54 protein-coding genes are annotated in these 56,480 nt (G+C 69.8%); 30 read left to right on the forward strand and 24 right to left on the reverse strand.

Features of this window, described 5'->3' with window-relative positions:
• The 4 genes from A5702_RS13325 to A5702_RS13340 form a co-directional block, all read left to right on the forward strand.
• Positions 1–1,190: SDR family NAD(P)-dependent oxidoreductase (locus A5702_RS13325; RefSeq protein WP_156669613.1), on the forward strand; the 1,190-nt coding region annotated here is incomplete at its 5' end.
• Between the two features lie 187 nt (positions 1,191–1,377).
• Positions 1,378–2,064: an adenylyl-sulfate kinase gene (cysC, locus tag A5702_RS13330; RefSeq protein ID WP_068221287.1), complete on the forward strand. Its 687-nt coding sequence runs from the start codon at positions 1,378–1,380 to the stop codon at positions 2,062–2,064.
• A gap of 50 nt (positions 2,065–2,114) precedes the next feature.
• Positions 2,115–3,380: a sulfate adenylyltransferase gene (gene sat, locus A5702_RS13335; protein WP_068221288.1), complete on the forward strand. Its 1,266-nt coding sequence runs from the start codon at positions 2,115–2,117 to the stop codon at positions 3,378–3,380.
• Complete coding sequence (locus tag A5702_RS13340; protein ID WP_055398812.1) at positions 3,377–3,691, forward strand: hypothetical protein; 315 nt, start codon at positions 3,377–3,379, stop codon at positions 3,689–3,691. The genes sat and A5702_RS13340 overlap by 4 nt, the downstream gene beginning before the upstream one ends.
• Before the next feature lie 8 nt (positions 3,692–3,699).
• Here A5702_RS13340 and fadD21 read toward each other — a convergent pair whose 3' ends face one another.
• Complete coding sequence (gene fadD21, locus A5702_RS13345; protein WP_068221289.1) at positions 3,700–5,424, reverse strand: fatty-acid--AMP ligase FAAL21/FadD21; 1,725 nt, start codon at positions 5,422–5,424, stop codon at positions 3,700–3,702.
• A 5-nt stretch (positions 5,425–5,429) separates the two neighbouring features.
• Positions 5,430–7,034, reverse strand: a complete 1,605-nt coding sequence (locus A5702_RS13350; RefSeq protein WP_055398808.1) for a CdaR family transcriptional regulator — start codon at positions 7,032–7,034, stop codon at positions 5,430–5,432.
• Between the two features lie 81 nt (positions 7,035–7,115).
• Between A5702_RS13350 and pruA the strand changes: the two genes are divergently transcribed.
• From pruA to A5702_RS13365, 3 genes are all read left to right on the forward strand, one after another.
• On the forward strand, positions 7,116–8,747 hold the full coding sequence (pruA, locus tag A5702_RS13355; RefSeq protein ID WP_068221291.1) for an L-glutamate gamma-semialdehyde dehydrogenase: 1,632 nt from the start codon (positions 7,116–7,118) through the stop codon (positions 8,745–8,747).
• Positions 8,747–9,697 carry a proline dehydrogenase family protein gene (locus A5702_RS13360; RefSeq protein ID WP_068221293.1) on the forward strand — a complete coding sequence of 317 codons (951 nt, stop codon included), beginning with the start codon at positions 8,747–8,749 and terminating at the stop codon, positions 9,695–9,697. Before pruA ends, A5702_RS13360 begins: the two co-directional genes overlap by 1 nt.
• Before the next feature lie 104 nt (positions 9,698–9,801).
• Entirely contained in the window at positions 9,802–10,548 is a 747-nt protein-coding gene (locus A5702_RS13365) for an MBL fold metallo-hydrolase (RefSeq protein WP_068221295.1), read from the forward strand.
• A gap of 4 nt (positions 10,549–10,552) precedes the next feature.
• Here A5702_RS13365 and A5702_RS13370 read toward each other — a convergent pair whose 3' ends face one another.
• From A5702_RS13370 to A5702_RS13410, 9 genes are read right to left on the reverse strand one after another with little or no spacing between them, the layout of a single operon-like run.
• Entirely contained in the window at positions 10,553–11,161 is a 609-nt protein-coding gene (locus A5702_RS13370; protein WP_068221297.1) for a TetR/AcrR family transcriptional regulator, read from the reverse strand.
• Complete coding sequence (locus tag A5702_RS13375; protein ID WP_068221299.1) at positions 11,158–12,228, reverse strand: zinc-binding dehydrogenase; 1,071 nt, start codon at positions 12,226–12,228, stop codon at positions 11,158–11,160. The genes A5702_RS13370 and A5702_RS13375 overlap by 4 nt, the downstream gene beginning before the upstream one ends.
• A 12-nt stretch (positions 12,229–12,240) precedes the next feature.
• Positions 12,241–13,410, reverse strand: coding sequence for a lipid-transfer protein (locus A5702_RS13380; RefSeq protein ID WP_068221301.1), 1,170 nt, complete (start codon positions 13,408–13,410; stop codon positions 12,241–12,243).
• A complete protein-coding gene (locus A5702_RS13385) occupies positions 13,407–13,865 on the reverse strand; it encodes a MaoC family dehydratase (protein ID WP_068221303.1) in 459 nt (152 codons plus the stop codon). Before A5702_RS13385 ends, A5702_RS13380 begins: the two co-directional genes overlap by 4 nt.
• Positions 13,862–14,986, reverse strand: a complete 1,125-nt coding sequence (locus tag A5702_RS13390; RefSeq protein WP_068221305.1) for an acyl-CoA dehydrogenase family protein — start codon at positions 14,984–14,986, stop codon at positions 13,862–13,864. The genes A5702_RS13385 and A5702_RS13390 overlap by 4 nt, the downstream gene beginning before the upstream one ends.
• Before the next feature lie 10 nt (positions 14,987–14,996).
• A complete protein-coding gene (locus A5702_RS13395; protein ID WP_055398792.1) occupies positions 14,997–15,395 on the reverse strand; it encodes a Zn-ribbon domain-containing OB-fold protein in 399 nt (132 codons plus the stop codon).
• Positions 15,395–15,940 carry a MaoC family dehydratase N-terminal domain-containing protein gene (locus tag A5702_RS13400; protein ID WP_068221307.1) on the reverse strand — a complete coding sequence of 182 codons (546 nt, stop codon included), beginning with the start codon at positions 15,938–15,940 and terminating at the stop codon, positions 15,395–15,397. The genes A5702_RS13395 and A5702_RS13400 overlap by 1 nt, the downstream gene beginning before the upstream one ends.
• 14 nt (positions 15,941–15,954) lie before the next feature.
• Positions 15,955–17,142, reverse strand: a complete 1,188-nt coding sequence (locus tag A5702_RS13405; protein ID WP_068221309.1) for an acyl-CoA dehydrogenase family protein — start codon at positions 17,140–17,142, stop codon at positions 15,955–15,957.
• Entirely contained in the window at positions 17,142–18,317 is a 1,176-nt protein-coding gene (locus A5702_RS13410; protein WP_055398938.1) for a cytochrome P450, read from the reverse strand. Before A5702_RS13410 ends, A5702_RS13405 begins: the two co-directional genes overlap by 1 nt.
• Before the next feature lie 199 nt (positions 18,318–18,516).
• On the opposite strand from A5702_RS13410, the gene A5702_RS13415 reads away from it, so the two are divergent.
• The 5 genes from A5702_RS13415 (at position 18,517) to A5702_RS13435 (ending at position 26,025) form a co-directional block, all read left to right on the forward strand.
• Positions 18,517–19,986: an aldehyde dehydrogenase family protein gene (locus A5702_RS13415; RefSeq protein WP_068221338.1), complete on the forward strand. Its 1,470-nt coding sequence runs from the start codon at positions 18,517–18,519 to the stop codon at positions 19,984–19,986.
• On the forward strand, positions 19,983–22,238 hold the full coding sequence (locus tag A5702_RS13420) for a CaiB/BaiF CoA-transferase family protein (protein ID WP_068221311.1): 2,256 nt from the start codon (positions 19,983–19,985) through the stop codon (positions 22,236–22,238). The genes A5702_RS13415 and A5702_RS13420 overlap by 4 nt, the downstream gene beginning before the upstream one ends.
• Before the next feature lie 48 nt (positions 22,239–22,286).
• The gene (locus A5702_RS13425) at positions 22,287–23,195 is read left to right on the forward strand and encodes an alpha/beta fold hydrolase (protein ID WP_055398785.1); all 909 of its coding nucleotides are present in this window, start codon (positions 22,287–22,289) and stop codon (positions 23,193–23,195) included.
• Between the two features lie 29 nt (positions 23,196–23,224).
• Complete coding sequence (locus A5702_RS13430) at positions 23,225–24,640, forward strand: acyl-CoA synthetase (RefSeq protein WP_068221313.1); 1,416 nt, start codon at positions 23,225–23,227, stop codon at positions 24,638–24,640.
• 89 nt (positions 24,641–24,729) lie between these two features.
• Positions 24,730–26,025 carry an MFS transporter gene (locus A5702_RS13435; protein ID WP_067821305.1) on the forward strand — a complete coding sequence of 432 codons (1,296 nt, stop codon included), beginning with the start codon at positions 24,730–24,732 and terminating at the stop codon, positions 26,023–26,025.
• Between the two features lie 6 nt (positions 26,026–26,031).
• Here the strand turns inward: A5702_RS13435 and dapD are convergent, their stop codons facing one another.
• On the reverse strand, positions 26,032–26,985 hold the full coding sequence (gene dapD / locus A5702_RS13440; protein WP_156349382.1) for a 2,3,4,5-tetrahydropyridine-2,6-dicarboxylate N-succinyltransferase: 954 nt from the start codon (positions 26,983–26,985) through the stop codon (positions 26,032–26,034).
• A 36-nt stretch (positions 26,986–27,021) separates the two neighbouring features.
• On the opposite strand from dapD, the gene dapE reads away from it, so the two are divergent.
• A complete protein-coding gene (gene dapE, locus A5702_RS13445) occupies positions 27,022–28,086 on the forward strand; it encodes a succinyl-diaminopimelate desuccinylase (RefSeq protein WP_068221315.1) in 1,065 nt (354 codons plus the stop codon).
• Here the strand turns inward: dapE and A5702_RS13450 are convergent, their stop codons facing one another.
• Entirely contained in the window at positions 28,087–30,201 is a 2,115-nt protein-coding gene (locus A5702_RS13450; protein WP_068221317.1) for an AAA family ATPase, read from the reverse strand.
• Between the two features lie 60 nt (positions 30,202–30,261).
• Here A5702_RS13450 and A5702_RS13455 point away from each other — a divergent pair, with 60 nt between their 5' ends.
• The 7 genes from A5702_RS13455 (at position 30,262) to A5702_RS13485 (ending at position 35,933) form a co-directional block, all read left to right on the forward strand.
• Positions 30,262–30,804, forward strand: a complete 543-nt coding sequence (locus tag A5702_RS13455; protein ID WP_055398773.1) for a TIGR00730 family Rossman fold protein — start codon at positions 30,262–30,264, stop codon at positions 30,802–30,804.
• A 57-nt stretch (positions 30,805–30,861) separates the two neighbouring features.
• Positions 30,862–32,646 (forward strand): long-chain-acyl-CoA synthetase FadD6, encoded by a 1,785-nt coding sequence (gene fadD6, locus A5702_RS13460; protein ID WP_055398771.1) that lies wholly within the window; start codon positions 30,862–30,864, stop codon positions 32,644–32,646.
• A 97-nt stretch (positions 32,647–32,743) separates the two neighbouring features.
• Positions 32,744–33,619: a dihydropteroate synthase gene (folP, locus tag A5702_RS13465; protein ID WP_068221340.1), complete on the forward strand. Its 876-nt coding sequence runs from the start codon at positions 32,744–32,746 to the stop codon at positions 33,617–33,619.
• Entirely contained in the window at positions 33,616–34,593 is a 978-nt protein-coding gene (locus A5702_RS13470) for a glucosyl-3-phosphoglycerate synthase (protein ID WP_067821321.1), read from the forward strand. The genes folP and A5702_RS13470 overlap by 4 nt, the downstream gene beginning before the upstream one ends.
• A 50-nt stretch (positions 34,594–34,643) precedes the next feature.
• A complete protein-coding gene (locus A5702_RS13475) occupies positions 34,644–34,985 on the forward strand; it encodes a DivIVA domain-containing protein (RefSeq protein ID WP_055398767.1) in 342 nt (113 codons plus the stop codon).
• A gap of 2 nt (positions 34,986–34,987) precedes the next feature.
• Positions 34,988–35,566: a DNA-3-methyladenine glycosylase I gene (locus tag A5702_RS13480; RefSeq protein ID WP_067821324.1), complete on the forward strand. Its 579-nt coding sequence runs from the start codon at positions 34,988–34,990 to the stop codon at positions 35,564–35,566.
• 193 nt (positions 35,567–35,759) lie between these two features.
• Complete coding sequence (locus A5702_RS13485; protein WP_003878471.1) at positions 35,760–35,933, forward strand: DUF3117 domain-containing protein; 174 nt, start codon at positions 35,760–35,762, stop codon at positions 35,931–35,933.
• Positions 35,934–35,962: 29 nt separating this feature from the next.
• On the opposite strand, the gene glgA is transcribed toward A5702_RS13485, so the two are convergent.
• Entirely contained in the window at positions 35,963–37,126 is a 1,164-nt protein-coding gene (glgA, locus tag A5702_RS13490) for a glycogen synthase (protein ID WP_068221319.1), read from the reverse strand.
• A 269-nt stretch (positions 37,127–37,395) separates the two neighbouring features.
• Here glgA and glgC point away from each other — a divergent pair, with 269 nt between their 5' ends.
• On the forward strand, positions 37,396–38,610 hold the full coding sequence (gene glgC, locus A5702_RS13495; protein ID WP_055398759.1) for a glucose-1-phosphate adenylyltransferase: 1,215 nt from the start codon (positions 37,396–37,398) through the stop codon (positions 38,608–38,610).
• Positions 38,611–38,623: 13 nt separating this feature from the next.
• Here glgC and A5702_RS13500 read toward each other — a convergent pair whose 3' ends face one another.
• The 5 genes from A5702_RS13500 to A5702_RS13520 form a co-directional block, all read right to left on the reverse strand.
• Positions 38,624–39,298 carry an isoprenylcysteine carboxylmethyltransferase family protein gene (locus A5702_RS13500; protein WP_055398756.1) on the reverse strand — a complete coding sequence of 225 codons (675 nt, stop codon included), beginning with the start codon at positions 39,296–39,298 and terminating at the stop codon, positions 38,624–38,626.
• 7 nt (positions 39,299–39,305) lie between these two features.
• The gene (locus A5702_RS13505) at positions 39,306–40,949 is read right to left on the reverse strand and encodes an ABC transporter permease (RefSeq protein WP_156669614.1); all 1,644 of its coding nucleotides are present in this window, start codon (positions 40,947–40,949) and stop codon (positions 39,306–39,308) included.
• Entirely contained in the window at positions 40,946–41,860 is a 915-nt protein-coding gene (locus A5702_RS13510) for an ABC transporter ATP-binding protein (protein ID WP_055398754.1), read from the reverse strand. Before A5702_RS13510 ends, A5702_RS13505 begins: the two co-directional genes overlap by 4 nt.
• Positions 41,850–42,488 (reverse strand): TetR/AcrR family transcriptional regulator, encoded by a 639-nt coding sequence (locus A5702_RS13515; RefSeq protein ID WP_055398753.1) that lies wholly within the window; start codon positions 42,486–42,488, stop codon positions 41,850–41,852. Before A5702_RS13515 ends, A5702_RS13510 begins: the two co-directional genes overlap by 11 nt.
• Positions 42,489–42,593: 105 nt before the next feature.
• Entirely contained in the window at positions 42,594–43,262 is a 669-nt protein-coding gene (locus A5702_RS13520) for an O-methyltransferase (RefSeq protein ID WP_068221342.1), read from the reverse strand.
• 203 nt (positions 43,263–43,465) lie between these two features.
• Here A5702_RS13520 and sigE point away from each other — a divergent pair, with 203 nt between their 5' ends.
• The 4 genes from sigE to tatB all read left to right on the forward strand — a co-directional run bounded on the left by sigE (position 43,466) and on the right by tatB (position 46,853).
• Positions 43,466–44,224, forward strand: coding sequence for an RNA polymerase sigma factor SigE (sigE, locus tag A5702_RS13525; RefSeq protein ID WP_068221323.1), 759 nt, complete (start codon positions 43,466–43,468; stop codon positions 44,222–44,224).
• A gap of 130 nt (positions 44,225–44,354) precedes the next feature.
• Positions 44,355–44,750 (forward strand): anti-sigma E factor RseA, encoded by a 396-nt coding sequence (gene rseA, locus A5702_RS13530; RefSeq protein ID WP_055398747.1) that lies wholly within the window; start codon positions 44,355–44,357, stop codon positions 44,748–44,750.
• A 186-nt stretch (positions 44,751–44,936) separates the two neighbouring features.
• Positions 44,937–46,463 carry a S1C family serine protease gene (locus tag A5702_RS13535; protein WP_067821336.1) on the forward strand — a complete coding sequence of 509 codons (1,527 nt, stop codon included), beginning with the start codon at positions 44,937–44,939 and terminating at the stop codon, positions 46,461–46,463.
• Complete coding sequence (tatB, locus tag A5702_RS13540; RefSeq protein WP_068221327.1) at positions 46,464–46,853, forward strand: Sec-independent protein translocase protein TatB; 390 nt, start codon at positions 46,464–46,466, stop codon at positions 46,851–46,853. It begins immediately after the preceding gene.
• A gap of 19 nt (positions 46,854–46,872) precedes the next feature.
• Here the strand turns inward: tatB and A5702_RS13545 are convergent, their stop codons facing one another.
• The 5 genes from A5702_RS13545 to A5702_RS13565 form a co-directional block, all read right to left on the reverse strand.
• Positions 46,873–48,018 carry an Mrp/NBP35 family ATP-binding protein gene (locus tag A5702_RS13545; RefSeq protein ID WP_156349380.1) on the reverse strand — a complete coding sequence of 382 codons (1,146 nt, stop codon included), beginning with the start codon at positions 48,016–48,018 and terminating at the stop codon, positions 46,873–46,875.
• 44 nt (positions 48,019–48,062) lie between these two features.
• Positions 48,063–49,382: a lytic transglycosylase domain-containing protein gene (locus A5702_RS13550; protein WP_068221331.1), complete on the reverse strand. Its 1,320-nt coding sequence runs from the start codon at positions 49,380–49,382 to the stop codon at positions 48,063–48,065.
• A 105-nt stretch (positions 49,383–49,487) separates the two neighbouring features.
• Positions 49,488–50,033: a DUF1003 domain-containing protein gene (locus tag A5702_RS13555; protein ID WP_055398737.1), complete on the reverse strand. Its 546-nt coding sequence runs from the start codon at positions 50,031–50,033 to the stop codon at positions 49,488–49,490.
• Positions 50,030–51,337, reverse strand: coding sequence for a magnesium transporter MgtE N-terminal domain-containing protein (locus A5702_RS13560; protein ID WP_055398735.1), 1,308 nt, complete (start codon positions 51,335–51,337; stop codon positions 50,030–50,032). The genes A5702_RS13555 and A5702_RS13560 overlap by 4 nt, the downstream gene beginning before the upstream one ends.
• Positions 51,338–51,386: 49 nt before the next feature.
• The gene (locus tag A5702_RS13565; protein WP_068221332.1) at positions 51,387–51,998 is read right to left on the reverse strand and encodes a DUF4190 domain-containing protein; all 612 of its coding nucleotides are present in this window, start codon (positions 51,996–51,998) and stop codon (positions 51,387–51,389) included.
• Positions 51,999–52,159: 161 nt separating this feature from the next.
• Here A5702_RS13565 and A5702_RS13570 point away from each other — a divergent pair, with 161 nt between their 5' ends.
• The 5 genes from A5702_RS13570 to A5702_RS13590 form a co-directional block, all read left to right on the forward strand.
• Positions 52,160–52,681 carry a general stress protein gene (locus A5702_RS13570; protein ID WP_055398731.1) on the forward strand — a complete coding sequence of 174 codons (522 nt, stop codon included), beginning with the start codon at positions 52,160–52,162 and terminating at the stop codon, positions 52,679–52,681.
• Between the two features lie 49 nt (positions 52,682–52,730).
• Entirely contained in the window at positions 52,731–54,113 is a 1,383-nt protein-coding gene (locus tag A5702_RS13575; RefSeq protein WP_156669616.1) for an extracellular solute-binding protein, read from the forward strand.
• Between the two features lie 11 nt (positions 54,114–54,124).
• Entirely contained in the window at positions 54,125–55,042 is a 918-nt protein-coding gene (locus A5702_RS13580; RefSeq protein ID WP_055398929.1) for a carbohydrate ABC transporter permease, read from the forward strand.
• The gene (locus A5702_RS13585) at positions 55,032–55,871 is read left to right on the forward strand and encodes a carbohydrate ABC transporter permease (protein WP_068221335.1); all 840 of its coding nucleotides are present in this window, start codon (positions 55,032–55,034) and stop codon (positions 55,869–55,871) included. The genes A5702_RS13580 and A5702_RS13585 overlap by 11 nt, the downstream gene beginning before the upstream one ends.
• A 5-nt stretch (positions 55,872–55,876) precedes the next feature.
• Positions 55,877–56,480, forward strand: a 604-nt coding sequence (locus A5702_RS13590) for an ABC transporter ATP-binding protein (RefSeq protein WP_156669615.1), incomplete at its 3' end; no start/stop codon positions are given.

Here is a 56,480-nt window from a genome sequence, read left to right on the forward strand (position 1 = left end):
TGCCGCGGACCACCCACTTCCCGATCCACGACGCGGCCGCCGCGGTCCGGCTGGTCGGCGCCGCCGGCCACACCGGCAAGGTGGTGCTCGACGTGCCGCGGGCCGGGCGCAGCGTGGCCACGGTTCCCCCGGAACAGGTGCGGCCGTTCCGCGGCGACGGCGCCTACATCGTCACCGGCGGTATCGGCGGGCTGGGACTGTTCCTGGCCGGTGAGATGGCCTCCCGGGGAGCCGGGCGGCTCGTGCTCAACTCCCGTTCGGCGCCCGACGCGCGGGCGCGGCAAGCCATTGAGCGCCTGACCGCCGGCGGGGCCGACATCGTGGTGGAGTGTGGCGACATCGCCGAGCCGGGCACGGCCGCACGCCTGGTGGCGTGCGCGACCGCGACGGGACTGCCGGTGCGCGGCGTGTTGCACGGGGCGGCGGTGGTCGAGGACGCCACGTTGACCAACGTCACGGACGAACTGGTCGAACGGTGTTGGGCGCCAAAGGTTTACGGCGCCTGGAACCTGCATCACGCCACGGCGGGGCAGCCGCTGGACTGGTTCTGCGCGTTCTCGTCGGCGGCCGCGCTCGTCGGCTCCCCGGGGCAGGGCGCCTACGCGGCGGCCAACAGCTGGCTGGACGCGTTCGCGCACTGGCGCCGCGCGCAGGGGCTGCCGGGCAGCGCGATCGCCTGGGGCGCGTGGTCCGAGGTGGGGCGGGCCACCGCCCTGGCGGAGGGCGCCGGCATCGCCATCAAGCCCGCCGAGGGCTTCCACGCCTTCGAGTCGCTGCTGCGCTACGACCGCGCTTACTGCGGCTACGCGCCGATCACGGGAACGCCGTGGTTGACCTCGTTCGCGCAGCGCAGCCGGTTCGCCGAGGCGTTCCGGTCGTCGGGTCAGGGCGACCCGGACACGGGCAGATTCCTCGCCGAGCTCAAGGGGTTGCCCCGCGAGGAATGGCCCACCGCCATCCGTCGGCTGGTGTCCGGCCAGATCAGCCTGTTGCTCAGGCGCACAATCGATCCCGATCGTCCCCTGTCCGACTACGGGCTGGATTCGCTCGGCAATTTGGAACTGCGCACCCGCATCGAAACCGAAACGGGCGTGCGCATCAGCCCCACCAAGATCACTACCGTGCGGGATCTGGCGGAGCATCTGTGCGACGAGCTCGCCGCCACCGAACTCGCACCGTCGGCATCCTGACGCAATTCGACTCATCGCGGTCGTAACCGTTGCCGTCACGGTCGGGCAAGGGCACCCCGCGGCCAGGCGAGCCGGCGGCCGCCGCGCGGTGGCGGGGCCCGTCAAATCTCCTGTAAATTGGCCATCTTAAGTAGCCGAATGGCTACACCCCGGTTTGACTGGCGAGCGACGTGGTGAGGGGCTGAGCATGTCGGACAACATCACCTGGCACGAACACCACATCAGCCGCAGCAGCCGGGAACAACTCAACGGGCACCGGGGCTGCGTCCTCTGGTTCACCGGGCTCAGCGGCAGCGGCAAGAGCACGGTGGCCAACACCGTCGAGCAGAAGCTCTACGAGCGGGGCGTCCGCAGCTATCTGCTGGATGGGGACAACGTCCGCTACGGGCTCAACGCGGGCCCGGGAACCCTCGAACCGCGCCACGGGGCCGAGTTCGCCAAGAGGTTCGGTCTGGGCTTCTCCGCCCAGGATCGCGAGGAGAACATCCGGCGGATCGGGGCGGTGTCCAAGCTGTTCTGCGAGGCCGGCATCATCGCGTTGACCGCCTTCATCAGCCCCTACCGGCGCGATCGCGACGCGGTCCGCGAAACGCTGGTCGAAGGCGACTTCCAGGAAATCTTTATCGACACCCCGATAGAGATCTGCGAGAAGCGGGATCCCAAGGGGCTTTACAAGAAGGCGCGGGCCGGGGAGATCAAGGGATTCACCGGCATCGACGACCCGTACGAGGCTCCGGTGCAGCCCGAGTTGCGACTCGAGGGCGGCCAGAAGGACGCGGACACGCTGGCCGAGGAAGTGATCGCCCACCTGGAGAAGGTGGGTGTGATCCCGGCCCTGGCCCGCAGCCAGGAGGGGTTTAGCAAACGGGGATAACGGGCATCAAGGCGGACTGCTCGAACACGCACTCGAAGCGAGGTCATCAGATGAGCTATACGGGCCACAACGGGAAACCGATCGTGGAAAGGGTGGCCACGGCCGGCGCCGCCGACCTGATCAAAGGCCTGCCCCGGGTGCCCATTTCGAAGGCGACCGCGCACGAGGTGATCAGCCTGTCGTACGGCTTCTTCACGCCGCTGACGGGGTTCATGGGCCGCCAAGAGGTCGACACGACGCTGGACAAGATGGCGCTGCCGGACGGCACGCTGTGGAGCATCCCGATCGTGTTCGACCTGTCCGCCGACGAAATCGAGGAGCTGGGGATCGAAGAAGGCCGCAGCGTCGTCCTCGAGTACCTGGGGGCCCCGATGGCCACCTTCGAGGTCGCCGAGATCTACTCCTACGACCTGCAGCACTTCGCCGAGAAGACCTACGGCACAACCGATCCCCGGCACCCGGGGGTGAAGAAGACGCTCGCGTACGCGAACCGGTTCATCGCCGGGGACATCACGCTGATCAACGAGCCGGTCTTCAACGAGCCGTTCAAGAGTTTCTGGCTCACCCCCAAGCAGCATCAGGACGCCTTGGCGGAGAAGGACTGGAAACACGTCGTCGCCCACCAGACCCGCAACGTCCCGCACACCGGTCACGAGGCGCTGATGAAGCAGGCGTGGCTGGCCGCGAACGAGGACATGCCCGTCGACAACCTGAACACCGGCGTGCTGGTGAACGCGATCATCGGCCAGAAGCGGGTGGGGGACTACATCGACGAGGCGATCCTGCTGACGCAGGACGAGTTGCGCAAGAGCGGCTACTTCCGCGAGGACGTGCACAAGGTGACCTTCACGCTGTGGGACATGCGCTATGCGGGCCCGCGCGAGGCGATCTTCCACGCGATCCTGCGGACCAACCTCGGCTGCACCCACCACATGTTCGGTCGCGACCACGCCGGCGTCGGCGACTTCTACCACCCCTACGACTCGCAGAACCTGCTGCAGGATCACCGCTCGGACCTCGGCATCAAACCGGTGTTCCTGCGGGAGAACTGGTACTGCCCCGAATGCCGCGAGGTGACCAACTCGGCGCTGTGCGGTCACGACACACACGCGCAGAGCTTCAGCGGCAGCCTGATCCGCAGCATCCTCACCGACGAGGTGAAGCCGACCCAGCAGGTCATGCGGCACGAGGTGTTCGAGGTCGTGCTGGAGTCCGCCGCGAAATACGGTCAGGGATCACCGTTCGTCACCGAGGAATACCTGGCGAACCGGCTGCCGGTGTTCACGCTCAACCAGCTGGAGGGGGCCGAATCATGAGCGCCGCCAAGAAGATCAAGGTCAACGTCTGGATCAACGAGGAACGGCTGGAGGCGCTGGCGAAAGCGGGAATGGCCGATTCGGCGAAGGACGCCTTCGCCGGCATGAAGCTCCTGGAGATCTACACCACCGAGGAGCAGAAGGACCTTGTGTTGCAACGCTTTCCGGGGGCCAAGTACGACTCCGCCACCACCAAGTCCATCGAGCTGCTCCCGAAGAAGGCCAAGGACCGGCTGCTCGAGCTGTCGATCAACATGCACTCGACCGGCCCGGACGTGATGGGTCGCTTCCTGGACGAATCGCAAACCTAGCGCGCCGCTCAGGCGTCCAGCCGGGTGAACTCCTGGCGGCGATACTGTTCGACGCAGGCGGCCCGCCGGATCTTGCCGCTCGTCGTGGTCGGAATCGACCCCGGTGAGACCAGCACGAGATCGGCGACATTCAGACCGTGCGAGTTGGAAATCGCCGCGGTGACATCGTTTTTGACGACGGCGAGCCGGCGCAGCGCCTCCTCGTCGGAATCGCCGCGCTTCTTCATTTCGATGATGGTCACCAGCTTCTCGGTCTCGTCCAGCGCGACGGAGATGGCCGCGACCCGCCCCCCGGTGATCTCCTGGACCGTCGACTCGATGTCCTCGGGATAGTGGTTGCGGCCGTAGACGATCAACAGGTCCTTCGTCCGGCCGACGATGAACAGCTCGCCCTCGGAAACGAAGCCGAGGTCGCCGGTGCGCAGCCACGGTCCCTCGGGCGTGCCCGGCGACTGGTCGGCCAGCATGCCGCCGAACGTGCGCGCGGTCTCCTCGGGCTTCTGCCAGTAGCCGGCGGCCACGTTCTCGCCGTGCACCCAGATCTCGCCGACCGAACCCGGCGGGCATTCCTGGTGGGTATCGGGGTCCACGATCCGCACCGCCGGCGACTCGGGCATGCCGTAGCTGAACAGCGGTGAGCCGGTCTCGGCCGAACACCGCTGGGCGGTGCCGTCGGACAACTTCTCGGCATCGAAGTGCGCGATCTCGGGCGGGCCGCTCACGATGCGGCTCGAGACGTACACGGTGGCCTCGGCCAGACCGTAGGAGGGGTGCATCATGTGGTCACGAAAGCCGTACGGGGCGAACCGTTTACAGAACCGCTCCAGCGTCGCGGGGTGGATGCGTTCGGCGCCGCTGACGATGCCCAAGACCTTGCCGAGGTCGACGCCGTCGAGGTCGGCGTCCGTCGTCTTTCGGACGGCCAGCTCGAAGGCGAAGTTGGGCGCCGCGGAGATGATCGGGACGCCGATCGACATGGCCTGAATCCACCGCGCCGGGCGCTGGAGGAAGGCCACAGGGCTGGTCAGGTTGGCGCGGTAGCCGGCCAGGATCGGCGCGATGACGCCGAGCACCAGCCCCATGTCGTGGTAGAAGGGCAGCCAGGACACCGCCGCGCTGCCGCGCGGGGGAACGCCGTTGAATTCGGCGAAATAGGCGGTCATCAGCTGCCGGAAGTTCACTTGCAGGTTGCGGTGCGAGATCATCACCCCGGCGGGCACGCGGGTGGAACCGGACGTGTACTGCAGGTACGCCGTGTCGGGGGCCCCGCTGATGCGGATGCTCGGCGCGCCCGGGTCGTCCAGGTTCAGCGCGTCGACCTCGACGGCAACCGGGCCCGGCCCCAGGTACTCGGAAACCGCCCCGGCCACCGGGGACGTGGTGAGGACGACGGTTGGCGTGGTGTCGGCCAGGACGGCGCTCACCCGTTCGTCGTGCGAGCCCGCCGCCGGAACGGACAACGGCACCGCGATCAGCCCGGCCTGCATCGCGCTCAGGAAGGCCACGATGTAGTCCAGCCCCTGCGGGGCGAGGATCACGGCCCGGTCCCCGACCGCGCCGTGCCGCTTGACCTCGTGCGCGACGTTCAGGGTCCGCTGGTAGAGCTGCGCCCACGTCACCGTCTCGGTGACGCCCTCCCAATCGCGTTCGTAGTCGGTGTAGGCGAACACGACATCGTCGGGCTGCAGGCCCGCGCGCTCGCGCAGCAGGGCGACCACGGACGCGTTCGGCATGGCCGTCAGGGTACCGCCTCCCGCCGGGGTGCACCCGGGAGTCGCAAACTCAACGAAAACAGCAGCCGCACCTCGGGATCGGCAAGCGATGTCGACAGCAACCTCTCGATCCGCCGCACGCGGTAGCGAACCGTGTTGGGGTGCACGTGCAGCGACCGCGCGGCGGCGGCGATGTCGCCGAAGCTGTCCAGATACACCCGCAGCGTGTCGGCCAGCGCCGGCTCCCGGGTGCGCAGGTCGACGATCCGCGGGTCGGCCAGGCGCTCCTCGCGGCCAACCAGGCCGAGGATCTCGTCGAGCAGGACGGTGGTGCGCGCCTCGGCCAGCGACGTCACCTGCGGCATCGAAATGGGATGGCGCGCAGCGCTGTCCAGCACCCGGTCCAGTTCGGCGCGCGCGGCGGCGATCCCGGCGAGGCCGGTGACCGGAGCGGCGACGGCGGCGCGCAGCTGCATCCCGAGCTCGGTGCGCATCCCGGCGATGGTGCCGCGCACCCAGGAGGTGGCCGAGCGGGTCGGCGTCTGGGGCAGCAGCACATAGATTCGGGATCCCCGGGAGGCCACCTGGGCGTCCGGCCGAAAAGCGCTGGCGCTGAGCGCCATCACGTCGGGTAACCGAACTTGACGGGCCGCGCCGGCGTCCGCGTCCGCGGTGTCCCAGCCGACCAGCGCCGCGGCGCCGTCGGCGGCCAGGCCGAGTTCGCTTGCGACGGCGGCCACGTCGGGTTCGCCGTCGATCAGGCCCAACAGCTGCTGCACCCGCCGCAGCTGCGTGGAGGGCCGGGCGGCCAACCGCGCCATGATGCGCCCCGCCAGTACCGCGGCGCCGCGCAACATCTCCTCGGCGTCGTCGGCCAGCGGTTGTGCGCCCTGCTGCACCCAGATGGTGCCGGCGAACTCCGGCGGTCGCCGCGCGTCCGCCGCGGGCCGGTAGATCCCGATGGCCAGCCGCGGGCGCAGGCCCAACTCCGGGCGCTCGGCCACCCGCACCACGCCGTCGCCGGCTCGCAGGGCATCGAAAATGCCCCATTGCCCGATCCATTCGAGATGCTCGGGCGGCCCCGCCCTGCCCAGGATGGACAGCCGGCGCAGCTCGTCGGCCTCGTCGTTGGATGCCGAATACGCCAGCACGTGCGATTGGGCGTTTTCGATGCTGACCATGCCGTGAATGCGGTCGGCCAGCGACTGCGCCAGCCCGAACAGGTCCGTGCCCGAGTCCTCGGTCGCGTCGGCGCGGTCGCCGTGATGTTCCAGCACGTGGTTGACCAACTGGTAGAGCCGTTCCCACCGCGCGCGCGGCTCGACGGCCACCACCGCCGACCCCGCCGCGACCGCCGCCGTGACCAAACGGGTCGACGGCTCCTTGGCGAAGATCGCCGCCGGAACGCGCTCGCGCGCCTGCTTGTCCATCCACCGCAGCGCCTCGTCGTCGGCCACGCCGAGCAGGAAGAACACGTCGGCCGAGCCGGCGGCGGCCGCCAGCCCCAGCCGCACGTCGTCGCTGTCGATCAGCGCCGCCGAGCCCACGGCCAGGTCGAGGCCCCGCGGCGCCTCCACCAGGCTGACCAGCGTCGCGTCCAGCGCCAGCAACAGCTGGCCCAGCCCGGTCATTGTCCGATCATACTACCAAGGGCGGATCATCTTGTCCGATCGGCTAAGTCCGGGCGCCGTCGCGGCGAGGATCCTGGCAGCATGGACGCGATAACCGAGGTGCCGTTGCCGGCCAACGAGCCGGTCCATGACTACGCCCCGCACTCCCCCGAACGTGACCGGCTGCGCGCCGAGTTGGCCGCGCTGGCCGATCACCCCATCGACCTCCCGCACGTCATCGGCGGTCGGCACCGGATGGGCGACGGCGAACGCATCGACGTCGTCCAGCCGCACCGGCACGCCGCGACGCTGGGCACCCTGACCAACGCCGGGCCCGCCGACGCGGCGGCGGCGATCGACGCCGCGACCGCCGCGAAGGCCGGCTGGGCGGCAATGCCTTTCGACGAGCGCGCGGCGGTTTTCCTGCGGGCCGCCGATCTGCTGGCCGGACCGTGGCGGGAGAAGATCGCCGCGGCGACCATGCTCGGCCAGTCCAAGTCCGCCTACCAGGCCGAGATCGACTCGCCCTGCGAGCAGATCGACTTCTGGCGCTTCAACGTGGCGTTCGCGCGCCAGATCCTGGCGCAGCAGCCGATCAGCGGGCCGGGGGAGTGGAATCGCAGCGACTACCGCCCGCTGGACGGATTCGTCTATGCGATCACTCCGTTCAACTTCACCTCGATCGCCGGCAACCTGCCGACCGCGCCTGCGCTGATGGGCAACACCGTCGTGTGGAAACCGTCGATCACCCAGACGCTGTCGGCGTATCTGACCATGCAGCTGCTCGAGGCCGCCGGGCTACCGCCCGGCGTGATCAACCTCGTCACCGGCGACGGGTTCGCGGTATCCGAAGTGGCCCTGGCCGATCCGCGGCTGGCCGGCATCCACTTCACCGGTTCGACGGCCACCTTCCAGCACCTGTGGCAGCAGGTCGGCGCGAACATCGGCCGCTACCGGAGCTATCCGCGGCTGGTAGGCGAGACCGGCGGCAAGGACTTCGTCGTGGCGCACCCGTCGGCGCGCCCGGATGTGTTGCGCACCGCCCTGATTCGCGGCGCGTTCGACTACCAGGGGCAGAAGTGCTCGGCGGCCTCGCGGGCGTTCGTCCCGCTGTCGGTGTGGCGGCGCATCGGCGACGACTTCCTGGGGGAGACCGCCGAGCTGCGCTACGGCGACGTCACCGACCTGACCAATTTCGGGGGCGCGCTGATCGACGAGCGCGCCTTCGCCAAGAACGTCAAGGCCATCGAGCGGGCGAAGAGCGCGGCCCAGGTCACCATCGCGGTGGGCGGCGAATACGACGACAGCGTCGGCTATTTCGTACGCCCCACGGTGTTGCTCTCCGATGACCCGGCCGACGAGTCGTTCGCCACCGAGTACTTCGGTCCGCTGCTGTCGGTGCACGTCTACCCCGACGACGACTACGAGCGCATCCTCGACGTCATCGACACCGGCTCGCGATACGCGCTGACCGGAGCGGTGATCGCCGACGATCGGGAGGCGGTGCTGACCGCGCAGGAGCGCCTGCGCTTCGCCGCCGGGAACTTCTACGTCAACGACAAGCCGACCGGCGCGGTCGTCGGGCGCCAGCCGTTCGGTGGTTCGCGCGGCTCGGGCACCAACGACAAGGCCGGGTCGGTGCTGAACCTGTTGCGGTGGACGTCGGCCCGCACCCTCAAGGAGACGTTCGTCCCGGCGACGCGGCACACCTATCCGCACATGGCGGCCGACTGATGGGCCGCGTGTACGCCAGCACGCTGCGACCGGCGATCATCGCCGCCAGCCGACGCCCGGGGTTGCGCCGGGCCGCCGAAGGGTTGCCGGTCACCCGTCGCGTGGTGCACCGGTTCGTCCCCGGCGAGACCATCGACATCGCGCTGGACAGCGCTGCCGCGCTTCGTAATTCGGGCCGCTATGTCAGCCTGGATTACCTCGGCGAGGACGTCACCGACGCCGACGACGCCGGCGCGGCGGTGCGCGTCTACCTCGATCTGATCGACCGCCTGGGCCGGTGCGACGACCGTGCCGCCGTCTCGCCGCTCGAGGTGTCGGTGAAGCTGTCGGCCCTGGGGCAGGCGCTCGACCGCAACGGCGCGAAGATCGCCCGGGAGAACGCCTGGTCGATCTGCTCGGCCGCCCAGCGGGCCGGGGTGTGGGTGACGGTGGACGCCGAGGACCACACCACGACGGATTCGACGCTGGCGATCGTGCGCGAGTTGCGGGCCGAGTTCGGCTGGCTGGGGGTGGCCCTGCAGGCCTATCTGCGGCGCACGCTCGACGATTGCGAGGAGTTCGCGGCGGCCGGGGCGCGAATCCGGTTGTGCAAGGGCGCATACGACGAACCGGCGGCGGTCGCCCACCGCGACCCCGCCGCCGTCACGGACGCCTACCTGCGCTGCCTGCGGGTGTTGATGGCCGGCTCCGGCTACCCGATGGTGGCCTCTCACGACCCGGCGATCATCGAGGCGGTGCCCGCGCTGGCGCGCGAAGCGGGCCGGTCGGATTTTGAGTACCAGATGCTGTACGGCATTCGCGACGGCGAGCAGCGGCGGCTGGCGGAATCGGGAAACCGGGTCCGGGTCTACGTGCCGTTCGGCACCCAGTGGTACGGCTACTTCATGCGCCGCCTGGCCGAGCGGCCGGCCAACCTGACGTTCTTCTTGCGGGCGCTGGCGCAGCCGTGACGGCTCAGGGCGACGACACGCCGACGATCACCGCCCTGGCCGCACGCTCGAATCCCACGATTCACACTCGTTGGCCGCGGCTGACCAGGCGTAGCCTTTCGGCCATGAGCCTGGTCATCGAAGAGATGCCCGAACTCGGCATCACCCGGTTCTCGCGCTGGGTCTTCAACTGCTATGTCCTGCACGGCCACGACGGGGCGGTGGTGGTCGACGCCGGGTTGCCGCGGGTCGCCGGCGATCTGGCGGCGACGCTGAATCGGCTCGGCGGCACCGTGCACGCGGTGGTGGCCACCCACGGGCACAGCGACCACGTCGCCGGCGCGGCGGAACTGGCCGCCCGCTACCCCGCGCCGATCTGGCTGCCCGCCGAAACGCTCACCTACCTCGACGGAGCGAAACCGCGCACGCCGACCCTGGGCCGGGCCGCCAGCATCTGGCCCACCCTGATCGACCAGCCGCTCGATCGTGTCGGCTTCAGCGGGTTCCTGGGCGGCGCCCGGTTGGCCGGATACGGCACGCCGGCCGGCATGCGCTGGACGGGGGCATCCCCCCGCGGGGGACTGGCCGACGGCCAGTCGCTGCCCGGCGCGCCGGAGTGGACCGTCATCAACGCGGGCGGGCACACCGATGACAGCATCGCGCTGTGGAACCCGACGACGCGCACGCTGCTGTCCGGCGATGCCGTGCTGACCGTCCGCGGCAAGGTTTGGCACACACCGGAAATCGTCGACGCCGCCAGCGCCTCCGCCACGCGAAAGCGCTTGGAGGAGTTGCCGGTTGCGCATCTGTTGCCCGGCCACGGCCGGCCGGTTCACGCCGGTGAGACGGTGTGGCCGGGGCAACGGCGCTGAGCCGCTACGCGCGACGGGGCCGCGGCCGGTCGCCCGCGAAGCCACGCACCACGTGCGCGCGCACGAACTCTGCCGCCACCTCGGGATCGTCCATGTCGCGCATCGAGGACGGCGTGCTGAAGAGCGAGAACAGGATGCGCGCAAACCATTCCGCGGCGGCCTCGACGTCGAGGTCCTTGCGCACCTCGCCGGTGAGCCGCGCGGCCGACAGGTAGGGCGCGAAGAAGTCGACGCACTCACGCAGCAGCACGGCCGCGTCCTTGGTCAGCAACAGGCTGACCGCGTCCTCGTCGAAGTACTTCTCGGACGCGATGGACCGCCGCGCCTGCGTCACGAAAACGGCTGCCTGGGAGAGCTTTTCCTCCAGCGAACCGCCCCGGTCCATGGCCTTGGACATCTCGAGATAGAAGCGTTCCGAAGCGTGTTCGGCGCACGCTTCGATGATCGCGCCCTTGTCGGAGAAGTACTCGTAGATGGTGCTGCGGGAAACACCGGCCGTCCTGGCGATGTCGACGATCGTCGCCTTCTGCAGCCCCTGCTTGCCGAAGCAGGCGTACGCGGACTCCACGATCAGCTCGCGGGTGTCGATGGCCTGGGCCGCTTGCGTCGTCACGGCACCAACGCCCCCCGGGGCACCAGCCCCGCATCGGCCGAGGCGAAGGCGGCGTTGACGTCGGCGAGGTGGAATGGTTCGGGCATCAGGCGGTCGAACGGAAAGTCGGTGTGCTGCAGGAAGGTGAGACCGATCGCCAGCGTGACGGGGTCGTAGAACATCACGCCGCGGATGGATTTGTTGCCATAGACCAGCGCGCTGGGGTCCAGCTCGAAGGTGCGTCCCATGCCGACGTTGCCGACCTCGAGAAGCGTGCCGCCGTTGTTGAGGAAGCCGACGCCCTCGGGAATCACGCCCGGGACGCCGACGACCTCGAGCACCCAGTCGGCGCCGATGCCGTCGGTGCGTTGGCGGACTTGTTCGGCGACCTCCGCGGCGGAGATCGCGCTCGCGTCGATGCAGTGGGTGGCGCCGAAATCGGCCGCGACGTCGAGGCGTTCGGGGATCTTGTCGATGACGATGACCTCGGCGGCCCCGGCCGTGCGTGCCACGGCCGCGGCGTTGATGCCCAGCCCGCCGGCGCCCTGGATGACGACCGTGTCGCCCAGCCGCACATCGCGCAGCGCGAAAAGCACCTGGGCCAGGGCGCAGTTCAGCGGTGCGACGGCCGCGTCGGGCAGGCCCTCGGGCACCTTGTACAGCGGTTGGCGCCGGCTGGTGTAGTAGTACTCGCCGTAGGCCGCGACGAAGTGCGGTTCCTGGTCGTGGGTGCGGTACTCGCCGGCCATCAGGTTCTGGCACGCGTACGACCGGCCCCGGGAGCAGGCGTGGCATTGCCCGCAGAACCAGAAGTACGGCGTCACCACGCGATCGCCGACGGCCAGCGGCTTGCCGGTGGCGTCGGCGGTCAGGCCGTCGCCGAGTTCGGCTATCTCGCCGACCATTTCGTGGCCCATGGCGAACGGGCACGGCAGCGGCAGCTCGCCGCGGAAGATGTGCAAGTCGGAGCCGCAGATGCCGGCCATCCGCAGCCGCAGCGCCGCGGTCCCCGGCGCCGGGGTGGACAACGGGAAGTCGGCCAGCTCGATGGGCCCGCCGTGGGCGGTGAGCAGTGCGAGCTTGGGCATGCGGATCCCCCTTTAGTCGGCGGGCGCCAGAATCAGCCCGCTGGTGGGCACCCCGGTGCCCGACGTGACCAGGACGTGTTCGACGTTGTCGACCTGGTTGTACGACGTGCCGCGCACCTGGCGCACCCCCTCGGTGATGCCGTTCATGCCGTGGATGTAGGCCTCGCCCAGCAGCCCGCCGTTGGTGTTGATCGGGAAGTCTCCCCCCAGCGACAGCCGTTCGACCGTGGCGAAGTCCTTCGCCTCGCCGCGCCCGCAGAACCCGAGCTCCTCGAGCTGGGTGAACACGAACGGCGTGAAATGGTCGTAGATGAAGGCGGTTTGGATGTCTTGCGGCTTGAGCCCCGAATCGCGCCACAGCCTCTCGGCGACCACGCCCATCTCGGGGAGGCCGGTGATGTCGTCGCGGTAGTAGCTGGTCATCATCTCGCCGTTGGCGGCCGCGCCCTGGGCGGCCGCGGTGATGACCGCCGGGGGCTGCCGCAGGTCGCGCGCGCGTTCCGCGCTGGTGACAACCAGCGCGACCCCGCCGTCGCTCTCCTGGCAGCAATCCAGCAGCCGGAGCACCGGTTCGATGATCCAGCGGGAATTCTGGTGGTCCTCCAGCGTGATCGGGCGCTGGTAGAACCACGCGTCGGGATTGCGGGCGGCGTGCGCGCGGTCCACCACCGCGATGCGGCCGAAGTCCTCGTTGGTGACCCCGTATGTCGACATGTAGCGCTGGGCGTGCATCGCGACCCAGGCCGCCGGCGTGAGCAACCCGAACGGCGCGTAATGCGCCAGGAACAAAGGGGTTTCGGCCATGCTGCGCCCGCTGCCGCCGAAGCGGAAACCCGAGCGCTCGTTGAACGCGCGCCAGCACACCACCACGTCGGCGACGCCGGTTGCGACGGCCATCGCGGCGTGCACGACGGTGCCCGCGGCCGCGCCGCCGCCGTGGTGCACGCGTGAGAAGAAGCTCAGGTCGCCGATGCCCACGTTGCGGGCGATGTCGATCTCGTCGCTGGAATCCATCGTGAAGGTGACCATGCCGTCCACGTCGCCGGGCGTCAGGCCGGCGTCGTCGAGCGCGGCGCTCACGGCCTCGCACGCCAATTGCAGCTCGCTGCGGCCGGATTCCTTGGAGAACTCCGTCTGGCCGATCCCGACGATGGCCGCGGCGCCCGGCAGCGAGCGGCTCACGCTCGGTCCCCTTCGTCGAGCAGGCTGAGGATCGCGGTGCCCGACACGTGGTCGCCCAGGCTGTTGGAGCCCTTGAACGTCACCTCGACGAAGTTCTCCCCGCCGGTGCCCTCGGTCTTCGCGGTCACGCTGCCCGTGAAGCGCAGCGGGTCGTCCGGAAAGCACGGCACGCCAAGGCGGATCGACAGCTTCTTGATCATCGCTTCCGGTCCGGCCCAGTCGGTGAGGAACCGCACGCAGTAGCCGTTGGTGGTGAGGATGTTCATGAACAGGTTGGGCGAGCCCTGTTTGTTGGCGTAGTCGCGGTCGTGGTGCACGGGCATGAAGTCGCGGGTGGCGATCGCCCCGGCGACGATCATCGTTGTGGTGATGGGGATCTCGAGCGGGGTGACCTCGTCGCCGACCGAGATGTCGGCCCAGCGCAGGGTGGTGGTGCGGCTCGCGGTGGTCGTCATGAAAGTCCTTCCGAATACGTTGCGCCATACGTTGCGCCCAAGCGGGCCAGCTGGGCCGCGGCGGGGCCGAGCGTGAGTTCGTTGTGCTTGGCCCACAAGAAGTAGCGGTGCAGCGGGTAGGTGGTGTCGATGCCGATGCCGCCGTGGACGTGCTGGGCGGTGGCGGCGACACGTGCGCCGGCCTCGGCGGCCCAGAACTTCGCGATGCGCGCGGCGCGATCAGCGGCCCGTCCATGCGCGACCAACCAGGCCGCGTGCCACGTGGTCCACCGGATCGCTTCGACATCGATGAAAGCGTCGGCCATTCGCTGTTGCACGGCCTGGAAGCTGCCGATGGGTCGGCCGAATTGTTCTCGGCCGCTGGTGTATTCGGCCGCGATCCGCAGGGCGCGCTCCGCGACACCGAGCTGGATTGCGCACAGCGCGACCAGTGCGCGGGTGCGCAGCGACTCGATCAGGTCCGGACCGGCGATCCGGTCGGCGTCCGAAACCGTTGCGCCGTCCAGGTATACGTCGGCGTGCGGCTCGCGATTGGTGGTGGCCGCCGGCCGGATCTCGACCCCGGTCGCGTGGGCCGGTAACAGGAACAGGCCGGTCTCACCGTCGTCGATCGAGGCCGGGACCAGGACGGTGTCGGCGAGTTGGGCGGCCGGGACCAGCTCCTTGGCGCCGTCGAGCCGCCAAGTGCCGCCGTCGCGGCGCGCGGTGGTCGCGGGAGCCGTCGCGTCGGAGCGGCCCGGCTCGGCCAGTCCCGCGGTGAGGATGCGGTCTCCGGCGACGACGCCCGGCAGGAAGCGTTGCCGCTGTTCGGGATTGCCGTGGCGCGCGATAGTGTCCGCCCCCAGGACCAGTGTCGCGTAGGCCGGCACCGGCGCGACCGCCCAGCCGACCTCGGCCAAGAGCACGCCGAGCTCGACGAAGCCGCCGCAGTTGCCGCCCACCGACTCCGGCAAAGCGGTGCCCAGCAGGTCGGCGGCCGCCAGCTCCCGCCACAGCGCGGCGTCGAAGCGGACGTCGCCGGCCTCCAACTCGGCCAGGCGCTCCGGCGCCGCCCGTCGCTCGAAGAGCTCGCGGGCGAGCTTGGAGATGGTCTCCTGCTCCTCGGTGAAGGTGAAGTCCATCAGCGCTCGCCTAGCTCGCCGGCCGGAACTGGTGCAACACCAGGTCGTTATCGAAACCCTGGTAGTACACCTCGACCGGCATTCCGGTTGTGACGTCGGCCGGGGCGATGCCGGTCAGGTTGGACACCAGCCGGATTCCCTCCTCGAGTTCCACGAGCACGACCACGTACGGATATTCGAAGAACGGGAACTTCGGCTCGTGCGGCATCACGTAGCTGTAGACGGTGCCGCGGCCCGACGACTCGATGGTGTCCCAGTCCAGGGAACGGCAGTGTGGACACATGGGTCGCGGCGGATGCCGCAGCTGTCCGCATCCGCCGCAGCGCTGGATCAGGAGTTTGTTCTCCCGCAACCCGTTCCAGAAGAACTCGGTGTCGGCGGTGATGGCCGGCGCAAGTCGGGCGGCCATCAGCGCTCCGGCCTGAATCGCAGCACCCGGAATCGCTGGCGTCCCAGCACCTCACCATTCTGGTTGGTGTAGGTCGTGAGCCAGGTCAGGAAGAACCCGGTGCCCAGCGCAGTCTTCTTCTCCTCGGAAACCGTTTCGTAGACCGTCGTAGCGCTGATGACATCGCCCAGCCGCGGGTAGCGTTCGATCTCGAACTCCGAGTTGGTGGCCACCGTGCTGGTGTAGCCGGCCTCGTCGAGGAACGCCGTTGGGTTGCTTTTGATTTCGATGGGTGCACCCCCACGCTCGCCGATGCCCTCCAGGATCGGCGACGGCATCGTCCAGGTCTGCAACATCACCGGCGGCGACACGATGCCGCCGAACCGCGACTTCTCGGCGAACTCGGGGTCGAGGTAGACGGGGTTCATGTCGGCCATCGCGTACGCCCAGTGCCGGATCATCGGCTGGTTGACCGGATCCGGTGCCACCGAGGGCTTTCCGGTGCCGCCGGTCGGCTGGCCGACGAGGGCCCGCACCTTGGCGCTGACGGTTTCTGAGTCGGTCACGTGCTGCTGTCCTCCTACTGTGCGGTGGCGCGAAGGTCACGGGGAGCTCGCGGCATGCCCAATCCGGCCATGGCGATGATGTCACGCTGAATCTCGTTGGCGCCGCCGCCGAAGGTGTTGATCACCGCCTGACGGTACGCGGATTCCAGGGCGCCGCGCAGGGGCGCGCCGGGCCCGCGGCGCACGCCGTTGCGGTCGAGCACCTCGAGCAGCTGGCGGGCGACCTGCTGGGTGAGCTCGGTGCCGAACACCTTGGCCGCCGACGCTTCCCCCATGCTGAGCACGCCCTTGGTCATCGCGGCGTTCACCCTCAGGTTCACCAGTTTGTAGGCGGCCACCTGGGCCTCGACCCGCGCCAGCGCGAGCCGCACCCACGGCTGGTCGATCACGCGGGCGCCGTCGAACTCGGTGCTGGTGGCCCACTGCAGCGTCCGCTCGAACAAAGGTTCCAGCGCGCCGAGATTGCCCAGCGCCGCCCGCTCGAAATTCAGCTGGGTGGTGATCAGCTGCCAGCCCTGGTTCTCGCCGCCCACCAGCGCGCTGGCCGGCACCCGCACGTTGTCGTAGAACGTGTAGAACGTGGAGATGCCGGGCATGGTGTGCAGCGGCTGCCAGGAGAACCCGGGCGACGAGGTGGGCACGATCAGGATCGAAATGCCCTTGTGCTTCTTGGCGTTCGGGTCGGTGCGCGCGGCCAGCCAGATGTAGTCGGCGTATGCCGCGCCGCTGGTGAACATCTTCTGTCCGTTGATCACGTACTCGTCGCCGTCGCGAACCGCGGTGGTGCGCAGGCCCGCCAGATCGCTGCCGGCCTCCGGTTCGGAGTAGCCGATCGCGAACTCGACGCTGCCGTCCAGGATCGCGGGCAGGAACCGGTGTTTCTGCTCCTCGGTGCCGCACTGCATGAGCGTCGGCCCGACGGTGTTCAGTGTCACCAGCGGGATGGGGGCATTGACCCGTCGCGCCTCCTCGGAGAAGATGAACTGCTCGATCGCTGAGAAGCCTCGTCCGCCATACTCTTTGGGCCAGCCGACGCCGAGCAGGTCGGCCGCGGCCAGGGCCCGCACACATTCCCGGACGGCGGGGCCACCCTCGATGTTCTCGCCGATCGCGGCGCTGCGCTCGGGCGTCATCACCTGCTCCAGCGTCGCGCGGATCTCGGCGCGCAGCTGCTCCTGCTCTGGCGAATACTCCAGATCCATCAGGCCCCCAGCCGCACGGGCATCCGCTTGACGCCGGGCACCATGGTGGCGCGCATCCGGTCAACCGCACCCACCAGCTCCAGGTGGGGGAAGCGGCGCAGCAACTCGTCGAACATCACGCACGCCTCCAGCCGCGCCAATTGTGCACCCACGCAGGAATGTTCACCACACCCGAACGCGATGTGCGGGTTGGGGTGCCGGGTCACCCTGAACTGCTCGGAGTCGGGCCCGAAGATGTCCTCGTCCCGGTTGGCGGACCCGTAGAGCATCACCACCACGTCGCCCTCCGCGATCCGCTGTCCGCGGATCTCGACGTCGGTGGTCGCGGTGCGCGCCATGTGGACCACGGGGCTGTTCCACCGCAACATTTCCTCGACGGCGCCCGGGATCAGCGCGGGATTCTCGGCCAGCAGGCGGCATTGGTCGGGGTGGGCGATCAGCGCGCAGGTGCCCAGGGCGATCAGGTTACGGGTGGTCTCGTTGCCCGCGACCAACAACAGGAAGGCGAAGTTGAGCAGGTCTTCGTCGTTGAGGCGAACCCCGTCGATCTCGGCCCCGGCCAGAACCGACAACAGGTCGTCGCGCGGATCGGTTCGCCTGGCCGCGATCAACTTCTGGAAGTACTCGAACAGCTGACCCATGGCCACCAGGGGGTCGAGTTCGATCTCCGGGTCGGCGGTGCCGGTGGCGGCGTCCGACCACGCGCGGAATTGCTCCCAGTCGTCGGGCGGCGCGCCGATCAGTTCGGCGATCATCCGGGTGGGCAGCGGGGCCGCGATTTCCTCGGCGAACTCGTGGACGGAATCGGGCTGGACGTCGTCGAGGATGCCCCGCACGATCTCGCGAATCTTGGGTTCCAGGACCGCCACCCGCCGCCGGGTGAACCCCGAGTTGATCAACTTGCGCATCTGCCGGTGCCGCGGCGGGTCGGTGAAGATCAGGCTGCCCGGCTGGACCGGGCTCGGCTGTTGGGGATCGGGGATGGTGACGCCCTTGGTGGACGAGAACAGCGCCGGGTTGCTCGACACGAACCGGATGTCCTCGTACTTCAGCAGCGCCCAGAAGTTGGTGACGTCGTTCCAGCACACCGGCGTTGTCGCGCGCAGCTCGCGGTAGGCCGGGTAGGGATCGCCGGCGTAGAAGTCGGGGGAGTGCAGTGGAAAAGTAGTCCGCACGGCGGCCTCCCTGAGCAGGCGATCCGACACATCGATGCAAAGTGTCTTGCGGCCTTGTGTCTACCCGCCCCGCCCGGCGCTGTCAATACCGCCACAAAACGCGAAAATAGCGCGCAATTCGCGCAGTTAGTGATTGACGGCAACAGGGCATGGGTGTACACCAAGTGGTTAGATGACCGACGTTCGGGTGAGGAAAAGCATGACCGAGCTACAAACTCCGCGATCCCTTGTCGACACCTATCAGCTCTACATCGACGGGCGATGGGTCGAGCCGGAGGACGGTCGCTACGACGACATCGACCCGGCCACCGAGCGGGCCATCGGCACCGCCCCCGACGCGAGCGTCGCCCAGGTCGGCGCGGCGATCGCCGCCGCCCGCCGGGCCTTCGACGACGGGCCATGGGGCGCAATGGGTCCCGAGCAGCGCGCCGGTTGCCTCAATCAGCTCGGCGCGGCGCTGCTGAAGCACGCCGACGAGATCTTCGCGTTGTCCCAGATCGAGTGGGGCTGTGTCGGCAACGAGCGCATGATGCAGATCGACGGCGCGGGCTACATGTCGATGCACGCGGCCCAGCTCGCCACCAAGCTGGTCGACGAGCCGGTCACCGGGATCGGCGCCGGAACGACGCTGCTGCGCCACGAGCCGCTGGGCGTCGTATCGATCCTGACGCCGTGGAACTTCCCGCATTGCCTCAACGTCATGAAGGTGAACAACGCGCTGGCCGCCGGCAACACCGTCGTGCTCAAGCCGTCGCCGTTGACGCCGCTGGCCGGGCTCGCGCTCGCGCGCATCATCGACGAGGAGACCGACATCCCGCCGGGCGTGGTCAATGTCGTCACCCCCTCGGGGCTTGAGGCCGCCAAACTGCTCACCACGGATCCACGCATCGACATGATCAGCTTCACCGGCAGCTCGGCCGTCGGGTGTGAGGTCATGCGGTCCGCGGGCGACGCCATGAAGCGGCTCCTGCTGGAGTGCGGCGGGAAGTCGGCCAGCATCATCCTCGACGACACGCAGGTGACCGACGAGATGCTGCAGCAGATGCTGTTCGACTGCTGCTCGTTGCACGCCGGGCAGGCCTGCATCCTGCACAGCCGGCTGTTGCTGCCCGATTCGCTGCACGACGACATCGTTGACCGTCTCGTCGCGCTGGCCCGCGACGTCAAGGTCGGCGACCCCAACGACCCGGCCGTCCAGATGGGTCCGCTCATCAGCGCCGCGCAACGCGACCGGGTGCAGGCCCACGTCGACGGCGCGGTCAACGAGGGGGCCAAGCTGGCGACCGGCGGGGGCCGCCCGGCCGGCCTGGATGTCGGCTACTACTTCGAGCCGACGATTCTCGTTGGCGTGCAACCGGATTCGACGATCGCGCAGGAGGAAGTGTTCGGGCCGGTGCTGTCGGTGCTGCGCTACCGCGACGACAACGACGCCGTCGCGATCGCGAACAACTCGCGCTACGGGCTCTCCGGCGCCGTGTGGGGCACCGACGTGGACCGGGCCGTCGCGATTGCCCGGCGCATGCGCACGGGTCAGGTCGCCGTCAACGGCATCGGGCCGGGTGACGCGCCGTTCGGCGGCTTCAAGCTGAGCGGGTTCGGGCGGGAGAGCGGCGGGATCAGCGGGCTGCACCAGTACATGGAGGTGAAGGCCATCGGGATCCCGGCATGACGGGACCCCTCGCCGGGCTCCACGTCGTCGAACTCGCCACCGAAATCTCAGGCCCCTACGCCGCAAAGCTTTTCGTCGACCTCGGCGCCGAGGTCACCAAGATCGAGCCGCCCGGCGGGGACCCGCTGCGCCACTGGGGCCCGTTCCCGCATGGAGTCCCCGACCCCGAGCGCTCCGGCATGTTCGCTTACCTGAACGCCGGCAAGCGAATTGCGCCGTTTCGGGATGCCCGCGAGCTGATCGCGGGTGCGCACCTGCTCATCGAAAACTTCCCGCCCGGAACGCTGGAGGGCTGGGGGTTCGGCCGCGACAGCCTCGGCGAAATCAACCCAAACCTGGTGCTGCTGCGGGTCTCCGCGTTCGGACAGTCCGGCCCGTGGCGGGACCGGCCGGCGACCTCCCTGACCCTGCAGGCGGCTTCGGGCTGGGTCAGCGCCCGCGACCCCGACCGCCCGCCCGTGCAGGTGGGCGCGCGGATCGCCGAGTACGTCGCGGGTGCCTACGGTGCGCTGGGCGCGTTGACCGCCCTACGTTGCCCTTCCGATGATGTTGTGCAGGTGGATGTTTCGGAATTCGAATCGTTGCTGTCGACGCTGCCGTATCCCATGCTCATGGCCCAGAAGATGCAGAGCCTCGGCTTGCCCGCCAACGCTCGCGGCGCTCCCATGCTTGGGGTGGTCCGCGCCGCCGACGGTTGGGTCGGAATCAATTGCCTGACGGGCCAGCATTGGCTGGACGTGTGCGCGATGCTCGGCCTGCCCGAGTTCGGCGAGCAGCAGATCCCGATCATGCTGGGCGGCCCGGAACGCGCCGAATTTTATGCGCGCGCAGAGCCCTTGCTCGCCGAGCAGACCGCCGCCGAGATCGTCGAACTGAGCCAGGCAATGCGGATTCCGGCCACCCCGGTCAACGACGGGGCCACCGTGCTGGACTGTCCGCAATACGCCAAGCGCGAGTTCTTCATCGCGGGTGGGTGGGGCGGGAGCGACACAGCCGGGTGGGACGGGAGCGACACAGCCGGTGGATTTCTGCGCCCCGGTCCGCCGTTCCGGCTTACCAAAGGCCCTTCGGTGCCGCATCATTCGGTGTCTCCGTGGACGCCGGGCGCCCTTCCGTTCGGGAAGCTGAAGGTGCTCGACCTGAGCACATTCTGGGCCGGTGCGTATCTGACCTGCTACCTGGGGGCGTTCGGCGCCGACATCCTCAAGGTCGAGTCGATCCAGCGGCCCGACGGTTTTCGCTACTCCGGCGCGTTTCCCTTCGAGGGCGACGACTGGTACGAGCGCAGCGGCCTGTGGCAGGCCACCAACCTCAACAAGAAAGACCTCACGCTGGACCTGACCTCGCGGCGCGGCCTGGAAATTGTCCGGCGGCTGGCCGCGCAGGCCGACGTTGTCGTGGAGAACTTCTCACCGCGGGTGGTGGAGCAGTTCGGTCTGGACTACGAATCGCTGGTAGCGCTGAAGCCCGACGTGATCATGATCCGGATGCCGGGTTTCGGCTTGCAGGGCCCCTGGCGCGATTACGTGGGGTGGGCGTTGAACTTCGAGCAGACCGGGGGGATGTCGGCGGTCACCGGGTATCCGGACGGGCCGCCGTGCAACCCGCAGGGGCCGGCCGATCCGGTCGTCGGCGTGCACGCCGGGGTCGCGCTGTTGGCGGCGCTCGAGCACCGGCGCCGCACGGGCGAGGGCCAGCTGATCGAGGTTGCCCAGATCGAGGTCGCCGCCGCCGTGACCGCCGAACCGGTGATCGAGTACTCGATGAACGGGGTCGTGCAAGGGCGGGAGGGCAACCGTCGGCGCGGTTACCTGCAGGGCGTCTACCCGACGAACGAGGACGACGTGTGGGTGGCGCTGTCGCTGCCCGACGAGGGGCAGCTCGACCACGACGCGTTCGACGAGCTGGTCGCCGCCTGGACCCTCAGCCAGGACGCCGCGGTCATCGTGGAAGCCCTGCACGCGCAAGGCATCCCGGCCGAGCGGGTGATGACCGGCGAGCGCATGTATGAGATCGCCCAGCTCGATGCGCGCGGCTACTACCAGGAGCTCGTTCACCCGATCACCGGACCGCACCGCTATCCCGGCTGGCCGTTTCGCATCACGCCCGGGCCGGCCCGCCACCACACTGCCGCTCCGCCAACGCTGGGCCAGCACAACGACGAAGTGCTGGCCGGTCTGGGCCTGTCCGCGGCCGACGTCGCGGACCTGCGGGCCGAGAGGGTGATCGGCGAGCGGCCGCTCAACGCCTGAGGCCGGTGAGCATTTCGTAAACGACCCGTCACATGCGAGGCTGCTGGCATGGTCATCGAGATCGCCCGCCCGAAGCTCGAAGGAAACATCGCCGTCGGCGAGGACCGCCAGATCGGCTTCGCCGAATTCGGCGACCCGCAGGGCCGCGCGATGTTCTGGCTGCACGGCACCCCCGGCGCCCGCCGCCAGATCCCGGTCGAGGCCCGCGTCTACGCCGAAAACCACCACATCCGCCTGATCGGCCTGGACCGCCCGGGTATCGGCTCGTCGACGCCGCACCGGTACCACAACATCCGCGCGTTCGGCGACGACCTGCGCACCATCGCGGACACCCTCGGCATCGACAAGATGGCCGTCATCGGCCTGTCCGGCGGCGGGCCGTACGCGCTCGCGTCCGCAGCGGTGCTGTCCGACCGGGTCGTCGCCCTCGGCGTGCTCGGCGGCGTCGCGCCCTTCCTCGGCGACGAGGGCATCACCAGCGGGCTGATGAACCTGGGCAAGCGGGTCGCACCCCTGCTGCGGCTGGGCGGCGACCCGCTGCGGATCGGCGCGAGCCTGGTGGTCCGGATGATCCGTCCGGTCGCCAATCCGGCGCTGTATCTGTATGCCGCGATATCGCCCGAAGGCGACCGGCGCCTGCTGACCCGGCCGGAGTTCGGCGCCATGTTCCTCGACGACCTGCTCAACGGCAGCCGCAAGCAACTGGCGGCCCCGTTCAACGACATCATCCTGTTCACCCAGGACTGGGGATTCCGCCTCGACGAGGTCAAGGTGCCGGTGCGCTGGTGGCACGGCGACAGCGACCACATCGTGCCGTTCGCGCACGGCGAGCACGTGGTCTCCCTGCTGCCCGACTGCGAGCTGATCGTGCTCCCCGGCGAAAGCCACCTGGGTGGGCTCGGGCGCGGCGAGGAGATCCTGTCCACCCTGACCAAGATCTGGGACGAGCAGGGCTGACCCGCTCCGCGGCCGGGTAGCCTGCTCACGTGCTGCTGGCTTCCCTGAATCCCGCGGCGGTCACCGCCACCGACATCGCCGACGCGGTCCGCATCGACGGCGCCGTGTTGAGCCGCAGCGACCTGGTGGGCGCCGCCACGTCGGTGGCCGAGCGGGTGGCCGGCGCGGACCGGGTCGCGATCCTGGCCACCCCCACCGCCGCGACCGTGCTCGCGGTCACCGGCTGCCTGATCGCCGGCGTGCCGTTCGTTCCGGTGCCCGCGGACGTCGGCGTCGCCGAACGCCGGCACATGCTCACCGATTCGGCGGTGCAGGCCTGGCTCGGTCCGGTGCCGGACGAGCCGGAGGGGTTGCCGCACATCCCGGTGCGCTTGCACGCCCGGTCGTGGCACCGCTACCCCGAGCCGTCGCCCGACGCCACCGCGATGATCATCTACACCTCGGGCACCACCGGGCTGCCCAAGGGGGTGGTGCTGAGCCGGCGCGCGATCGCCGCCGACCTGGACGCCCTGGCGCAGGCCTGGCAGTGGACGGCCGACGACGTGCTGGTGCACGGCCTGCCGCTGTTCCACGTGCACGGGCTGGTGCTGGGCCTGCTCGGGTCGCTGCGGATGGGAAATCGCTTCGTGCACACCGGAAAACCGACGCCTGCGGGCTACGCTGCGGCTTGTTCGGAGGCCGGGGGCACCCTCTATTTCGGCGTGCCGACCGTGTGGTCGCGGCTGGTCGCCGACGAGGCCGCCGCCCGCGCGCTGCGCCCGGCCCGGCTGCTGGTTTCGGGGAGCGCACCGCTACCCGTGCCGGTGTTCGAGCGGCTGGAGCGACTCACCGGGCACCAGCCCGTCGAACGGTACGGCGCCTCCGAATCGCTGATCACCCTGTCCACCCGCGCGGACGGCGAGCGGCGCGCCGGCTGGGTGGGCCTGCCGCTCACCGGCGTGCAAACCCGCCTGCTCGACGACACCGGCTCCCCGGTGCCGCACGACGGGGAAACCGTTGGGCGCCTTGAGGTTCGGGGGCCGACGATGTTCGACGGGTACCTGAACCGCCCCGAGGCCACCGCCGAGGCGTTCGACGCCGACGGGTGGTACCGCACCGGTGACGTCGCGGTCGTCGACGCCGGCGGGATGCACCGCATCGTGGGCCGCGAGTCGGTCGACCTGATCAAGTCCGGCGGCTACCGCATCGGCGCCGGCGAGATCGAAACGGCGCTGCTCGGGCATCCCGGGGTGACCGAGGCCGCCGTGGTCGGGATGCCCGACGAAGACCTGGGCCAGCGCATCGTCGCGTTCGTCGTCGGCTCGGCCGACCCCGACGAGCTGACCAACTACGTCGCGCAGGAGCTGTCGGTGCACAAGCGGCCGCGCGAGGTGCGCCTCGTCGACGCGCTGCCCCGCAACGCGATGGGCAAGGTGCTCAAGAAGCAGCTGCTGTCCGACGGCTGACCCATACGCAGGAAGTTGCCAGCTTCAGCGCCGGGCAAGACCGGGCGGCTTCACCTACCGTCGTAACCGTGAATCGGCCCAGGACCCCCATGCGGCGAATAGCGGCCGCGTGCCTCGTCGGGTCGGCCATCGAGTTCTACGACTTCCTGATCTACGGGACCGCGGCGGCCCTGGTGTTTCCCACGGTGTTCTTCCCGCGCCTGGGCGCGACGCTGGCCACCGTCGCCGCCATGGCGACGTTCGCGACGGCGTTCCTGTCCCGCCCGCTGGGCGCGGCCGTCTTCGGATACTTCGGCGACCGCCTCGGACGCAAGAAAACGCTGGTCGCGACGCTGCTGATCATGGGCGTATCGACCGTGAGCGTGGGTTTGGTCCCCGGCACCGCGACGATCGGGATCGCGGCGCCGTTGATCCTGATCGTCCTGCGGTTGATGCAGGGGTTTGCCGTCGGCGGCGAATGGGCCGGGTCGGTCCTGCTGAGCGCCGAGTACGCGCCCACCGGCAAACGCGGCTGGTACGGCATGTTCACCCTGCTCGGCGGTGGCACCGCCGGCATCCTGGCCAGCCTGACCTTTCTCGCCGTCAACCTGACCATGGGCGAGAACAGCCCCGCGTTCATGGACTGGGGGTGGCGGGTGCCCTTCCTGATCAGCAGCGGGCTGATCGGCATCGCCCTCTATGTGCGGCTCAACATCGACGAAACGCCGCTGTTCGTCGAGGAGAAGGCTCGCGACCTGGTGCCCAAGGCGCCGCTGGCCGAGCTGTTGCGGTTCCAGCGGCGCGAGATCGTGCTGGTCGCGGGCGCCTTCCTGGGCGGGATGGGATTCGTCTACCTGGGCAACACCTTCCTGGTCATGTACGCCCACAACCATCTGGGCTATTCGCGCAGCTTCATCTGGGGTGTCGGCGCCCTGGGCGGGCTCACCAGCATGGGGTTCGTGGCGTTCTCGGCGTGGCTCTCGGATCGGGTGGGGCGGCGCCGGGTGATGCTGTGCGGCCTCGCGGCGTGCCTGCCCTGGGCGTTCGCGGTCATCCCGCTGCTGGACACCGGCAAGCCGGTGCTCTACGCGGTCGCCGTCATCGGCATGTTCGGCGCCGCGGCGGTGGCCAACGGGCCCACAGCGGCGTTCGTGCCCGAGCTGTTCGCCACCCGCTACCGCTACAGCGGTGCCGCGGTGGCGATGAACCTGGCCGGCATCCTCGGCGCGGCCGTGCCGCCGCTGATCGCGGGAACGTTGCTGGCGACCTACGGCGGGTGGGCGGTCGGGCTCATGATGGCCGGCCTCGTCGCGGCGAGCTTCGTGTCGGTGTATCTGCTGCCCGAAACCAGGGGAACCGCGCTGGGCGCCGCCCCGGCCGCCGACAGGGTCTCCGCCGAGGTCTAGCCGGCCTCAGTTGGCGTGCAGGTCCTCGTTGAGGGCGATGCCCTGACCGCCGCGGGCCACCACTTCGACCGCCCCGCTGACCGAATTGCGGCGGAACAACAGGTTGTTGCCGCCGGACAGCTCCAGGGCCTTGAGCACCTGGCCGTCGGGCGTGGCGACCTTGGTGCCCGCGGTCACGTACAGGCCGGCCTCGACGACGCAGTCGTCGCCCAGCGAGATGCCAAGCCCCGCGTTGGCGCCGAGCAGGCAGCGCTTGCCGATCGAGATGACCTCGGTGCCGCCGCCGGACAGCGTGCCCATGATGGACGCGCCGCCGCCGACGTCCGATCCGTCGCCCACCACGACGCCGGCGGAGATGCGGCCCTCCACCATCGACGCGCCCAGCGTGCCGGCGTTGTAGTTGACGAAGCCCTCGTGCATCACCGTCGTACCGGGCGCCAGGTGGGCGCCGAGGCGCACCCGGTCGGCGTCGGCGATGCGCACCCCGGTGGGCACGACGTAGTCGACCATCCGCGGGAACTTGTCGATGCCGTAGACGGTCACCGGGCCGTGCCGGCGCAGCCGGGCCCGCACCGCCTCGAATCCTTCGATCGCGCACGGGCCGCGGTTGGTCCACACCACGTTGGTCAGTACCCCGAACAGGCCGCCGGCGTTCAGCCCGTGCGGCGCCACCAACCGATGCGACAGCAGATGCAGCCGCAGGTAGGCGTCGTAGGCGTCGGCGGCCACGTCGTCGAGCGAGCCGATCACCGTGCGCACGGCGATGGTTTCGGTGTGGCGGTCGTCGTCCCGGCCGACGAGCCCGACCAGCTCCGGCGGGACGTCGGACAGCGCGAGCCGCGAGGTACCGCCGGTGCCCGACTCGGTCAGTTCCGGTGCGGGGAACCACGTGTCGAGGATCGATCCGTCGGCGGCCAGCGTCGCCAGCCCGATGCCTACAGCTGAAGTCACGGCGGTCAGGTTACTTGCCGCGCGGCAGCGGATAACCTTGGACCCGTGCTGGACTTGCGCGGGGACCCGATCGAGCTGACCGCGGCGTTGGTCGACATTCCCAGCGAATCGCGGCACGAGGCGCGCCTGGCCGACGAGGTCGAGGCCGCGCTACGCGCCCAGACGTCGGGGTTCGAGATCGTCCGCAACGGCAATGCCGTGCTGGCGCGCACCCGCAACCATCGGCCGTCGCGGGTGCTGCTGGCCGGGCATTTGGATACCGTCCCGGTCGCCGGCAACCTGCCCAGCCGCCGCGAGGACGGCGACCTGTACGGATGCGGCGCCGCGGACATGAAATCGGGTGACGCGGTCTTCCTCCATCTGGCCGCCACGGTGGCCGACCCGGTCCACGACCTGACGTTGGTGTTCTACGACTGTGAGGAAATCGACGCGGCCGCAAACGGTTTGGGCCGCATCGAGCGCGAGCTGCCGGACTGGTTGACCGCCGACGTGGCCGTGCTGGGCGAACCCACCGGCGGCTACATCGAGGCGGGCTGCCAGGGCACGCTGCGGGTGGTGATCTCGGCCGCCGGGACGCGCGCGCATTCGGCGCGATCATGGTTGGGCGACAACGCCATTCACAAGCTGGGCGCCGTGCTGGACCGGCTGGCCGCCTACCGTGCCCGCACCGTGGACATCGACGGCTGCGAGTATCGCGAGGGCCTGTCCGCGGTGCGCATCGACGGCGGCGTGGCGGGCAACGTGATTCCCGACGCGGCCGCGGTCACGGTCAACTTCCGGTTCGCCCCCGACCGGTCGGTGGCCGCGGCGCTCGAGCACGTGCACGAGGTGCTCGACGGCCTGGACGTGCACATCGAGCAGACCGACGCCGCCGCGGGTGCGCTGCCCGGGCTGTCCCAGCCCGCCGCCAAGGCCCTGGTCGAGGCCGCCGGCGGGCAGGTCCGGGCGAAGTACGGGTGGACCGACGTCGCGCGGTTCGCCCAGCTGGGCATCCCGGCGGTCAACTTCGGACCGGGTGACCCGAACCTGGCGCACAAGCGCGACGAGAGCGTGCCGGTCGCCAACATCACCGCCGCGGTGGCCATGCTGCGCGGCTACCTCGGCGGCTAGTCAGCCCCGGCAGCGCCGGGCCTGCGCGGCCGCGTCGGCGGCGGCAGCGCGCATCCCCACCGCGGCCAGGTCCTCGGACACCGCCAGCAGCGCCGCCCCGTCGCCGGCGGCCAGCGCCTGCCCGTGCGCCAGCGCGAGTTTTCCTGCGACGCAATCGATCTCGTCGCAAAGCCGGCCCAGCGGGTCGGCCGCGCGGATGTCGCCGAGCCGCACGGCGTCGTGCCAGGCGCGCAACGCCACGGCCCGCTGGCCGCCGCGTTCGGCCATCCGGGCGGCGTCGCGGGCGGCGGCCACGGCGCCGTGCGAGTCGCGCATCGAGGCCAGGCGCCACGCCCGCGCGACGCCGAGCTCCGGCGCGAACAGCGCCGATTTGGTTCCGTGCCGGGATTCCGCTTTGGCCAACGCCTTTCCCATGGCCGCCACATCGCCGCGCTGGGCCAGGGCGGTGGCCAGCAGCGTCAACGACAGCGGCCCCCACGAATAGCCGGTGCGTTGCAGCGTGCCGGCCGCCGGGCCGAGTAACGCTGCGGCCCGGTCGAATTCGCCGTCGGCGAGCAGCACATGCGCCAGCAGCACCTCACCGATCGCCCGGCCCGGCTGCTGCAATTCGGCGAAATCGGTGAACTGCTGGGCTAGTTCGCGGGCCGCGTCCAGCCTGCCCGCCATCAACAACGCGGTGGTCTGCCCCAGCCCGATCGTGAAGCGCAGCAACCCCGGATGCTCGACGGCCAGGGCGCGCTGGGCCAGCGGCTCGACATCATCGAAACGGCCTTGCCGGGCCGCGCACAGCGCCGCCGCGCTGGCCGCCCAGGCCACGGCCTGGTCGTCGGCCTCCGGGGCGGCCAGCACCTCGCCGGCGACCTTGACGGCGTGCGCGACGTTGCCGGCGTTCATCGCGAACGTGGCGCTCAGCGCGTCAAGCGTGGTGCGCGGGCCCGCGTCGGTGATGCGGCCGTGGATGGTCCGCAGGAACGCGGTCGCCCGCTCGGGCTCGCCGAGCATCCAGAACTGGTTGGCCGCGCGCAGCAGCGCCCAGTCCATCAGGGCGGCTTCGGTCAACGCGCCGGGATCCAGGCCGGCCAGCACCGCGTCCGCTTCGCGGCCGCGGCCCTGCCACCCCAGGGCGTGCGCCAACGCGAGCCGCGCCGCCAACCCGCCGGACCGCTCCAGCGCCGCGCGCGCCAGCCGTTCCCCGAGCGCGAGGTCGCCCAGCCGCAGCGCCTGCTGCGCGGCGGCGACCACCTCGGCCGTCGGCTGGGGGGCGTCGCTGTCCAGCGCCAGGCCGGCCAGCCGGAGCCGGTCGCTGAGGTGGTCCGAGGGATGCCGCGACAGCAGCCGCACCAACTCGGTGCGCCGCCGCCGCGCGCCGTCGCCGCCGAGGGCCGCGCGCGCCCGCTCGGCGAACTGCGGGTGGGCCGTGTACACCACCGGGTCGTCCGAGGCCCCGCCGCGCTCCCGCGTTTCCACCGCCCCGCAATCGGCCGCCTGCGCAACGGCTTCCGCGGAGGTGAGCGCGGTCAGGTCGGCGAGCGCCAGCGGCTCGGCGACGGCCAGGTACTCGAGCACCGACCGGGCCGCTTCGGGTATCTCGGCGAGGAACGCGTCGATCGAGGCCGGCGTGCCGGCGTCGCGGGGCGGCTCGATGTCGATGCGGGGGAGCAGGCCGTCGGTCCACAGCGCCGCGACGGCCTCGGGGGACGAATCGGCGCGGCCGGTGACGATCATCCTGGCCGCGCCGGCCCGCGCCAGCTGGTACACCAGCGTGGCCGACAGGATGTCCAGGTCGTGGGCGTCGTCGACGACGAGCAATAGGTCGGGGCCGTCCAGCGACGCCCGCGCGGCCCGCAACAGCGCGGCCGGCTTGCCCAGCTCGGCGATCTGCACCAGGTGGCTGAAGGCGCCGAAGGGAACCGCGCGCTCGGTCGGGGTGCCGGTGACCCAGCGCACGCGCGTGCCGGGGTGGCGGTCGCCGAAATCCTCGGCGGCCGTGCGGGCCAGCGTCGACTTGCCGCAGCCGTCCGGGCCGAGCACGACGCTCCCGCGGCCGGTCGCCAGCGCCGCCTCCAGGCGCTGAAGGGCCGACGCGTGCTGGGGGACGTTCCATCGAATCGGCATCGCCGGATTTTATGGCGCGCGGTGTGCCGCCCGCAGCAGGCTTGGTCTACCTTTCGTTGTATGCGCGACTGGGCGGTGTGCGTGTACTGCGCGTCCGGACCGGAACATCCCGAATTGCTCGCCGTCGCTGCCGAACTCGGCGAGGCGATCGCCGAGCGCGGCTGGACCCTGGTGTGGGGCGGCGGCCGCGTGTCGGCGATGGGCGCGGTCGCCACCGCGGCGCGCGCCCGCGGCGGCCGCACCGTCGGCGTCATCCCCCAGATCCTGATGCGCCGCGAGATCGCCGACACCGAGGCCGACGAGCTGATCGTCACCGAGACCATGCACGAGCGCAAACAGGTCATGGAGGACCGCTCCGACGCGTTCGTCGTGCTGCCCGGTGGCGTGGGCACCCTCGACGAATTGCTGGACTCGTGGACCACCGGCTACCTCGGCCTGCACCGCAAACCCATCGTCCTGCTGGATCCGATCGGGCATTACGAGGGCCTGTGGGCCTGGCTGTGCGGGCTGCTCGACAGCGGCTACGTCGGGCAGCCGGCGATGGACCGGTTGTTGCTGGTCGACAAGGTGAGCGCCGCCCTGGAGGCCTGCGCGCCCGAATGAGTGCGCGGCCCCTACTAGGCTGACCGCCGGATTGTTTACGCAGAATCGAGGGATGACGTGGCCGATCACGACGGGGGAGCGCGCACCGCGGTCAAACTGACCGATATCGCAGCTCGGGCGCCGCGCCTGCTGGCCGATTTCCCGGCGATCGTGCGGGGGGCGAGGACCGGGCTGCTGGCCCAGCCGGGCTCGAAGAAGTCGATCGGCACGGTGTTCCAGGAACGGGCCGCCCGCTACGGCGACCGGGTCTTCCTGCGGTTCGGCGACCAGCAACTGACCTACCGCGACGCCAACGCCGCCGCCAACAGGTACGCCGCGGTGTTGGCCGCGCACGGCGTCGGCCACGGCGACGTCGTCGCGATCATGCTGCGCAACTCGCCCAACGCGGTGCTGGCGATGCTGGCGGCGGTCAAGTGCGGCGCGGTCGCCGGCATGCTCAACTACCACCAGCGCGGCGAGGTGCTGGCGCACAGCCTGGGCCTGCTGAAGGCCAAGGTCCTGATCGCCGAGACCGACCTCGTCAGCGCGGTGGCCGAGTGCGGCGGCTCGGGCGACACGGAAACGATGACCGTCGAAGACCTGGAGCGCCTCGCCGCCAGCGCCCCGGCCACCAACCCCGCCTCGGCGTCGGCCGTGCAGGCCAGGGACACCGCGTTCTACATCTTCACCTCGGGCACAACGGGTTTCCCCAAGGCCAGCGTGATGACCCACCTGCGGTGGCTGAAGGCGCTCGCAGCGTTCGGCGGCATCGGGCTGCGGCTGAAGAGCTCCGACACCCTGTACAGCTGCCTGCCGCTGTACCACAACAACGCGTTGACGGTCGCGCTCTCGTCGGTGATCAACTCCGGGGCGACGCTGGCGCTGGGCAAGTCGTTCTCGGCGTCGAAGTTCTGGGACGAGGTGATCGCCGCGGAAGCCACCGCGTTCATCTACATCGGCGAGATCTGCCGGTACCTGCTCAACCAGCCGCGCAAGCCCACCGACCGTGCGCATCGGGTGCGGGTGATCGCGGGCAACGGGCTGCGCCCGGAGATCTGGGACGAGTTCACCAACCGGTTCGACATCGCGCGGGTCTGCGAGTTCTACGCCTCCAGCGAGGGCAACACCGCGTTCATCAACATCTTCAACGTGCCGCGCACCACCGGGGTCTTCCCGATGCCGCTGGCCTACGTGGAGTACGACCCCGACACCGGAGCCCCGCTGCGCGACGACAACGGACGGGTCCGGCGGGTGCCGCCGGGGGAGCCCGGCCTGCTGCTCAGCAAGGTCAACCGGCTGCAGCCGTTCGACGGCTACACCGACAAGGAGTCGAGCGAGAAGAAGCTGGTGCGCAACGCCTTCCGCGAGGGCGACGTGTGGTTCAACTCCGGCGACGTGATGAGCCCGCAGGGCATGGGTCACGCCGCGTTCGTCGACCGCCTCGGCGACACCTTCCGGTGGAAGGGGGAGAACGTCGCCACCACGCAGGTCGAGGCCGCGCTGGCCTCCGACGACTCCGTGGAGGAGTGCACGGTGTTCGGGGTCGAGATTCCCCGCACCGGCGGTCGCGCCGGGATGGCCGCGGTCAAGCTGCGCGACGGCGCGGAGTTCGACGGCAAGTCCCTGGCCGCCGCGGTGTACGGCCAGCTGCCCGCCTACGCGTTGCCGCTGTTCGTGCGGGTGGTCAAGTCCCTCGAGCACACCACGACGTTCAAGAGCCGCAAGGTCGAGCTGCGCGAGCAGGCCTACGGTTCCGACGTTGAGGACCCGTTGTACGTGCTGGCCGGCCGTGACGAGGGCTACGTGCCCTACTACGACGAGTACCCCGACGAAGTGGCCGACGGTAAGCGCCCAAAGGGCTGAGTGTGCGGCTGGCCGCACATTCGGCGTCGAGCGTGCGGCTGGCCGCACAGTCGATCCCCGGGCCGCGCCCGGCGCGGTGACCGGGCACCATGGACGTGTGCAGTCGACGTTCTGCGGCCGCCCGGTCGCCGGTGATCGCCCGCTGATCATGGCGATCGTCAATCGCACCCCGGATTCGTTCTACGACAAGGGGGCGACCTTCAGCGACGAGGCCGCCCGCGACGCCGCGCACCGCGCCATCGCCGAGGGCGCCGACGTCGTCGACGTCGGCGGCGTCAAAGCCGGGCCGGGCCAGGAGGTCGATGCGGACACCGAGATCGCCCGGTTGATCCCGTTCATCGAGTGGTTGCGCGGCGCCTATCCGGACCAGCTGATCAGCGTCGACACCTGGCGCTCCGAGGTGGCCAAGGTGGCCTGCGCGGCCGGCGCGGACCTGATCAACGACACCTGGGGCGGCATCGACCCGGCCCTGGCCGAGGTGGCCGCGGAGTTCGGCGCCGGCCTGGTGTGCTCGCACACCGGCGGCGCGCTGCCCCGCACGCGTCCGTTCCGGGTGAGCTACGGGACCACCACGCGCGGCGTCGTCGACGACGTCATCCGTCAGGTCACCGCCGCGGCCGAGCGCGCGGTCGCCCGCGGGGTGGCCCGCGACCGGGTGTTGATCGACCCGGCCCACGACTTCGGCAAGAACACCTTTCACGGGCTGCTGCTGTTGCGCCATGTGAGCGATCTTGTTAATACCGGATGGCCCGTGCTCATGGCTTTGAGTAACAAGGACTTCGTCGGGGAGACTCTGGGTGTGGAATTGACCGAGCGGCTGGAGGGAACGTTGGCGGCCACCGCGCTGGCGGCGGCCGCCGGCGCGCGGATGTTTCGGGTGCACGAGGTCGCCGCGACCCGGCGGGTGCTGGAAATGGTGGCCGCGATCCAGGGTGGGCGGGCGCCGGCGCGCACGGTGAGGGGGCTGGCATGACGGCGTCCGACCTGTTCAGCGACGCCGCCGTGCTGGCCGCCGGGCCCGGTGACGCGTGGCTGGCCGATCGCAGCTGGAACCGTCCGAGCTGGACCCTCGCCGAACTCGAGGCCGCCAAGGCGGGACGGACCATCTCGGTCGTGCTGCCGGCACTCAACGAAGAGGACACCATCGAATCGGTGGTCGACAGCATCTCGCCGCTAGTGGACGGCCTGGTCGACGAGCTGATCGTGCTGGACTCCGGCTCCACCGACGACACCGAGATCCGCGCGGTCGCCGCCGGCGCCCGCGTCGTCAGCCGGGAGCAGGCCCTACCCGAGGTGCCGGTCCGGCCCGGCAAGGGGGAGGCGCTGTGGCGCTCGCTCGCGGCCACCAGCGGCGACATCGTCGTCTTCGTCGACTCCGACCTGATCAGCCCGCACCCGATGTTCGTGCCGTGGCTGGTCGCCCCGCTGCTCACCGGCGACGGCATCCACCTGGTCAAGAGCTTCTACCGGCGGCCGCTGCAGGTCGGCGACGTCGGGGGTGCCGCGGGCACCACCGGCGGCGGACGCGTCACCGAGCTGGTGGCCCGGCCGTTGCTCGCCGCGCTGCGGCCCGAGCTTGGCTGCATCCTGCAGCCGCTCGGCGGGGAGTACGCCGCCACCCGCGAATTGCTCACGTCGGTGCCGTTCGCGCCCGGCTACGGCGTGGAGATCGGCCTGCTGCTGGACACCTTCGATCGGTTGGGCCTGGAGGCGATCGCCCAGGTCAACCTCGGGGTTCGCGCCCACCGCAACCGTCCGCTCGCCGAGCTGGGGGCAATGAGCCGCCAGGTCATCGCGACCATGCTGTCGCGTTGCGGGGTCCCCGACTCGGGGGTCGGGTTGACGCAGTTCTTCGCCGACGACCGGGAGGGTTTCGGCTACACCCAGCACACGTCGCCGGTGTCGCTGGCGGACCGCCCGCCCATGACGGTCCTGCGGCCGCGCTGAGGCCACGCTGGTTCGTCGCGGTGTCGGTGGCATAGGGCAGTATCGACGGCGTGGCGTTGGTGTTGCTGTATCTGGTCGTGCTGGTGCTGGTGGCGATCGTGCTTTTCGGTGCCGCGAGTCTGCTGTTCGGTCGCGGTGAGCAGCTGCCGCCCCTGCCGCGCGGGACCACCGCGACGGTGCTGCCCGCCTACGGGGTGACCGGCGCGGACGTCGACGCCGTCAAGTTCACCCAGGTGCTGCGCGGATACAAGACCAGCGAGGTGGACTGGGTGCTGGACCGGCTCGCCCGCGAGCTCGAGGCGCTGCGCGGCCAGCTGGCCGCGGTGCACGCCCCCGCGGCGGCGGAGGACGAACCCGGGGAACCCGAGGGCGGCGAGGAGCGTCAGGACTAGATGTGAGCGATGACGGGCTGGTTCGGTGCGGCTGGGCGGCCATTCGGCCCGGACCCGACTTCGAGATGTACCGCGACTACCACGATCAGGAGTGGGGCCGCCCGGTGCACGACGGGGTGGCGCTGTTCGAGCGGATGAGCCTGGAGGCCTTCCAGAGCGGGTTGTCGTGGCTGATCATCCTGCGCAAGCGGGAGAACTTCCGGCGCGCCTTCGCCGGGTTCGATTTCGAACGGGTCGCCGGCTATACCGACGCCGACGTGCAGCGGCTGATGGCGGATACCGGAATCGTGCGCAACCGGGCCAAGATCGACGCGACGATCGCGAACGCGCGCGCCGCCGCCGAGCTGGGCACCCCGGCGGACCTGTCCAAGCTGCTGTGGTCGTTTGCGCCGGAGCCGCGCCCCCGTCCGGCCGACGGCTCCGAAATCCCCTCGGCCACTGCGGAATCGAAGGCCATGGCCCTCGAGCTCAAGCGGCGCGGCTTCCGCTTCGTCGGCCCGACCACCGCCTATGCGTTGATGCAGGCCACCGGGATGGTCGACGACCATATTCGGGGCTGCTGGGTGCCTTCTCCCCGGTGACGGCGCGGGCCGCGAGCGGCCCGCAAACCCCCGAGAACCGGGTCTTTGTACAACTCGTGACCTGGATAGGGAACAATGGAGGCGTGATTTGGCAGTTCGATGTCGGGTATGGCTGGAAAATCGCTGGCGGGGCATGCTCGGCGCCGACCGGGTCCGCAAGGGCGGGCCGGCTCGAACCTGGAGGGAGCACTCGATGGCGGCGATGAAGCCCCGGACCGGCGACGGTCCTCTGGAAGCAACCAAGGAGGGGCGCGGCATCGTGATGCGGGTACCACTTGAGGGAGGCGGTCGACTGGTCGTTGAGCTGACGCCCGACGAAGCCGCCGCACTCGGTGACGAACTCAAGGGTGTCACGAGCTCCAGCTGACGCGCGCCCGCGCACGGCTGCCCGCGGCGCTAGGCGCACACCTTTCGGTAGATGTCCAAGGTCTGCTCCGCCACCCGGGCCCAGGAGAATTCCTCTACGCAGCGCTGACGTCCCGCCTCGCCGTAACGCTTCGCCTTCTCGGGGTCGGCGACGAGCTCGTTGACCGCCTCGGCCAGCCGGACCTGGAACCCGGTCGGGTCGCCGGGGTCGTAATGCACCAGCGAACCGGTCACCCCGTCGGCCACCACCTCGGGAATTCCGCCGACGTCGGACGCCACCACCGCCGTCGCGCAGGCCATCGCCTCCAGGTTCACGATGCCGAGCGGCTCGTACACCGAGGGGCATACGAAAACTGTTGCCGCCGATAGTATTTCGCGTAGTTCGCCGATGGGCAGCATGTCCCTGATCCAAAACACGCCCTGCCGGTTGTGGGCCAGCCGCGCCACCGCGGACCGGATCTCGTCGGCTATCTCGGGGGTGTCGGGGGCGCCCGCGCAGAGCACGACCTGCACCTGCGGATCGAAGTGGTGCGCCGCCGCCACCAAGTGGGCGACGCCCTTCTGCCGGGTGATCCGGCCGACGAACGCGATGGTCGGCCGGTGCGGGTCAACCCCGAGTTCGGCCAGCACCGAACCCGTTTGCATCGGCCCCGCCGGATGCCAGACGCCGGTGTCGACGCCGTTGCGGATGACGTGCACGACGCTGGGATCAAGGGCGGGGTAGACCCGCAGGATGTCCTCGCGCATGGCGGAGCTGACCGCGATGACGGCGTCGGCGGCCTGGACCGCGGTGTGCTCCACCCACGTCGACACCCGGTAGCCGCCGCCGAGCTGCTCGGCCTTCCACGGCCGTAGCGGCTCGAGCGAATGCGCCGTCAGCACGTGCGGGAGGTCGTAAAGCAGCGCGGCCAGGTGACCGGCCATGCCGGTGTACCAGGTGTGCGAATGCACCACGGTGGCCGCCGATACGGCGTTGGCCATCAGCAGGTCCGAGGACAACGTCGACAGCGCCGGGTTGGCGCCCTGCAGGCGCGGATCGGGCTGGTGCACGAACGCGTTCGGCCGCGGCGCGCCCATGCAGTGCACGTCGACCGCGCACAGGCGGCGCAGTTGCGCGACCAGTTCCGTGACATGTACCCCGGCTCCCCCGTAGACCTCCGGTGGGTACTCCCGAGTCATCATCGCCACCCGCATACCCGCACGGTAGTTCGGCGGCGACGAGGCCCGCGAGTCGGGCCGAGAAGACGCCGAATATCGAGCCGCGCGGCGGCGACGAGGCCCGCGAGTCGGGCCGAGAAGACGCCGAATATATCGAGCCGCGCGGCGGCGACGAGGCCCGCGAGGGGGCCCGGTTCTGGGTGACCGGCCGGCGGGACCAAATACCTTGACGGACAGCCGCACAGAACACCGCCAATAGCGCGGTCCCCCTGGCAGCGTCTCCCGAGGGCCGATAGGTTTGACCCATGAGGGAAGCGCCGCACGTGCTGGGCATTGTCCTGGCCGGGGGTGAGGGCAAGCGGCTGTATCCGCTGACCGCGGATCGGGCCAAGCCCGCGGTTCCCTTCGGCGGCGCCTATCGATTGATCGACTTCGTGCTGTCCAACCTCGTGAACGCGCGCTATTTGCGCATCTGCGTTCTCACTCAGTACAAGTCGCATTCACTGGACCGTCACATTTCGCAGAACTGGCGGTTGTCCGGGCTGGCCGGTGAGTACATCACGCCGGTGCCCGCGCAGCAGCGGCTGGGCCCCCGGTGGTACACCGGCTCCGCCGACGCGATCTACCAGTCGCTCAACCTGATCTACGACGAAGATCCCGACTACATAGTCGTTTTCGGCGCCGACCACGTGTATCGGATGGACCCCGAGCAGATGGTCCAATTCCACATCGAAAGTGGGGCGGGCGCGACGGTCGCCGGCATCCGGGTGCCCCGCGGCGAGGCCACCGCATTCGGGTGCATCGACTCCGACGACTCCGGCCGCATCCGCGATTTCGTGGAGAAGCCCCTGGACCCGCCGGGAACACCCGACGACCCCGACTCGACGTACGTGTCGATGGGCAACTACATCTTCACCACCAAGGTGCTCATCGACGCGATCCGCGCGGACGCCGACGACGACCACTCCGATCACGACATGGGCGGTGACATCATCCCGCGCCTGGTGGGCGACGGGCTGGCCGCGGTGTACGACTTCAGGGACAACGAGGTGCCCGGGGCAACCGACCGCGACCGCGGCTACTGGCGGGACGTGGGGACGCTCGACGCCTTCTACGACGCGCACATGGACCTGGTGTCGGTCCACCCGGTCTTCAACCTCTACAACAAGCGCTGGCCGATTCGGGGCGAGTCCGAAAACCTGGCGCCGGCCAAGTTCGTCAACGGCGGCTCGGCGCAGGAGTCGGTCGTCGGGGCCGGCAGCATCATTTCCGCGGCGTCGGTGCGCAATTCGGTGCTCTCGTCCAACGTCGTGGTCGACGACGGCGCGATCGTGGAGGGCAGCGTGATCATGCCGGGCGCCCGGGTCGGCCGTGGCGCGGTGGTGCGCCACGCCATCCTGGACAAGAACGTCGTCGTCGGGCCCGGCGAGATGGTCGGCGTGGACCTGGAGAAGGACCGCGAACGCTTCGCCATCAGCGCCGGCGGTGTGGTCGCGGTGGGCAAGGGCGTCTGGATCTAGCCGCGCCGGGCGGCTACCACACGTTCGGCAGCAGCCGGTAGGGCACGTGCTCGGCGTACTCGCGGTAGCCGGGCAGTTCGGTGTAGAGCAGCTTCTCCTCGTCCAGGATGCGCAGCACGAGCAGCGCGACGCCCGGGATGATCAACAGCAGCGCCCAGTACGAGCCCAGCGCCAGCGGCATGCCCACCATCATGATCACGTTCCCGGCGTACATCGGGTGGCGGATGGACTTGTAGAGACCTTCCGAGGCCACCTTCTGGCCTTCCTCCACGGTGACGGTGGCGGCGGCGTAGCTGTTCTCGATGATCACCCGCATCGAGAGCCCCAGCCCGGCCGCTATCAGGACCACACCGACCAGGCACAGCCATACGGGGACCGTCGACCAGCCCATCCGATGGTCGAACGCGCTGAACGCCATGATCACGAAGAGGATCCCGAACGCGCCGGCGCTGATGATCTTCTGGGCGGTTCGGCTTTCCGCCTGTGGTCCCGCGTGCATGCGGCGCTGCAGCGCGTCCGGGTGTTTCCGCGCCAAATAGATTGTCGGGATGATCGATACCACGGTGAAGATGGAGATGAACACCCATCCCTGCCAATAGCGGATGGTGCCGGCCGGCACGAATAGGACCAGGGCGTAGGCGGCGATCCCGAGGATCGAAGACACCGCTAATCGAACACCGATCTTCATCCCGCTCCTAACCGCGCAGATCGCGTCGTCGAAAAGCCACGGCTCCCAGGGCGATCAGTGTGGCATCGATGGCGAGCAACCACAACAGCGGCGCGGCCGTGAAATCTTTGCTGACGCGCGGGATGTGAGCGAACGGCTCGAAGTCGAGCACCCACTGCGGGAACCCGGCCAGGGAACCGATCAGGTACAGGGCGACGAAGCCGACGAGAACGCCCCAGGCCACGGGCGTGAATCGCGGTGCGACACCGAACAAGAGGACGGTCACCGCGCACATCAGCCACACGGCGGGCAGTTGAACGGCCGCGCTTGCCACGACAACGGCCACCTTGCCACCGACGTCCCCCGCGGCGGCGCCGTAGACGAGGCCGCCCGCCAACCCGCTGACCAGCATCGCCACCGTGGAGCCCAGCAACGCGGCCAGCACGTGGCTGGCGAGCCACCGATCGCGCGACACCGCGCCGGCCAGCGTCGTCTCGGCGCGTTGGGCCGACTCCTCCTGATGTAGCCGCAGGGTCAGCGAAACCGAGAACGCGGCCGCGGCCATGCCCAGCATCGTGAACGCGACGGCGATAAAGGCTTCCGCCAAGGCGTTGGTGCCGCCCATTCGGACGACGATGTCGCGGGCGGCGTTGCTGTCGCCGAGCTGCGCGCCGATGCCTTGCACCACGCTGCCCATCAGGAGGCCGTACAGGCACAGGCCCACGGTCCACAGCAACAGCGCCCCGCGGTCCAGCCGCCACGCCAGCCCGAACACGTTGCCGAGCGCGGGCGCGGCGGCGCCGGGGCCGGGGCGCTCGGCGAACAGGCCCGCGCCCACGTCCCGGCCGGCGAGGAGCCGATACGCCACCGCGGTGAGCGCGACGGTGGTTACCAGGTGCAGCATCAGCACCGGCCAGTGGTCACCCGCGTAGGGGCGGACTTGCAGCGACCAGCCCAGCGGCGAAAGCCAGGACAGCGCACCGGAACCCGCGTCGCCGAGGGCGCGCAGCGTGAAGGCGGCCGCCAGGATCGCAAACGCCGTGCCGCGCGCGACCCGCGCGCTCGGCGACAGCTGCGCGGCCACTGCGGCGACGGCGGTGAACACCAGCCCGGAGCAGGCCAGCGCCGCGCCGAAAGCGAGCGACCCGCCGGGCGCGACATCGGTGGTGAGCAGCCCCGCCGCGCCGATCGCTCCGGTGGCGATGCTGGCACCGAATGACAACAGCAGGGCGGCGCTAAGGCTGGCGTAGCGACCGACCGCGGTCGAGTCCACGAGTTCGGTGCGGCCGGCCTCCTCGTCCGCGCGGGTGTGCCGGATGACGGTCAGGATGACGGCCACCGCGATCAGCATGTGGAACATTCCGGCCTTCCAAATGCCAACGGCCCCAAGGCTGTCGTTGGAGACCTGCCCGTAGAGTGCGCGCTGTGCGGGGCTTGCCATGATGGAAGCCGCGAACCCGGCGCGGGCGGCCTGGGTGGGGTAGACCTTTTCGATGCTGCCGACGTACACCGTTGCCAACGGCACCGACAGCAGCAGCACCCACAGGGGCAGCGCGATGCGGTCGCGCCGCAAGTAGAGCCGCAGCATGCCCAGGGTTCCCGCGAAGTTCGGCCGACGTGGCGGTGCGGGGTGGGCCGGCCGGTGCGACCGATCCAGGGTTGCAGTGCTCATGATGCGGCCACCTTGTCCGCGGTGTCGTAGTGGCGCAGGAAGAGTTCCTCGAGGGTCGGCGGCTGGCTGACCAGGCTGCGCACGCCCGCGTCGCCCAGCGCCCGGATCAGTTCTCCGAGGCTCTCGCCGTCGACCTGGGCGCGCACGGTGTTGCCCTCGACGCTGACGTCCTCGACGCCCTTGATGCGCGTGAGGTCGCCGGGGTCGCCGGTCATTTCGGCCTTGATCGAGGTGCGGCTCAGATGGCGCATCGAGTCCAGTGACCCGCTCTCGACGGTCTTGCCGGCCCGGATGATGGTCACCCGTTCGCACAGCGCCTCGGTCTCGGCCAGGATGTGGCTGGACAGCAAGACCGTTGCCCCGTCGTCACGCGCCTCGGCGACGCACTGCTGAAAGACGTTCTCCATCAACGGGTCCAGGCCGCTGCTCGGCTCGTCCAAGAGCAACAGGCGGGCCCGCGAGGAGAAGGCGGAGATCAGCGAGACCTTCTGCCGGTTGCCCTTCGAGTAGGTCCGCGCCTTCTTGTGTGGGTCGAGGTCGAAACGCTCGATCAGCTCGGCGCGACGCTTGTGGTCGATGCCGCCGCGCATGCGGGCCAGCATGTCGATGGTCTCGCCGCCGGTCAGCGTCGGCCACAGCGTGACATCGCCTGGCACGTAGGCGATCTGACGGTGCAGCGCGACCGCGTCGGTCCAGGGATCGCCGCCCAGCAGCCGCACGCTGCCGCCGTCCGCCTTGACCAAGCCCAGCAGGATGCGCATCGTCGTCGACTTCCCGGCCCCGTTGGGGCCGAGGAAGCCGTGCACTTCACCTTCGCGCACCGAGAGCTCGAGGCCATCCAGCGCGCGCACCGACCCGAAATTCTTTATCAGGCCGTGAATTTCGATGGGCGCTGCATTGTCAATCGTCATGTGATCCTCCTTGATCTTCGGCGGCCAGGAACGCGTCGTACATGGTTCGGTCGACCATCAATCCCTCGGTGTAGATCTCCAGGGCCGGCAGCACCATGTCTCGCGCATAGTCGCGTAGGACTGCCCGCAGATCCGTTGGGGTTTCGTGCATTTGCAGGTAGAGCAAGAACCCCCCGCCGCCGGTGATGCCCAGGTATTTGGCCCTCGCCTCGGGGTCGCGGCTGGGCTTGATCGTGCCGGCGCGCACGCCCTCTTCCATGTAGGCGGAGGTGTTGTCGATCATCCTGCGCCACATCATGTTCGCCAGCTCGCCGCCGGTCTGCATGCTGCGGACCACGTAGGCCATCAGCGGCGCGTACTCCTCGATCTCGGCCAACTGCGCGAACCAGGTGGCCGGGTCGTTGGAGCGAATCGCCTCGGACTTCTGGTTGTAGATCTGATCGGCGATGTAGTCCTCGCAGGCCTTGCGCAGGCCTTCCTTGGAGCCGAAGTGGTGAATCACCAGCGCCGCGCTGACGCCGGCGGCCTCCGCGATCTTGCGCAGCCCGACCCCGAAGCCGTGCTGGCCGAACTGCTCGATGGCCGCGTCGCGAATCCGGGCGGCGGCGGTCAGGTCGGCTGAACGCATGTTCAGTACGCTAAACATCTGTTCAGTCGCGAGTCAAGCAGGTGCCGCGTCAAGAATCCGTATAGATCGTCGGGCGGTCGTCTACGCGTCGCCGCGGCGGCGCGGTCAGTCGCGGACCGCGGCCAAAATCCCGTCGCCCAGCGGCACCAGGGCCGGGGTGAGCCGCTCGTCCTCGGCGATGAGCCGCGCCGCTTCCCGCACCGCGGCCACCTCGGCGTCGCGGGCGGCGGGATCGCCGGCCCGCCCGCCGAGGGCGGCCCGGTGCACGACGATGACGCCGCCCGATCGCAACAGCCGCACGCCCTCGACGACGTAGTCCGGCTGGTCGACCGGGTCCGCGTCGACGAACACGAGGTCGTAGGACTCGTCGGCGAGCCGGGTCAGCACCTCCTGGGCCCGGCCGCTGATCAACCGCGTGCGCGACGGTCCGATGCCGGCCTCGGAGAAGGCCTGCTTGGCCAGCCGCAGATACTCGGGCTCGATGTCGATGGTCGTCAGAACGCCGTCGTCGCTCATGCCCGACAACAGCCAGAGCCCGCTGACCCCCGCGCCGGTCCCCACCTCCGCGACGGCCTTGCCGCCGCTGAGCTTGGTCAGCAGGCTCAACAGGGCCCCCACCGCCGGCGTCACCGCCCCGGCGCCGATGTCCACGGCGCGCTCGCGGGCGGCCGCCAGCAGGGCGTCTTCCGAGATCGACCCCTCGGCGTGCGCGATGAGGGATTCGGCTCGACTGGGCGCCGCCTGGTCGGGGGTTTCTGCGTCCGTGCCGTCCATGCCCGCAGCGTATTCCACTTCGGTGTGCGGCCCCGACATGGCGCGCCTAACGCGGCCCGGCACGACACACCCGGCGAAGCCGATGCGTTTAACTTCACCCCGCGCCGGATATGTCCTGCACAGCGCTGGTAACGATACGGTTTCTCAGCCTGAGCTCAGACTGTTCATATATCGCACATACGCCGATACGCGACGGTGTCCCTATGGATCGCGGAGCCCGTTGGGACGGGAATACGGACTGGCGGCTACGTGTTGTCGCCGGTGACGACTTGTCGCTTTTCGGCAGGACGGATTCGGAGGATCTGATCATCACCACGCTTTTGGGCCCGGCCAGCATGTCGCACCCGCAGGACTGCCCTGCAGACGAGTGGGTGGAGCCGTCCGAGGGTTTGCAAGGCACCGCGGTTTTCGACGCGACCGGGGACAAGGCCACGATGCCCTCGTGGGACGAGCTGGTGCGTCAGCACGCCGACCGGGTCTACCGGCTGGCCTACCGTCTCTCCGGCAATCAGCACGACGCGGAGGACCTCACCCAGGAGACCTTCATCCGGGTTTTCCGGTCGGTGCAGAACTATCAGCCGGGAACGTTCGAAGGCTGGCTGCACCGCATCACCACCAACCTCTTCCTCGACATGGTGCGCCGGCGCGCGCGCATCCGGATGGAGGCGTTGCCCGAGGACTACGAGCGGGTGCCCGCCGACGAGCCCAACCCCGAAGAGATCTACCACGATTCGCGGCTGGGCCCGGATTTGCAGGCGGCCCTGGATTCGCTGCCGCCGGAGTTCCGCGCCGCGGTCGTGCTGTGTGACATCGAGGGCCTGTCCTACGAGGAGATCGGCGCGACCCTGGGCGTGAAGCTCGGCACCGTGCGCAGCCGCATCCACCGCGGCCGGCAGGCCTTGCGCGACTACCTGGCCGCGCACCCCCAACCGGGCGCCGCGGCCCACGCCGAGTCGGCGTAGCCGACCGCCCGAATCGGCACACCCGGGTTCGCCGCTTGGGGATAAGCCAGCGGATTTGCGGATTGACACGCGATATTGCGCACCGCCTCGCGCTACATTCGAGGGGTAGGCGCAACGAAAGGACCCGGTGATGCCCGATCGAGGACATCTCTTCCGGCGCGCGTTCTCCTGGCTCCCCGCACAGTTCGCCTCTCAGAGCGATGCGCCCGTCGGCGCGCCGCGCCAGTTCGGTTCCACCGAGCACCTTTCCGTGGAGGCCATCGCGGCGTTCGTCGACGGTGAGCTGCGCATGAACGCGCACCTGCGGGCGGCGCATCACTTGTCGCTGTGCCCGCAGTGCGCGGCGGAGGTCGACGACCAAAGCCGGGCCCGCGCCGCGCTGCGCGACTCACATCCCATCCGCATCCCCAGCACGCTGCTCGGCATGCTCGCCGAGATTCCCTACGATTCGCCCGACGACGCCACCACCCGGGCATCCGACCGATTCGCTGACCGCGACGCCCGTGAGCAGCGCAAGCGCCCCTAGCTCGGCGCCTTCCCGCGCAACTGCCGATGGTTGACCCCGCCGAATTTGCGCACCCCGCCCCCGCGCTCATGGGCGACCCGCCACGAACCGTGGATACTAGGGTGAACACGACCACGCCGGTGTCGTGGATATCGCCCGGTGCAGGGCCTGTCTCGAGCGCTCAAGAAGAGGATCCAAAGGGATAACGTGACCTCCGATCAAGGCTTCGACCAGAAGCAGGACAGCGGCAAGAACAGCGGCAACCGCTTAGCCCCGCGCCCCGTCTCCCGTCCGCCGGTGGACCCCGCATCGCGTCAACTCTTCAGCCGCCCCGCCGGACTGCGCGGGTCCTTCCTGGCCGACCGCGTCCGCCCGCAGAAGTACCGGGACCAGGGCGAGTTCTCCCCGCACGACGAGCCGGCCGATCCGGTCCTCCAGGAGGCGTTCAGCCGGCCGGTCGGCAGCCCCGACTCGCTGCAGCGCCACCCCGTCGACGCCGGCGCGCTGGCCGCCGAGAAGGACGGCGCAGGCCCCGACGAGCTCGATGATCCGTGGCGGGATCCGTCGGCCGGGGCCGCGTTGGGCACCCCGGCGGTCGCCCCGTCGGGGCCGCGGGGGCCGCAGGGCTACGGCGGCAAGCTGGGCGTGCGCGACGTGCTGTTCGGCGGCAAGGTGTCCTACCTCGCGCTGCTGGTGCTGTTGCTGATCGCGCTGGTGATCGGCGTGATCGGCGGGGTGATCGGGCGCAAGACGGCCGAGGTCGCCGAGGCGTTCACCACCTCGAAGGTGACGCTGTCGACCAACGGCAACGGGGAGGGCCCGGCCGGCCGGTTCGCCAAGGTGGCGGCCGCCACCGCGAACGCGGTGGTGACCATCGAGTCCAAGAGCGACCAAGAGGGCATGCAGGGCTCCGGCGTGGTGATCGACGGCCGCGGCTACATCATCACGAACAACCACGTGATCTCCGAGGCGGCGAACAACCCCAGCCAGTTCAAGACGACCGTGGTGTTCAACGACGGCAAGGAAGTGCCCGCCAACCTGGTCGGGCGCGACCCCAAGACCGACCTGGCGGTGCTCAAGGTCGACAACGTCGACAACCTGAGCGTGGCCCGGTTCGGCGACTCGGACAAGGTGCGCGTCGGCGACGAGGTGCTGGCGGCGGGCGCGCCGCTCGGGCTGCGCAGCACCGTGACCCACGGCATCATCAGCGCGCTGCACCGGCCCGTCCCGTTGTCGGGGGAGGGCTCGGACACCGACACCGTCATCGACGCCCTGCAGACCGACGCGTCGATCAACCACGGCAACTCCGGTGGCCCGCTGATCGACATGGACTCGCAGGTGATCGGGATCAACACCGCGGGTAAGTCGTTGTCCGACAGCGCAAGTGGGCTGGGCTTCGCGATCCCGATCAACGAGGCCAAGCAGGTGGCCCAGACGCTGATCAAGGACGGCAAGATCGTGCACCCGACGCTGGGCATCAGCACCCGCTCGGTGAGCAACGCGATCGCCTCCGGTGCGCAGGTCGCCAACGTGAAGGCAGGCAGCCCCGCGCAAAAGGGCGGGATCCTGGAGAACGACGTCATCGTCAAGGTCGGTAACCGCACCGTCGCCGACGCCGACGAGTTCGTCGTCGCCGTCCGGCAGCTGACCATCGGCCAGGACTCCCCGATCGAGGTGGTCCGCGACGGCCGGCACGTCACCCTGACCGTCAAGCCCGACCCCGACGGCAGCTAGATGTTCGGCAGCCTGAGCTGGGAGCACATCCTGGTCCTCGTCGTGGTGGGGCTGGTGGTCCTCGGCCCCGAGCGGCTCCCCGGCGCCATCCGCTGGACGTCGACCGCGCTGCGCCAGGCGCGCGACTACCTCAGCGGGGTGACCACCCAGCTGCGCGAAGACCTCGGGCCCGAGTTCGACGAGCTCCGCGCGCCGCTGAGCGAGCTGCAGCGGCTGCGCGGGATGACGCCGCGCGCCGCGCTGACCAAGCACCTGCTGGACGGCGACGATTCGTTCTTGACGGGGAACTTCGACCGGCCGGTCAACGGCACCGCGGCCACGCCGGCGGAGCCGTCGCCACCGCCCGTGCAGGCTCCCGGGCCGGCGCCGTTCGACGCCGACGCGACCTAGCGGGTCGCCGCCATCGGACCTAGCGCCGCGTCGGATCCAGGCCCAGCGACACGCCCGCCAGGCCGCGCCGTCGCGATGACAGGTTGTCGGCCACGCTGCGCAGCTCCTTGCCCGCCGGGGAATCCGGGGCGCTGAGCACGATGGGGGTGCCGGAATCGCCGGCGGCCACCAGCGCGGGGTCCAACGGGATCTGGCCGAGCAGAGGCACCTCGGCGCCGACGGCGCGGGACAGGCGCTCGGCCACCTGCCGGCCGCCGCCCTCGCCGAACACCTGCATCGTCGAGCCGTCCGGCAGCGTGAGGCCCGCCATGTTCTCCACGACGCCGGCGATGCGCTGCCGGGTTTGCATCGCGATGCTGCCCGCCCGCTCGGCGACCTCGGCCGCGGCCAGCTGCGGCGTCGTCACCACCATGATCTCGGCGCTGGGGATCAGCTGGGCCACCGAGATGGCGATGTCCCCGGTGCCCGGCGGCAGGTCCAGCAGGAGGACGTCCAGATCGCCCCAGTAGACGTCGGCCAGGAACTGTTGCAGCGCCCGGTGCAGCATCGGCCCGCGCCACACCACCGGGGTGTTGCCCTCGGTGAACTGGGCGATCGAGATGACCTTCACCTCGTGGGCGATGGGGGGCAGGATCATCGACTCGACCTGGGTGGGCCGGTCCGTGGTGCCCATCATCCGGGGGATGGAATGGCCGTGGATGTCGGCGTCGAGCACGCCCACCGAGAGGCCGCGGGCCGCCATGGCCGCGGCCAGGTTGACCGTGACGGTGGACTTGCCCACACCGCCCTTCCCGGACGCGACCGCGTACACCCGCGTCAGCGAATTCGGTTGGGCGAAGGGGATGACGGGCTCGCGGGCATCGCCGCGCAACTGCTTGCGCAGTTCGGTGCGCTGCTCGTCGTTCATCACGTCCAGGGTGACCTTGACGGCGCCGGTGCCCGGCACGTCGGCGACCGCGTTGGTGACCCGCTCGGTGATCTCCGTTTTCTTCGGGCACGCGGCGGTGGTCAGGTAGATCCCGACGTGCACGCCGCCGTCGGGCTGGGTGTCAATGCTCTTGACCATCCCCAGTTCGGTGATCGGGCGCCGGAGTTCGGGGTCGATCACCTTCCCCAGGGCGGTGCGGATTGCTGCGCTCAAGTCGGCAGCGTCATGACCAGACATCACCGCCGAGTGTAGGCGTGCGCGATGGGGCCGTCTGGCGGCGGTCAGCCGCCCGCGACGGGTCCCGGCGGCTTCGGCGCCGCCGCGTTCGGCGGGCCGGCGGGTTTGGGTGCCGCAGCCGCGGGGGCCGGGGCCGCCTGGGGCGCGGGAGCCTGCGCGTCCGGCGGTGGCGGCGGGGCCATCGGCGGGGCCATTGGCGGGGGTGGTGCCATCGGCGGCGGTGCCATGGGCGGCGGCGCCCACGGCTGGGCCTGCTGCGGCGGATTCTGGGGACCGACACAGATCACCGTGCAGCCGGGCATACGCGTCGGGGCCTGCTGTGGCGTGGGGGTCATCCACGGGAACATCGGCTGCTGACCGGGGCTTTGCGGCCCGGAGAGGTCGATCAGCGGCATGCGCGCCAGGGGGTCGTCCAACGGCAACCCGTTGACGTTCATCGGCAGGTTGGGGCCGAGTCCCTCGGCATGCTCGAGGTGCGCGTCGGCGAGCGGCGGCGGCGGGCCCGTCATCGGAGGCAGGTCGACCGGAACCACGCCGGTGGCGTACGCCGACGCCCAGCCCAGCACGTTCTGCGCGTACGCCATCGAGTTGTTGTAGCGCAGGATCGCGGCCATCACTTGCGACGGGTCGCGGAGGTTGAGGCCGCCGCTGCACAGGTAGCGCGCCGCGGCCAGGGTGGAGTCGAACAGGTTCTGCGGATCGGCGACGCCGTCGCCCTTGCCGTCGGAGGCGTACCGCGCCCAGGTGCCGGGCAAGAACTGCATCGGCCCCATCGCGCGGGCGTAGGTGGGCCGGTTGCCGGCGCTGCTCTGCAGGATGATCTCGTTGCCCGGCAGCGTGCCGTCCAACGCGGGGCCGTAGATCGGGACGACCGCGGTGCCGCGCGCGTCGACCGCCCCGCCGCCGGCATGACCCGACTCGATGCGGCCTATCCCGGCCAGCAGGTTCCAGCTGACGCCGCAGCCGGGGGCGGCCACGGCCATCTTCTGTTCGGCGCTGCGGTAGGCCGCCAGCGCGATGCTCGGAATGCCAAGCGCCCCAGGCGCATTCACAATCATCGGTTTCGGCGGAGCCGACAGGGCAGGCTCGGCGACGTGGAAGGCGGTCGGCGAACGGTCGACGGACACGACCGCCGGGCCCGAGAGGTCGGGAACGGTGGGGGAAACCGCGGCCACCGGGGCCACTTTCGCGTGCACCTGCGGAAGCTTTTCGGGGAGCGAGGGTGCCGCCCCGCTCACCGCCCCGGCGAAGACCAACGGGGCGATGGTGGCGACGCCGAATGCGCGCGTGCGCGTTACCTGAAGTGCTCCTAGCCGCTCCGCTGCGGCGGCCGGGCGTGCACCCCGGCGTCCCCCAATGCGCACTCGACCGTCCTAGGTATGTGAGCTGGTCAACTGCTCTTCAGCCGTGAACTAGATCACCATACATAACTCTTGTGACCAGAGTGGCGCAATGGTCTGAACTGGTTCTCAGCCCGATTTCTTAGTGGCGCGGTCCACGCCGTCGCCGCCCTGTACCCCCTCGGCGCCCCCGGATTCGGGGTCCAATCGGGCCAGCAGCGCGCGCAGATCCTCCAGCTCATGACGCAGATATTCGCGGGTCACGACCTCGCCGACGGCGAGCCGCACGGCCGCGAGCTCGCGGGCCAGAAACTCGGTGTCGGCCTTGGTCTGCGCCGCGCGATGACGATCCTGTTCGAGCGCGACCCGGTCCCGGTTTTCCTGACGATTCTGGGCGAGCAAAATCAGCGGCGCCGCGTAGGCGGCCTGCGTGGAGAAGGCGAGGTTGAGCAGGATGAAGGGATAGGGGTCGAAGCGGGCCGCGGCGGCGAAGAGGTTCACGGCGATCCACACGATCACCACGATGGTCTGCACCAGCAGGTAGCGGCCGGTGCCGAAGAACCGCGCGATGGACTCGGTGATCTGGCCGACGGCCTCGGGGTCCAGGCGCGGCGAGTATCTGCGCGACGTCCGCGGGGTGGAAAGCAGCCGGCGGGGTGCCGGGGACTTGCTCACGCGGATCCTCCCAGTTCGTCGAGCCGGCCTGCGGCGTCGAGCGCCTGCATGTCCACCCGCCAGTCGTGCGGCAACAGGTGATCGAGCAGGTCGTCCACCGTCACCGCGCCCAGCAGGTGGTTCTGATCATCGAGCACCGGTCCGCACACCAGGTTGTAGGCCGCCAGGTAGCGGGTCACCGCCGCCAGCGGGGTCTCCGGCGTCAGGGTGAGCAGGTCGGTGTCCACGATGCCGCCGACCAGTTCCGCCGGTGCCTCGCGGAGCAGCCGTTGCAGTTGCACACAACCCAGGTACCGGCCGGTGGGCGTGGCCGTGGGCGGGCGCACCACGAACACCATGGACGACAGGGCGGGGGTGAGGTCCGGGTCGCGGACGCGGGCCAGCGCCTCGGCGACCGACGTGTCGGGCGTCAGCACCACCGGATCCGAGGTCATCAGCCCGCCCGCCGTGTCCGGCGAGTGCGCCAGCAGTCGCCGGACCGGGGCCGAATCGTCCGGGTCCATCCGGGTCAGCAGCATCTCGGCGTCCGTCGGGTTCAGCACGCCGAGCAGGTCGGCGGCGTCGTCGGGATCCATCTCCTCGAGGACGTCGGCCGAGCGTTCCGTGCCCAGCTCGGAGAGCACGTCGGCCTGGTCCAGTTCGGGCAGTTCCTGCAGCACGTCCGCCAGCCGGTCGTCGTCGAGCGCCTTGAGCACTTCGTAGCGGCGCTTGGGCGGCAGGCCGCGGATGGCGTCGGCCACGTCGACCGCCTTCCAGCCCTCGAACTGATCCAGCAGCTGCGCCACGCCCTGACCCGGCAGCGCCAGCGCCGACGGGCTCAGGCCTTGCACGTGGTACCAATCCACGACGTGCACGGGGCCGCGCCGCCCCAGCCGCCGCTGGCTGCGGACCGCGACCCGGCTCACCATCCAGTCGCGGGTGCGGGTTTGTTCGATCCCGAGGTCGGTGACGACGACGTCCAGGCCGGCCAGTTCGGGCAGCGCGGGATCGTTGACCTTGACCTGCGTGTCGAGCACCTGGCCGATCGCCAGCACCTCACCCGGGCGCTGTTCGAAGTGGCGCAGGGAGACGCTTCCGGTGTTGAGGGTGACGGCCTCCGGCTCGATCGCGGCGACCCGAAGCATCGGGATGAAGATGCTGCGCCGCGTCGCCAGGTCGACGACCAATCCCAACACGCGCGGTTGTTGACGCACGATGCTGATGCTGATCACGACATCGCGGACCCGGCCGAAGGATTCGCCGAGCGGACCCAGCACCAACATCCGCGAGAGCCGGGCGATGTAGACCCTGTTGACCGATGCCATGGGGAGAGCCTAGGCAGCCGCGCTCGGTACGGCAGATGCTGGGATGCGGCTAACGCGAGTGCATCGCGAACAGGAAGACGATCGTGGTGACCACCAGGGTCGCGACGCCGATGACGATGCCGGCCACCGCCAGGCCGTAGCCGTCCTGCTGGGTCCGCCGAATCTGGTTGATCGCGACCGCGCCCAGCACGATCGCCACAATCGAGCCGACGCAGCAGCAGAACACGCCGGTGAACGACGTGACGAGCGAGGCGATCGCGAGCTTGTTCGTGCCCGGTTTGACGCCGCTCGGGGTGCCATAGCCGCCCAGGTAGTCCGGGGCGGGGTAGTAGCCGCCCGAATACGGTGGCGGCCCGTAGCCGCCCGGCGGCCCCCCGAATTGTGACGGGCCCGGCTGGTAGGGCGGCGCGCCGTAGCCCGGCGGCTGGTCATAGCCGGGCGGTGGCCCGTATCCGGCAGGGGGCGGCGGGTATTGGCCCGCGTAGCCGGGTTGGTATTCGATGGGGTAGCCCGGCGGCGGATACGCCGGGGGCGGGTAGTCCGGCGCCGGCGGTTCCCACGCGGCCCCCGGCTGGTCCGGGCCCCCGCTGCCGCCGGCGGACGACGGTTTGGCCTGGTCGTCGTGGGCGGGGTCGCCGAAGCCGTCGCCGGGCGCTGTCATGGTGTTCAACCTAGCCGATGCCGGGTTGGCCGATCGGCGGCGAACCGCCGCGCGTCGCACAGCCCTCGCCGGGGCGATGACGGCTTTGTTTGTGCAGGTCGCTGGCTAGGCTAGGAGGTCCGAGATGTGGCATCGGCCAGGGCGGAGGAGAATGAGCAGCAATGACTAGTCCTTTCCAGCCCGGTCAAGTCCCCGGCTCCACGCCCGCGGGCGCGACGGGCCGCCGCGCGCCCGGACTGCCGACGCCGCCCAAGGGTTGGCCGGTCGGGTCCTATCCCACCTACGCCGAGGCGCAGCGCGCCGTCGACTACCTCTCCGAGCAGGAGTTCCCGGTCCAGCAGGTGACCATCGTCGGCGTCGACCTGATGCAGGTGGAGCGGGTCACCGGCAGGCTGACCTGGGCCAAGGTGCTCGGTGGTGGCGTGCTGAGTGGGGCCTGGCTGGGTCTGTTCATCGGATTGGTACTCGGCTTCTTCAGCCCGAATCCCTGGGCCGCGCTCGCCACCGGCCTGGTGGCCGGGGTCTTCTTCGGGTTGATCACCTCCGCCGTCCCCTACGCGATGGCCCGCGGCACAAGGGATTTCAGCTCGACCATGCAGCTGGTGGCCGGCCGCTATGACGTGCTCTGCGATCCGCAGAACGCGGAGAGGGCACGGGACCTGTTGGCGCGCTTGGCGATTTGAGGCCGCGCGCGAGAGGTGTGACCCAGTGGTGAATCGTCGTGCGCGCCGGATGGGCGTCATCGGGCTGGCGGCGGTCACCATCACGGCGGCGGCGACGGCCTGCGGGTCCGCCGGCAACGCGTTGGTGATCAGTTTCTTCACGCCGTCCACCGATTCGACCGCATTCACCGCCGTCGCCCAGGAGTGCAGCAAGCAACTGGGGGGCCGGTTCGCCATCCAGCACGTGAGCCTGCCGCGGGGACCCGGCGAGCAGCGGGTGCAGCTGGCGCGGCGCCTGAGCGCACACGACCGCGGGCTGGACGTGATGGCGTTGGACGTGGTGTGGACCGCGGAGTTCGCCGAGGCCGGATGGGCGCTGCCACTCTCGGATGACCCCGCCGGCCTTGCCGACGCCGACGCCGCCGCTGACACCCTCCCGGGCCCGTTGGCGACGGCCCGCTGGAAGCACAAGCTGTATGGCGCTCCCGTCGCCACCAACACGCAATTGCTCTGGTATCGAACGGATTTGGTGAGTCAACCGCCGCAGGACTGGGACGCGATGGTGAACGAGGCCGACCGGTTGCACGCCGAGGGCCGGCCGGCCTGGATCGCCGTGCAGGCGAACGAGGGCGAGGGCCTGGTGGTGTGGTTCAACACGCTGCTGGTCAGCGGTGGCGGTGCGGTGCTTTCCGAGGACGGCCGCCGGGTCACCTTGACCGACACACCCGCGCACCGGGCCGCGACAGTCAACGCGCTGCGCATCCTCAAGTCGGTCGCCACCGCCCCGGGGGCCGACCCGTCGATCACCCGGACCGACGAGGGGACGGCGCGCCTGGCGGTCGAACAGGGCAAGGCCGCACTGGAAGTCAACTGGCCGTACGTGCTGGCCTCCATGCTGGAGAATGCGGTGAAGGGCGGCGTCCCCTTCCTGCCGCTGAACCGGGATCCGGCCCTGGCCGGCAGCATCAACGACGTCGGCACGTTCGTGCCCAGCGACGAGCAATACCGCATCGCCTACGACGCCAGCCGAAAGGTGTTCGGTTTCGCGCCGTATCCCGGTGTGGCGCCGGACCGGCCGGCCAAGGTGACGATCGGCGGACTGAACCTGGCCGTCGCCAGCACCACCCGCCACCGCGCGGAGGCGTTCGAAGCGGTGCGCTGCCTGCGCAGCGTGCAGAGCCAGAAGTACGTGTCGATGGAGGGTGGCCTGCCCGCGGTGCGGACATCGTTGTACTCCGATCCGCAATTCCAGGCCAAGTACCCCATGCACGCGGTCATCCGCCGGCAACTCACCGACGCCGCCGTGCGGCCGGCGACGCCGGTCTACCAGGCGTTGTCGCTGCGGCTGTCGGCGGCGCTGAGCCCCATCACCGATATCGACCCGGAGCGGACGGCCGACGAGCTCGCCACGCAGGCGCAGAAGGCCATCGACGGCAAGGGGCTGTTGCCGTGACCGCCACGGCCGTGCAGCCGCATGAGGCCGCCGTCGCCCCCGGCACCCGCAGCCGAAACCGGTTGTCGGAGCGGCGGCTTGCCTTCCTGCTCGTCGCGCCGGCGGCGACTCTCATGCTGGCGGTGACGGCCTACCCCATCGGCTACGCGGTGTGGCTGAGCCTGCAGCGCAACAATCTCGCCACCCCCGACGACACCGCGTTCGTCGGATTGACCAACTACCAAACGGTTTTGACCGACCGCTATTGGTGGACCGCGCTGGCCGTCACGCTGGGCATCGCGGCCGTCTCGGTGTCCGCCGAATTCGTGCTCGGCCTGGCGCTGGCGTTGGTGATGCACCGCACGCTGGTGGGCAAGGGCCTGGTGCGCACCGCGGTGCTGGTGCCGTACGGCATCGTCACGGTGGTCGCGTCGTACAGCTGGTATTACGCGTGGACGCCCGGAACCGGTTATCTGGCCAACCTTTTGCCGCACGGCAGCGCGCCGCTGACCCAGCAGATTCCGTCGCTGGGCATCGTGGTGCTCGCGGAGGTGTGGAAGACCACGCCGTTCATGTCGCTGCTGTTGCTGGCCGGCCTGGCGTTGGTGCCGGAGGACTTGCTCAAGGCCGCCCAGGTCGACGGGGCCGGGGCGTGGCGGCGGCTGGCGCGCATCACCCTGCCGATCATCAAGCCCGCAGTCGTGGTCGCGCTGCTGTTCCGCACGCTGGACGCGTTCCGCATCTTCGACAACATCTACGTGCTGACCGCCGGCGCCAACAACACCGACTCGGTGTCAATCCTGGGCTACAACAACCTGTTCAAGGGCTTCAACGTCGGGCTGGGGTCGGCGATCAGCGTGCTGATCTTCCTCTGCGTCGGGATCATCGCACTGGTCTACATCAAGGTGTTCGGCGCGGCGGCGCCCGGCGGTGACCTCGATGGCCGTTAACGGGGGAGGCGCCAGGCGCGCCGCGGTCTGGGCCGTCGTCGACACGGTGGTCGTCGTGTACGCACTCCTTCCGGTGGTGTGGATCCTCAGCCTCTCGCTCAAGCCAACGTCAACGGTCAAGGACGGCAAGCTCATTCCGTCATCGGTGTCCTTCGAGAACTACCGCGGCATCTTCCGGGGTGACCTGTTCAGTTCGGCGCTGATCAACTCGATCGGGATCGGCCTGATCACGACCGCCATCGCGGTGGCGCTCGGTGCGATGGCGGCGTACGCGATTGCCCGGCTGAGCTTTCCGGGCAAGCGGGTGTTGATCGGCGCCACCCTGCTGGTCACCATGTTCCCCGCGATCTCGCTGGTCACCCCGTTGTTCAACATCGAACGCTTCGTCGGCCTGTTCGACACCTGGCCGGGCCTGATCTTGCCCTACATCACGTTCGCGCTGCCGCTTGCCATCTACACGCTGTCGGCGTTCTTCCGGGAGATTCCGTGGGACCTGGAGAAGGCGGCCAAGATGGACGGCGCCACACCGGCCCAGGCCTTCCGCAAGGTGATCGTCCCGCTGGCGGCGCCCGGGGTGGTGACCGCGGCGATCCTGGTGTTCATCCTCGCCTGGAACGACCTGCTGCTGGCGCTGTCGCTGACGGCCACCAAGGCGGCGATCACCGCGCCCGTGGCGATCGCGAACTTCGGTGGCAGTTCGCAATTCGAGGATCCCACCGGGTCGATCGCGGCCGGCGCCATCGTGATCACGGTCCCGATCATCGGTTTTGTTCTAATCTTCCAACGACGAATCATCGCCGGGTTGACCTCTGGCGCGGTGAAGGGATAGCTGCGATGGCCGAGATTGTGCTGGACCACGTCAGCAAGAGCTACCCGGATGGCGCCGTGGCCGTGAAGGATCTCAGCATCACCATCGCCGACGGCGAGTTCCTCATCCTGGTCGGGCCGTCGGGCTGCGGCAAGACCACGACGCTGAACATGATTGCCGGCCTTGAGGACATCTCGTCGGGGGAGCTGCGCATCGGCGGCGAGCGGGTCAACGAGAAGGCGCCCAAGGACCGCGACATCGCGATGGTCTTCCAGTCGTACGCGCTTTACCCCCACATGACCGTGCGGCAGAACATCGCGTTCCCGCTGACGCTGGCGAAGATGAAAAAGGCGGAGATCGCACGCAAGGTGGAGGAAACCGCCAAAACCCTTGACCTGACCGAACTCCTGGACCGCAAGCCGTCCCAATTGTCCGGTGGGCAGCGACAGCGGGTGGCGATGGGCCGGGCGATCGTGCGCCACCCCAAGGCCTTCCTGATGGACGAGCCGCTGTCCAACCTGGACGCCAAGCTGCGCGTCCAGATGCGTGGCGAGATCGCCCGGCTGCAAAAGCGCCTCGGCACCACGACGGTCTACGTCACCCATGACCAGACCGAGGCCATGACGCTGG

Source organism: Mycobacterium sp. E3339 (genome assembly GCF_001666915.1).
Classification (GTDB): Bacteria; Actinomycetota; Actinomycetes; order Mycobacteriales; family Mycobacteriaceae; genus Mycobacterium.

Excerpts from the sequence above, each read along its gene's own strand:
- A5702_RS13455 (WP_055398773.1), top strand. The coding sequence starts at position 30,262 with ATGCGCGACTGGGCGGTGTGCGTGTACTGCGCGTCCGGACCGGAACAT.
- A5702_RS13395 (WP_055398792.1), bottom strand. The coding sequence starts at position 15,395 with ATGGCCGCCCGACTTGCGCCGGCCATCACCGCCGACACCGAGTTCTTC.
- glgA (WP_068221319.1), bottom strand. The coding sequence starts at position 37,126 with ATGCGGGTGGCGATGATGACTCGGGAGTACCCACCGGAGGTCTACGGG.
- A5702_RS13575 (WP_156669616.1), top strand. The coding sequence starts at position 52,731 with ATGGGCGTCATCGGGCTGGCGGCGGTCACCATCACGGCGGCGGCGACG.
- A5702_RS13360 (WP_068221293.1), top strand. The coding sequence starts at position 8,747 with ATGGGCCGCGTGTACGCCAGCACGCTGCGACCGGCGATCATCGCCGCC.
- tatB (WP_068221327.1), top strand. The coding sequence starts at position 46,464 with ATGTTCGGCAGCCTGAGCTGGGAGCACATCCTGGTCCTCGTCGTGGTG.
- A5702_RS13470 (WP_067821321.1), top strand. The coding sequence starts at position 33,616 with ATGACGGCGTCCGACCTGTTCAGCGACGCCGCCGTGCTGGCCGCCGGG.
- A5702_RS13505 (WP_156669614.1), bottom strand. The coding sequence starts at position 40,949 with ATGAGCACTGCAACCCTGGATCGGTCGCACCGGCCGGCCCACCCCGCA.
- A5702_RS13390 (WP_068221305.1), bottom strand. The coding sequence starts at position 14,986 with ATGGACTTCACCTTCACCGAGGAGCAGGAGACCATCTCCAAGCTCGCC.
- A5702_RS13515 (WP_055398753.1), bottom strand. The coding sequence starts at position 42,488 with ATGCGTTCAGCCGACCTGACCGCCGCCGCCCGGATTCGCGACGCGGCC.
- A5702_RS13500 (WP_055398756.1), bottom strand. The coding sequence starts at position 39,298 with ATGAAGATCGGTGTTCGATTAGCGGTGTCTTCGATCCTCGGGATCGCC.
- A5702_RS13510 (WP_055398754.1), bottom strand. The coding sequence starts at position 41,860 with ATGACGATTGACAATGCAGCGCCCATCGAAATTCACGGCCTGATAAAG.
- A5702_RS13405 (WP_068221309.1), bottom strand. The coding sequence starts at position 17,142 with ATGGATCTGGAGTATTCGCCAGAGCAGGAGCAGCTGCGCGCCGAGATC.
- A5702_RS13585 (WP_068221335.1), top strand. The coding sequence starts at position 55,032 with ATGGCCGTTAACGGGGGAGGCGCCAGGCGCGCCGCGGTCTGGGCCGTC.
- A5702_RS13365 (WP_068221295.1), top strand. The coding sequence starts at position 9,802 with ATGAGCCTGGTCATCGAAGAGATGCCCGAACTCGGCATCACCCGGTTC.
- A5702_RS13520 (WP_068221342.1), bottom strand. The coding sequence starts at position 43,262 with ATGGACGGCACGGACGCAGAAACCCCCGACCAGGCGGCGCCCAGTCGA.
- A5702_RS13435 (WP_067821305.1), top strand. The coding sequence starts at position 24,730 with ATGCGGCGAATAGCGGCCGCGTGCCTCGTCGGGTCGGCCATCGAGTTC.
- A5702_RS13485 (WP_003878471.1), top strand. The coding sequence starts at position 35,760 with ATGGCGGCGATGAAGCCCCGGACCGGCGACGGTCCTCTGGAAGCAACC.
- A5702_RS13565 (WP_068221332.1), bottom strand. The coding sequence starts at position 51,998 with ATGACAGCGCCCGGCGACGGCTTCGGCGACCCCGCCCACGACGACCAG.
- A5702_RS13350 (WP_055398808.1), bottom strand. The coding sequence starts at position 7,034 with ATGACCGGGCTGGGCCAGCTGTTGCTGGCGCTGGACGCGACGCTGGTC.
- sat (WP_068221288.1), top strand. The coding sequence starts at position 2,115 with ATGAGCTATACGGGCCACAACGGGAAACCGATCGTGGAAAGGGTGGCC.
- A5702_RS13545 (WP_156349380.1), bottom strand. The coding sequence starts at position 48,018 with ATGTCTGGTCATGACGCTGCCGACTTGAGCGCAGCAATCCGCACCGCC.
- A5702_RS13560 (WP_055398735.1), bottom strand. The coding sequence starts at position 51,337 with ATGGCATCGGTCAACAGGGTCTACATCGCCCGGCTCTCGCGGATGTTG.
- A5702_RS13385 (WP_068221303.1), bottom strand. The coding sequence starts at position 13,865 with ATGACGACCACCGCGAGCCGCACCACCACCCTGCGCTGGGCCGACATC.
- A5702_RS13570 (WP_055398731.1), top strand. The coding sequence starts at position 52,160 with ATGACTAGTCCTTTCCAGCCCGGTCAAGTCCCCGGCTCCACGCCCGCG.
- sigE (WP_068221323.1), top strand. The coding sequence starts at position 43,466 with ATGGATCGCGGAGCCCGTTGGGACGGGAATACGGACTGGCGGCTACGT.
- A5702_RS13450 (WP_068221317.1), bottom strand. The coding sequence starts at position 30,201 with ATGCCGATTCGATGGAACGTCCCCCAGCACGCGTCGGCCCTTCAGCGC.
- cysC (WP_068221287.1), top strand. The coding sequence starts at position 1,378 with ATGTCGGACAACATCACCTGGCACGAACACCACATCAGCCGCAGCAGC.
- glgC (WP_055398759.1), top strand. The coding sequence starts at position 37,396 with ATGAGGGAAGCGCCGCACGTGCTGGGCATTGTCCTGGCCGGGGGTGAG.
- fadD21 (WP_068221289.1), bottom strand. The coding sequence starts at position 5,424 with ATGCCGAACGCGTCCGTGGTCGCCCTGCTGCGCGAGCGCGCGGGCCTG.
- pruA (WP_068221291.1), top strand. The coding sequence starts at position 7,116 with ATGGACGCGATAACCGAGGTGCCGTTGCCGGCCAACGAGCCGGTCCAT.
- A5702_RS13425 (WP_055398785.1), top strand. The coding sequence starts at position 22,287 with ATGGTCATCGAGATCGCCCGCCCGAAGCTCGAAGGAAACATCGCCGTC.
- rseA (WP_055398747.1), top strand. The coding sequence starts at position 44,355 with ATGCCCGATCGAGGACATCTCTTCCGGCGCGCGTTCTCCTGGCTCCCC.
- A5702_RS13420 (WP_068221311.1), top strand. The coding sequence starts at position 19,983 with ATGACGGGACCCCTCGCCGGGCTCCACGTCGTCGAACTCGCCACCGAA.
- A5702_RS13375 (WP_068221299.1), bottom strand. The coding sequence starts at position 12,228 with ATGCCCAAGCTCGCACTGCTCACCGCCCACGGCGGGCCCATCGAGCTG.
- A5702_RS13340 (WP_055398812.1), top strand. The coding sequence starts at position 3,377 with ATGAGCGCCGCCAAGAAGATCAAGGTCAACGTCTGGATCAACGAGGAA.
- A5702_RS13415 (WP_068221338.1), top strand. The coding sequence starts at position 18,517 with ATGACCGAGCTACAAACTCCGCGATCCCTTGTCGACACCTATCAGCTC.